This window comes from Alcanivorax jadensis T9 (genome assembly GCF_000756655.1).
Classification (GTDB): domain Bacteria; phylum Pseudomonadota; class Gammaproteobacteria; order Pseudomonadales; family Alcanivoracaceae; genus Alcanivorax; species Alcanivorax jadensis.
The window spans coordinates 57672-115342 of the sequence record NZ_ARXU01000003.1; the positions used below are offsets into that span (position 1 = coordinate 57672).

The 57671-nt window shown below is 58.5% G+C and carries 49 protein-coding genes (2 of these 49 cut by a window edge); 27 read left to right on the forward strand and 22 right to left on the reverse strand.

The features are described 5' to 3' along the window. The 3 genes from T9A_RS04905 to cspE all read left to right on the forward strand — a co-directional run. On the forward strand, positions 1-333 hold the 3' portion of the coding sequence (locus T9A_RS04905; protein ID WP_035245665.1) for a WS/DGAT/MGAT family O-acyltransferase. Its footprint begins 1041 nt before the window's first position; the window shows 333 of its 1374 coding nt (coding positions 1042-1374); the start codon falls outside the window, past its left edge; the stop codon is at positions 331-333. 245 nt (positions 334-578) lie between these two features. Further along, positions 579-1466, forward strand: a complete 888-nt coding sequence (locus T9A_RS04910; RefSeq protein WP_035245667.1) for a D-hexose-6-phosphate mutarotase — start codon at positions 579-581, stop codon at positions 1464-1466. Between the two features lie 196 nt (positions 1467-1662). Beyond that, positions 1663-1866, forward strand: coding sequence for a transcription antiterminator/RNA stability regulator CspE (gene cspE / locus T9A_RS04915; protein ID WP_011590014.1), 204 nt, complete (start codon positions 1663-1665; stop codon positions 1864-1866). Positions 1867-2062: 196 nt separating this feature from the next. Here the strand turns inward: cspE and T9A_RS04920 are convergent, their stop codons facing one another. From T9A_RS04920 to T9A_RS04945, 5 genes are all read right to left on the reverse strand, one after another. Beyond that, the gene (locus T9A_RS04920; RefSeq protein WP_035245669.1) at positions 2063-2728 is read right to left on the reverse strand and encodes a M48 family metallopeptidase; all 666 of its coding nucleotides are present in this window, start codon (positions 2726-2728) and stop codon (positions 2063-2065) included. A gap of 158 nt (positions 2729-2886) precedes the next feature. Next, positions 2887-5979 carry an efflux RND transporter permease subunit gene (locus T9A_RS04925; RefSeq protein ID WP_035245671.1) on the reverse strand — a complete coding sequence of 1031 codons (3093 nt, stop codon included), beginning with the start codon at positions 5977-5979 and terminating at the stop codon, positions 2887-2889. After that, positions 5976-7097, reverse strand: a complete 1122-nt coding sequence (locus tag T9A_RS04930; protein WP_052042495.1) for an efflux RND transporter periplasmic adaptor subunit — start codon at positions 7095-7097, stop codon at positions 5976-5978. Before T9A_RS04930 ends, T9A_RS04925 begins: the two co-directional genes overlap by 4 nt. 498 nt (positions 7098-7595) lie before the next feature. Beyond that, a complete protein-coding gene (locus T9A_RS04940) occupies positions 7596-9227 on the reverse strand; it encodes a fatty acid--CoA ligase (RefSeq protein ID WP_035245675.1) in 1632 nt (543 codons plus the stop codon). Between the two features lie 259 nt (positions 9228-9486). Continuing rightward, positions 9487-10866: a class II fumarate hydratase gene (locus T9A_RS04945; protein WP_035245677.1), complete on the reverse strand. Its 1380-nt coding sequence runs from the start codon at positions 10864-10866 to the stop codon at positions 9487-9489. Positions 10867-10972: 106 nt separating this feature from the next. Here T9A_RS04945 and T9A_RS04950 point away from each other — a divergent pair, with 106 nt between their 5' ends. Further along, positions 10973-11827: a GIY-YIG nuclease family protein gene (locus T9A_RS04950; RefSeq protein WP_198030618.1), complete on the forward strand. Its 855-nt coding sequence runs from the start codon at positions 10973-10975 to the stop codon at positions 11825-11827. On the opposite strand, the gene T9A_RS04955 is transcribed toward T9A_RS04950, so the two are convergent. The 8 genes from T9A_RS04955 to rpmH all read right to left on the reverse strand — a co-directional run bounded on the left by T9A_RS04955 (position 11824) and on the right by rpmH (position 21620). Then, positions 11824-13941, reverse strand: a complete 2118-nt coding sequence (locus T9A_RS04955) for a DUF6160 family protein (RefSeq protein WP_035245679.1) — start codon at positions 13939-13941, stop codon at positions 11824-11826. The two genes, T9A_RS04950 and T9A_RS04955, sit on opposite strands and share 4 nt — an antisense overlap. Beyond that, positions 13931-14581: a hypothetical protein gene (locus T9A_RS04960; RefSeq protein ID WP_156964831.1), complete on the reverse strand. Its 651-nt coding sequence runs from the start codon at positions 14579-14581 to the stop codon at positions 13931-13933. Before T9A_RS04960 ends, T9A_RS04955 begins: the two co-directional genes overlap by 11 nt. A 26-nt stretch (positions 14582-14607) precedes the next feature. Beyond that, complete coding sequence (locus tag T9A_RS17005; RefSeq protein WP_156964832.1) at positions 14608-15924, reverse strand: hypothetical protein; 1317 nt, start codon at positions 15922-15924, stop codon at positions 14608-14610. 9 nt (positions 15925-15933) lie between these two features. Beyond that, positions 15934-17541 carry a hypothetical protein gene (locus T9A_RS04970; protein WP_156964833.1) on the reverse strand — a complete coding sequence of 536 codons (1608 nt, stop codon included), beginning with the start codon at positions 17539-17541 and terminating at the stop codon, positions 15934-15936. A 284-nt stretch (positions 17542-17825) separates the two neighbouring features. Further along, a complete protein-coding gene (gene mnmE / locus T9A_RS04975; protein ID WP_035246250.1) occupies positions 17826-19208 on the reverse strand; it encodes a tRNA uridine-5-carboxymethylaminomethyl(34) synthesis GTPase MnmE in 1383 nt (460 codons plus the stop codon). Between the two features lie 96 nt (positions 19209-19304). Beyond that, positions 19305-21041: a membrane protein insertase YidC gene (gene yidC, locus T9A_RS04980; protein ID WP_035245687.1), complete on the reverse strand. Its 1737-nt coding sequence runs from the start codon at positions 21039-21041 to the stop codon at positions 19305-19307. A 40-nt stretch (positions 21042-21081) separates the two neighbouring features. Then, positions 21082-21447, reverse strand: a complete 366-nt coding sequence (gene rnpA / locus T9A_RS04985; protein ID WP_035245689.1) for a ribonuclease P protein component — start codon at positions 21445-21447, stop codon at positions 21082-21084. A 38-nt stretch (positions 21448-21485) separates the two neighbouring features. Continuing rightward, positions 21486-21620 carry a 50S ribosomal protein L34 gene (gene rpmH / locus T9A_RS04990; protein ID WP_011590025.1) on the reverse strand — a complete coding sequence of 45 codons (135 nt, stop codon included), beginning with the start codon at positions 21618-21620 and terminating at the stop codon, positions 21486-21488. A 607-nt stretch (positions 21621-22227) separates the two neighbouring features. Here rpmH and dnaA point away from each other — a divergent pair. The 4 genes from dnaA (at position 22228) to gyrB (ending at position 28666) form a co-directional block, all read left to right on the forward strand. Further along, positions 22228-23637 (forward strand): chromosomal replication initiator protein DnaA, encoded by a 1410-nt coding sequence (gene dnaA / locus T9A_RS04995; RefSeq protein ID WP_035245691.1) that lies wholly within the window; start codon positions 22228-22230, stop codon positions 23635-23637. A gap of 94 nt (positions 23638-23731) precedes the next feature. Then, complete coding sequence (gene dnaN, locus T9A_RS05000; RefSeq protein WP_035245693.1) at positions 23732-24832, forward strand: DNA polymerase III subunit beta; 1101 nt, start codon at positions 23732-23734, stop codon at positions 24830-24832. 297 nt (positions 24833-25129) lie between these two features. Then, positions 25130-26239 carry a DNA replication/repair protein RecF gene (gene recF, locus T9A_RS05005; RefSeq protein ID WP_035245694.1) on the forward strand — a complete coding sequence of 370 codons (1110 nt, stop codon included), beginning with the start codon at positions 25130-25132 and terminating at the stop codon, positions 26237-26239. A gap of 9 nt (positions 26240-26248) precedes the next feature. After that, the gene (gene gyrB, locus T9A_RS05010; protein WP_035245697.1) at positions 26249-28666 is read left to right on the forward strand and encodes a DNA topoisomerase (ATP-hydrolyzing) subunit B; all 2418 of its coding nucleotides are present in this window, start codon (positions 26249-26251) and stop codon (positions 28664-28666) included. Positions 28667-29299: 633 nt separating this feature from the next. Here the strand turns inward: gyrB and T9A_RS05020 are convergent. The 5 genes from T9A_RS05020 to glyQ all read right to left on the reverse strand — a co-directional run bounded on the left by T9A_RS05020 (position 29300) and on the right by glyQ (position 34311). Then, on the reverse strand, positions 29300-29659 hold the full coding sequence (locus T9A_RS05020) for an H-NS histone family protein (protein WP_035245701.1): 360 nt from the start codon (positions 29657-29659) through the stop codon (positions 29300-29302). Between the two features lie 108 nt (positions 29660-29767). Continuing rightward, a complete protein-coding gene (locus T9A_RS05025) occupies positions 29768-30496 on the reverse strand; it encodes a lysophospholipid acyltransferase family protein (RefSeq protein ID WP_035245702.1) in 729 nt (242 codons plus the stop codon). A gap of 2 nt (positions 30497-30498) precedes the next feature. Beyond that, on the reverse strand, positions 30499-31041 hold the full coding sequence (gene gmhB / locus T9A_RS05030) for a D-glycero-beta-D-manno-heptose 1,7-bisphosphate 7-phosphatase (RefSeq protein WP_035246251.1): 543 nt from the start codon (positions 31039-31041) through the stop codon (positions 30499-30501). 205 nt (positions 31042-31246) lie between these two features. Continuing rightward, complete coding sequence (gene glyS, locus T9A_RS05035; RefSeq protein ID WP_035245705.1) at positions 31247-33319, reverse strand: glycine--tRNA ligase subunit beta; 2073 nt, start codon at positions 33317-33319, stop codon at positions 31247-31249. Beyond that, positions 33319-34311 (reverse strand): glycine--tRNA ligase subunit alpha, encoded by a 993-nt coding sequence (gene glyQ / locus T9A_RS05040; RefSeq protein WP_035245707.1) that lies wholly within the window; start codon positions 34309-34311, stop codon positions 33319-33321. Before glyQ ends, glyS begins: the two co-directional genes overlap by 1 nt. A 196-nt stretch (positions 34312-34507) precedes the next feature. On the opposite strand from glyQ, the gene T9A_RS05045 reads away from it, so the two are divergent. From T9A_RS05045 to T9A_RS05055, 3 genes are all read left to right on the forward strand, one after another. Beyond that, positions 34508-35230: a helix-turn-helix transcriptional regulator gene (locus T9A_RS05045; protein WP_052042498.1), complete on the forward strand. Its 723-nt coding sequence runs from the start codon at positions 34508-34510 to the stop codon at positions 35228-35230. Further along, complete coding sequence (locus tag T9A_RS05050; protein WP_035245708.1) at positions 35199-35762, forward strand: DNA-3-methyladenine glycosylase I; 564 nt, start codon at positions 35199-35201, stop codon at positions 35760-35762. Before T9A_RS05045 ends, T9A_RS05050 begins: the two co-directional genes overlap by 32 nt. Positions 35763-36138: 376 nt before the next feature. Continuing rightward, positions 36139-36870: a glutamine amidotransferase gene (locus T9A_RS05055; RefSeq protein ID WP_035245710.1), complete on the forward strand. Its 732-nt coding sequence runs from the start codon at positions 36139-36141 to the stop codon at positions 36868-36870. A 53-nt stretch (positions 36871-36923) separates the two neighbouring features. Here the strand turns inward: T9A_RS05055 and T9A_RS05060 are convergent, their stop codons facing one another. Further along, positions 36924-37634, reverse strand: a complete 711-nt coding sequence (locus T9A_RS05060) for a DUF4197 domain-containing protein (RefSeq protein WP_035245711.1) — start codon at positions 37632-37634, stop codon at positions 36924-36926. A gap of 169 nt (positions 37635-37803) precedes the next feature. Here T9A_RS05060 and T9A_RS05065 point away from each other — a divergent pair, with 169 nt between their 5' ends. The 10 genes from T9A_RS05065 to T9A_RS05110 all read left to right on the forward strand — a co-directional run bounded on the left by T9A_RS05065 (position 37804) and on the right by T9A_RS05110 (position 47652). Continuing rightward, complete coding sequence (locus T9A_RS05065) at positions 37804-38418, forward strand: acyltransferase (protein WP_035245712.1); 615 nt, start codon at positions 37804-37806, stop codon at positions 38416-38418. A gap of 131 nt (positions 38419-38549) precedes the next feature. Continuing rightward, positions 38550-38822 (forward strand): YiaA/YiaB family inner membrane protein, encoded by a 273-nt coding sequence (locus tag T9A_RS05070; RefSeq protein WP_035245713.1) that lies wholly within the window; start codon positions 38550-38552, stop codon positions 38820-38822. A gap of 80 nt (positions 38823-38902) precedes the next feature. Next, on the forward strand, positions 38903-39601 hold the full coding sequence (locus T9A_RS05075; protein WP_035245714.1) for a PspA/IM30 family protein: 699 nt from the start codon (positions 38903-38905) through the stop codon (positions 39599-39601). An 80-nt stretch (positions 39602-39681) separates the two neighbouring features. Then, positions 39682-40278 carry a TetR/AcrR family transcriptional regulator gene (locus tag T9A_RS05080; protein ID WP_035245715.1) on the forward strand — a complete coding sequence of 199 codons (597 nt, stop codon included), beginning with the start codon at positions 39682-39684 and terminating at the stop codon, positions 40276-40278. A gap of 184 nt (positions 40279-40462) precedes the next feature. After that, positions 40463-42334, forward strand: a complete 1872-nt coding sequence (locus T9A_RS05085; RefSeq protein WP_035245716.1) for an MFS transporter — start codon at positions 40463-40465, stop codon at positions 42332-42334. Between the two features lie 158 nt (positions 42335-42492). Continuing rightward, positions 42493-43152: an Abi-alpha family protein gene (locus tag T9A_RS05090; RefSeq protein WP_232222016.1), complete on the forward strand. Its 660-nt coding sequence runs from the start codon at positions 42493-42495 to the stop codon at positions 43150-43152. Positions 43153-43155: 3 nt separating this feature from the next. Beyond that, positions 43156-44412 (forward strand): DUF445 domain-containing protein, encoded by a 1257-nt coding sequence (locus T9A_RS05095; RefSeq protein ID WP_035245717.1) that lies wholly within the window; start codon positions 43156-43158, stop codon positions 44410-44412. A gap of 207 nt (positions 44413-44619) precedes the next feature. Next, positions 44620-45972, forward strand: a complete 1353-nt coding sequence (locus T9A_RS05100; protein WP_052042499.1) for an SPFH domain-containing protein — start codon at positions 44620-44622, stop codon at positions 45970-45972. 131 nt (positions 45973-46103) lie between these two features. Beyond that, entirely contained in the window at positions 46104-46520 is a 417-nt protein-coding gene (gene arfB / locus T9A_RS05105) for an alternative ribosome rescue aminoacyl-tRNA hydrolase ArfB (RefSeq protein ID WP_035245718.1), read from the forward strand. 178 nt (positions 46521-46698) lie between these two features. After that, positions 46699-47652, forward strand: a complete 954-nt coding sequence (locus T9A_RS05110) for an NAD(P)-dependent alcohol dehydrogenase (RefSeq protein WP_035245719.1) — start codon at positions 46699-46701, stop codon at positions 47650-47652. A gap of 102 nt (positions 47653-47754) precedes the next feature. On the opposite strand, the gene T9A_RS05115 is transcribed toward T9A_RS05110, so the two are convergent. Next, positions 47755-49944, reverse strand: a complete 2190-nt coding sequence (locus T9A_RS05115) for an OsmC domain/YcaO domain-containing protein (protein ID WP_035245721.1) — start codon at positions 49942-49944, stop codon at positions 47755-47757. A 196-nt stretch (positions 49945-50140) separates the two neighbouring features. On the opposite strand from T9A_RS05115, the gene T9A_RS05120 reads away from it, so the two are divergent. Continuing rightward, complete coding sequence (locus T9A_RS05120; RefSeq protein ID WP_035245722.1) at positions 50141-50605, forward strand: bacteriohemerythrin; 465 nt, start codon at positions 50141-50143, stop codon at positions 50603-50605. Between the two features lie 126 nt (positions 50606-50731). Further along, positions 50732-51829, forward strand: a complete 1098-nt coding sequence (locus T9A_RS05125; RefSeq protein WP_035245723.1) for a histone deacetylase family protein — start codon at positions 50732-50734, stop codon at positions 51827-51829. Positions 51830-51980: 151 nt separating this feature from the next. Here the strand turns inward: T9A_RS05125 and T9A_RS05130 are convergent, their stop codons facing one another. Both T9A_RS05130 and T9A_RS05135 read right to left on the reverse strand, forming a co-directional pair. Continuing rightward, a complete protein-coding gene (locus T9A_RS05130) occupies positions 51981-52679 on the reverse strand; it encodes a fumarylacetoacetate hydrolase family protein (protein ID WP_052042501.1) in 699 nt (232 codons plus the stop codon). Continuing rightward, positions 52672-54066 carry a D-2-hydroxyglutarate dehydrogenase gene (locus tag T9A_RS05135; RefSeq protein WP_035245726.1) on the reverse strand — a complete coding sequence of 465 codons (1395 nt, stop codon included), beginning with the start codon at positions 54064-54066 and terminating at the stop codon, positions 52672-52674. The genes T9A_RS05130 and T9A_RS05135 overlap by 8 nt, the downstream gene beginning before the upstream one ends. Before the next feature lie 143 nt (positions 54067-54209). Here T9A_RS05135 and serA point away from each other — a divergent pair, with 143 nt between their 5' ends. The 4 genes from serA to lpoB all read left to right on the forward strand — a co-directional run. Next, on the forward strand, positions 54210-55439 hold the full coding sequence (serA, locus tag T9A_RS05140) for a phosphoglycerate dehydrogenase (RefSeq protein WP_035245729.1): 1230 nt from the start codon (positions 54210-54212) through the stop codon (positions 55437-55439). Positions 55440-55587: 148 nt separating this feature from the next. Continuing rightward, entirely contained in the window at positions 55588-56928 is a 1341-nt protein-coding gene (locus T9A_RS05145) for a COG3014 family protein (RefSeq protein ID WP_232222018.1), read from the forward strand. After that, positions 56925-57323, forward strand: coding sequence for a YcfL family putative periplasmic lipoprotein (locus T9A_RS05150; RefSeq protein WP_035245734.1), 399 nt, complete (start codon positions 56925-56927; stop codon positions 57321-57323). Before T9A_RS05145 ends, T9A_RS05150 begins: the two co-directional genes overlap by 4 nt. 38 nt (positions 57324-57361) lie before the next feature. Continuing rightward, positions 57362-57671, forward strand: the 5' portion of a protein-coding gene (lpoB, locus tag T9A_RS05155) for a penicillin-binding protein activator LpoB (protein ID WP_035245737.1). It continues 284 nt past the right edge of the window; 310 of the gene's 594 nt are visible here — the first part of the coding sequence; its start codon is at positions 57362-57364; its stop codon lies beyond the right edge, outside the window.

Below are 57671 nucleotides of genomic sequence, written 5' to 3' on the forward strand. Positions count from 1 at the left end.
GAAATCCTCAACTTCACCGCCCTGACCATGGCCCCCACCGGCCTCAACCTGCTCACCGGGCTGGCGCCAAAATGGCGAGCCTTTAACGTGGTGATCTCCAATGTGCCCGGGCCGAAGGAACCGCTGTACTGGAATGGCGCGCAGCTTCAAGGCATGTATCCGGTGTCCATCGTGCTGGATCGCATCGCCCTGAACATCACCCTGACCAGCTATCAGGATCAGCTGGAATTCGGCCTGATCGCCTGCCGTCGTACCCTGCCTTCCATGCAGCGCTTGCTGGACTATCTGGAGCAGTCCATCCGTGAGCTGGAGATTGCGGCGGGGATAAAATAACCGCGCCTCCACCGCAGGAGCGTCGCACTCTGTGCTCCGCGAGTAGGCGACGCGATAAAAGACCAGAATCAAAAGCACTTTCACCACAGAGGGCACAGAGTACACAGAGAAAACCCGTCTTTTCCTCAGTGATCTCTGTGTCCTCTGTGGTAAATCCATCTTTCAGGTTTTGGGTTTATGCACTTCGTGCACCCTTCGGGCCGACCTGCGTTCGTTGCTACGCTCCTACATTTCGCGGAGAAGGCATGACAGCAACCATCAAACAGATTACCCGCGGCGACCTGGCCTGCTGGGAAATTCGCCACCGTAACCAGACCCTGGTGATTGCCGAACAGGGCGCCCAGGTGCTGGAGTATCAGCGGGATGGCGAGCATCCACTGATCTGGCTCAGTGAGGAAGCGGCGTATCACCGCGGCCAGGGCGTGCGTGGCGGGGTACCGGTGTGCTGGCCCTGGTTCGGTGGCCTGGATTTCAACCCGAAAGAGATCCGCCAACAATATGCGCTGGCAGAGCCTCCCGCCCACGGCCTGGTCCGTCAGCAGCCCTGGGTTTTACAACACCGCCAGGAAGAGGCCGACGGCATCACTCTGCGCTTCGGCCTGTCGGACCAGGCCGACCGGCAATCCCTGCCCCCCGTGGAGCCCACCCTGACCGTGCGCCTGGACGATGGCCTGAGCCTGGCGCTGAACAACCATAACCATGGCAACACGCCGGTATGGATCAGCCAGGCTCTGCACAGTTACTTCGCGGTATCAGACTCCCGACAGGTAACGGTACATGGCCTGGACACCTGCCCCTATGTGGACGCGCTGAATGACTGGCAACCCCATCGCCAACATGGCCCGCTGACTGTTGTCGGTGAGACCGACCGGCTGTATCTACAGCTTCCCGACACCCTGCATATTGATGATCCCGGCTGGCAGCGTCGGCTGACCCTGTCGGCCTCCGGCAGTCGCTCCGCGGTGGTATGGAATCCCTGGGTCGACAAAAGTCGTCGTCTGACACAATTCGCCGGCGATGCCTGGCAAAGAATGCTCTGTATTGAAACCGCCCGTGTCCTCGACAACGCCCTGCTGCTGGGCCCTGGCGAGCAACACAGCATGGTGGTTCGCTTTGTGACAACGGCGTTATAACTGCCGGTTTAAGCGTCCATAAAAAGGGGTGGTGCTCGCCAAAAAAGGAGGGTAAAGTCGGAAATGGCTGCGAATTATGGCAGTGGATTAGTTTGGTAATTGTCTTCCCTGCGTGAAGCTGAAGTTGTCTCCGAACACCGCCCAACATGGTTTGCAAGCAACACTCAAAGTAAATAGTTTCGAGGTATAGATTCACATGGCTACAGGTACTGTGAAGTGGTTTAACGAGTCCAAGGGTTTTGGTTTCATTTCTCAGGACGATGGTGGTGCGGACGTATTCGTTCATTTCAGCGCAATTACCGGCTCAGGCTTCAAAACCCTAGCCGAGGGTCAGAAGGTTTCCTTCGAGATCCAGCAGGGCCCAAAAGGTCCGCAGGCTGCTAACGTGGTTGCTGAATAAGCGATTGCATTAGCAAGAAAAAGCCCGCTTCGGCGGGCTTTTTTTATGTCTGGCGGAAAAGAGGCTGCACGCCCGACGCACCACGCAAAAACGGCCCCTCCCTCTTCCGTAGGAGCGTCGCTGGCGGCGCGATTCCTGCGCTGGGCTATCGCGCCGCGAGCGACGCTCCTACGATATAACCGTGGTGTAATTGTATTCAGGGTTGGAAAAACGGCTGGTCGAGGAGTTGTTTATGCTGGCGCCAGTCGGGCATGCGGGCGTCCATGAGGGCGTGGAAACCGGGGCCGTGATCCATGTGTTGCAGGTGACACAACTCATGCATGACCACGTAATCCAGCGCCGCTGGCGGATACTGAAGCAGCGCCATGTTCAGGTTGATGTAGCCCTTGGCCGACAATGATCCCCAGCGGGTACGCATTTTTTTCACCCGCAATGCCGGCCGCGAATAACCCTGGCTGGCGAACCAGGAAAACTGCCGGGTGATGCTGTCTTCGAACAGGGACCGTGCCTGCTTGCGCAACCAGCCTTCCAGCGTCTGTTGCACTGCCGCCTCGCTGTCCGGGTCCGCTACCCGAATCTGCAGGTAGCCACCGGACACGGCCACCGCGCTGCGCCCGGCAGACACATCCATGGTCAGCGGCTGTCCCCGGAACGGAAATGACGCCCCATCCTGCCAACGCTGGCGAGGCCGGCTGGCCTGGCGCTGCTGCTGACTACGAATCCACTGGCGGCGACTGTCCACAAAGGCCTGCACCATGCGCAACGGCGCCCGCTGCGGCGCCCGCACCTGCACCCGGCCATCTTCCAGCACACGCAGCTCCAGGCTGCGGCGTTTGCTGCGGATCAGTTCGTAGTCGGTCATTTGAGGAGCAAGTTTAAAGTTGAAAGTTCAAAAGCGCGATAAGCGCCGGATGACCCTGACAAGCCGTGCCCGCGAAATCGTTTCCGGTTGAAGCGCGGGCAATGACGTTATCGGTTGGCAAAGTGATCATACGCGTTTCAACTTTGAACTTTGAACTTTCAACTGGTTCTTTCCATCTCCTTATCCAGCTGCTGCTTCACCGCATCCGCCGGAGAGGCGAACGGGGCCAGCCACTGGTACAACACCGGGATGATAAAGAGAGTCAGCACGGTGGCAAAGAGTAGACCGCCGAGGATCACCACGCCGATAGTGAAGCGGCTTTCCGCGCCGGCGCCGGTGGCCAGTACCAGCGGGATGGCGCCGAAGATGGTGGAGACGCCGGTCATCAATACCGGGCGGAAGCGCACGATGGCGCCCTGGTAAACCGCCTCTTTCACCGCCAGCCCCTGATCGCGCAACTGGTTGGCGAATTCCACGATGAGAATACCGTTCTTGGCCATCAGCCCCAGCAGCATGATCATGCCGATCTGGCTGTAGATATTCAGGCTGTCGCCGGTAACCCAGATCGCCATCACCGCCCCGGCCAGGGCCAGGGGCACGGTGAGCATGATGATCAGCGGATGAATCCAGCTTTCAAACTGGGCGGCCAGCACCAGGAACACGAGCACCAACGCCAGAGCAAAGGTAATCAGGATGGCAGCGGCGGATTCCTGTAGTTCTTCGGCCATGCCCTTGTAGCCGATGCGTGCTTCCAGGGGCAGGCGTTCACGGGCCTGGTCTTCCACATAGGTCATGGCGGACACCAGATCATAGCCATCCGCCAGGTTGGCGGACAGGGTAATGGCCGGCAGCCGATCCACCCGGCGCAGTTCCGGGGCATCGCCGGTGGTGGTCAGCTCCACCACGCTGGAGAACGGCACCAGCTCACCGTTGGCGGCGCGCAGATAAATCGGCAACACATCGTCCGGGCCCTGGCTGTTGCGTTTTTCCGCTTCCAGCAGCACATCGTATTCGCGGCCTCGATCCACATAGGTGGAGGCCGTGAGGGTGGCGAACATGGCTTGCAGGGTCTGACCCACATCGGTAGCGGTGATGCCCAGATCCGCCGCACGCTCCCGGTCCAGCTTCACGTCCAACTGTGGCTGAGTCTGCTCGAAATCTGTATCAATACTGGTCAGCCCCGGATTCTCCTCCATGGCCTCCATCAGTGTTTCGCTCCAGACCAACACCTGATCGTAGTCCGGCCCGGCCACTACCACTTCCAGGGCCTGGTTAAAGGCACTCTGGCCCAGCCCTGGCGGGTTCACCGCAAAGGCACGCAGGCCCGCCACCTGGGACAGCTTGCCCCGCACTTCATTGACGATCTCCTGCTGGGAGCGGTCACGCTCGCCCCAGTCCTTGAGCCGCACGATACTGAAGGCCCGTTCAGTGACGCCACGAAAACCGACGATGGACAGGGCCCGTTCCGCCTCGCCGCTTTCCACCAGCGGCGCCATGATGTTTTCCACTTCCTTCACATGATGCAGGCTGTATTCGGCGGTGGAACCCTGGGGCGCTGACGCGGGGATAATAAAGACACCCCGGTCTTCGGTGGGAGCGAGTTCCTGGGGCAAACCCCGGAATACCAGCAACGCCACCACGCACAGGGCCACGCAGCCCACCACCAGCGGCCAGGGTTTACCCAGGGCCGCCGCCAGACTGCGGGCATAGCCGTTGTTGAGTTTTTGCAGGCCACGTTCGAAGGCATTGCCCTCGCCTTGCAGTTCCTTGACGCTGTGCCGGTGCAGCCAGCGGGAACAGAGCATGGGCGCCAGACTCAGGGCGACGATGCTGGAGATGATCACCGCGGAGGCCAGGGTAAAGCCGAACTCGCCAAACAGCCGACCCACGTCACCGCCCATGAAGGAGATCGGCACGAACACCGCCACCAGGGTCAGGGTGGTGGCCACCACCGCAAAGGCCACCTGGCGGGCACCGCGATAGGCGGCCACCAACCGGGTTTCCCCTTCGTCGATGCGCCGCTGGATGTTTTCCAGCATGACGATGGCATCGTCCACCACCAGGCCAATGGCCAGGATCAACGCCAGCAGGGTAAGCACGTTGATGGAGAAATCCATGATGCCCAGGCCGATAAAGGCACCAATGATCGATACCGGAATGGTCACCGCCGGAATCAGGGTAGCGCGCAGATTACCCAGGAAGGCGAAGATCACCGCGATCACCAGCGCCACGGAAATGCCCAGGGTGACCAGCACTTCCTTGATGGAGGCGCGAATAAACAGGGATTCGTCGTAGTTCACATCCAGGCTGATATCCGCCGGCAAGCTGCTCCTCACCGCCTCGATTTCTGCCTGCACGTTATCGGATACCGCCACGGTATTGGCCTTGGACTGGCGAATGATACCCAGGCCGATGGCGGTCTCGCCGTTGGCACGCAGCACGGTGTCATCGCTTTCCACGCCCAGCTCCACCCGGGCTACATCGCCCACCCGCAGCAGGTAATTGCCCTGGCGACGCACCACCAGATCCTCAAACTCATTCACCGAGGACAGACGATTGTCGGCACGCACGGTAAAGGCACGGGACTGGGATTCCAGACGCCCGGCGGGCAACTCCACATTATTGCTGCGCAGGGCCTGTTCGATATCAGTGACGGTGACCTGGTTGGCGGCCATGCTCTGGCGGTCCAGCCAGACGCGCATGGCATAGCGGCGCTCGCCGCCGATGAAGACTTCCGACACCCCGTCCAGCACCGCGAAACGATCCACCAGGGAGCGCTCGGCAAAGTCGGTGAGTTCCTCGGGCGCCAGGGTGCTGCTGGTCAACGTTACCCAGATGATGGGCCGGGCATCGGCGTCGGATTTGGCGATTACCGGGGTGTCCGCTTCTTCCGGCAGACGGTTGAGCACCCGCGACACCGCGTCACGCAGGTCGTTGGCCGCCACGTCCACATCCCGGTCCAGATTGAATTCCACACTGGTACGGGCGGAGCCCAGCCGGCTGCGCGATTCGATCTTGCGCACCCCTTCCACCCCGGCCACGGCCCCTTCGATCACCTGGATAATCTGGGTATCAATGACTTCCGGCGCGGCGCCAGCATAGTCCACCGAAATGGACACTTCCGGCGGATCGATGTCCGGGTATTCGCGCACCGACAATTTCATCAAGGCGCTGATGCCGAAAACCACAATCAACAGACTGATGACCGTGGCGAAGACCGGTCGCTTGATGGAGATATCGGAAAGAATCATGCAGCGGCCTCGCTGTCCGCCTTATCGGCGTCCGGCGAAGCAGGCTTCAGCAGGGCCCGCTGCCCCGGCAGCAAGGCCTCCGGGTTATCCAGCACATGCACCGCCTGGCCACTGCCCAGACGGGAATGGCCGTTGACCACCACGTCCGGCTTGCCGGTCAGGCCACTGGTGATTTCTACCCAGCCGTCACGACGGCCACCCAGGGTGACCGGGTGGCGCTCGGCAGTGTTGTCCGCGGTGACGGTGAACACATAGCTCTGCGCCCCCTGAGTAATGATCGATTGCTCAGGCACCAGCAGGGCATCGCGCTCGGCCAGCTGCACGGACACGCGCAGGAATTGCCCGGGACGAATCCGGTCCTGGGGGTTTTCCAGCCGCGCCCGCGCAGTGAGGCTGCGGCTGGCCGTGCTGACCCGGGAATCCAGATCGGTGATGTTGCCTTCGAACACCTGATCCGGAAAGGCTTCGTTGCGAGCCTGCACCGGCAGGCCGGAAACCAGCCGGGCCAGGTAGCGTTCCGGCACCTGAAAATCCACTTCGATATAACCCAGATTATCCAGGGTGGTGATGGCATCACCGGTTTGCAGGTAGCCACCCGCATCCACCTGACGCAACCCCACCACGCCGGCAAAGGGAGCGCGGATGGTGTGATCGTTGAAATTGGCCCGGGCGGCATCGCGGCTGGCCTTGGCACCATCCAGGGTGGTGCGGAAGGTATCCACTTCGGACTGGGAAATAGCGCGGCTCTTGACCAGTTTTTGGCCGCGCTGGAAATCATTCAGCGCGCGCTGGTATTCCGCTTCGCTGCGCGCCAGCTCGGCGCTGGCATTGCGGTCATCCAGAGTGACCAGCACCTTACCCTGTTCCACCTTCTGCCCCTGGCGGAAATGGATCTTCGCCACCCGGCCGGGGACTTCGGTAAGGATGGTCACTGCCTGGGCGGCCCGCGCCGTACCCACCGCTTCCACCCGATCAAACAGGGAACGTTCGATACTCGGCGCCAGGTTGACCACCGTGGGCGGACGCTGCCCCATGGGTGCTGGCGCGGGCGCCAGGGCCCACCAGAGGCCAGCACCTACCAGCACCACCAGTATCAGGGCGGCGATAATCCGCTTCATGAACGTCTCCAAAGTGTTATTCGCAACAAGCCGTAAGGAAAGTCTAACGCCCAATTATGCAAGCAATTTGTAGAGGGAGCGTTAAAGTAACCGGAAATTATGAAGTAAATTCAGTTTACGCGCAGATTCTTGCCGTAGGAGCGGAAAAGCAACGGATATTTCACCACAGAGGACACAGAGCTCACCGAGAAAACCCCAGTTCTTTTGGTTATCGCAAATTTGCTCGCCTGGCGGATGACAGCACCTGCAATCTGAATCCATGCCCACCGCCACAGATTGCGTAGGTGCACTGAGCTCAAGGCGAACTGCACCACAACCACCATCTCCAGCAAGTTGGTACAGCAGCCATTTTTCACTCTACTCCACGATAAATCTTCTTTGCCTCTGTGTGCTCAGTGCCCTCTGTGGTGAAAAGGCTTTTGATCATGACCTGCTTTGTTCGCCAATAAAAAGCCCGCCGGGAGGCGGGCTTCTAAGTAGTGTGACGCCGTGGAGACATTACACCATTTCGGCGCGCATCTTCTTCTTGTCCAGCTTGCCCACAGACGTGCGCGGCAGCTCATCCACGAAAATGACGCGGTCGGGGATGCCATAACGGCTGATGATGCCCTTGTCGGCGTAATCGGCCATCAGGGCCTTGATGCCCTCTTCATCCGCGTCGCCATTCTTGACCACCAGGGCCACGGGGCGCTCGCCCCATTTCTCGTCAGGCACACCGACCACGGCACATTCGCCGACGCCGGCGTGCTGCAGGATCATGCCTTCCAGGTCGATGGAGGACACCCACTCGCCGCCGGTCTTGATCACGTCCTTGATGCGGTCGACGATCTTCAGCCAGCCACCCTCGCTCATCACCGCCACATCACCGGTGTGCAGCCAGCCGCCGGCCCACAGCTCCTCGGATTTTTCCTTGTCGTGGAGATAACCCTGAGTCAGCCACGGGGCACGCACTACCACTTCGCCCTGGCTCTTGCCGTCGTGGGGCACGTCGTTCATTTCCGCATCGACGATACGCAGCTGCACCATGGCCACCGGGCGACCAGTGCGAGTGCGGTAGTCCGCCTGGGTTTCCAGGTCAGCCTTTTCCAGTTCCGGGGTCAGTTGCGCCAGGGTCAGCAGCGGGCAGGTTTCGCTCATGCCGTAGCCGGTGTAGATATCGATGCCGCGCTCCAGCGCGCCCATGGCCAGAGCCTTGGGCAAGGCGGAGCCACCGATGATCACTTTCCAGCCGCTTAGATCGATGCTCTTGGCCGCTTCCGCCTGCAACAACATCTGGATGATGGTGGGCACGCAGTGGGAGAAGGTGACCTTCTTGGTAACCAGCAATTTGAGCAGCGAGGCCGGCTCGTAACGACCCGGGTACACTTGCTGCACGCCCATCAGGGTGGCCATGTAGGGAATACCCCAGGCATGCACGTGGAACATGGGGGTAATCGGCATGTAGACGTCGTCTTCGTTGAAACGTCCCTGACCCACACCGGCCATGGAGGAGCGGCCGGCGAAGGTGTGCAGCACCAGCTGACGATGGGAGAAGTACACGCCCTTGGGCAGGCCGGTGGTGCCGGTGGTGTAGAAGGTGGTGGCGCGGGTGTTTTCGTCCAGCTCCGGGAACTCGAAGCGGGCCGGTGCCTTGGCCAGCAGCTCTTCGTATTCGCCGGCCAGGGGCAGCGCATCGCTGCTTTTTACACCATCGTCGTCGAGCAGGATGTAGGTCTTCACCGGCTCGATGCGATCCTTGATGGCTTCCAGGATCGGCAGGAATTCGCTGTTCACCAGGATGGCATCATCCTCGGCGTGGTTGATGGTGTAGAGCACCTGCTCCGGGCTCAGGCGCACGTTCACGGTGTGCAGTACCGCGCCCATCATGGGGATGGCAAAGAACGCTTCCAGGTAACGGTTGGTGTCCCAGTCCATCACTGCCACGGTATCGCCGGGCTTGATGCCCTGGGCGGCCAGCGCGCCAGCCAGACGATGCACCCGCTCTTCAAATTCCCGGTAGGTAAAATCCCGGTCGCCGTAGGTGATGGTCTGTTCCGGCGCCTTTTGCACGCCCGCTTCGAGAATACGGTTGATCACCAGCGGCGGCTCCACGGCGGAAGGGGTGCGCTGGATGGTGAGGTTACTGCTCATAGTGGCTCCGTTACCTTGTTATTCTGGCGATATGGGCGGGGCGATGCGTCCATACCTGTGAGTATGTAAGGCGTTCCAGACTGACACAGTCCCCCGCACGGGTCATCCGTTCAGCTACGCCTGAGGTAACAAAATACTACTCGGTGTAGACGCTGTGTCTAGGGATAAAAGCACAAAGCAATGAGGGAGACGCAGGGTGTACTGCGCTGAAGGCGAGCCGATGGTGCAGTTCGCCTTGGGCTCAGTACACCCTGCGGATTCAGGGACGGGTCAGGCGTTTCGGGTCCAGCAGTTTTTCCAGCTCCTGCCGTGACAGGTCGGACTGTTCCTCGGCCACGTCGATCACCGGCCGGCCGCTGGCAAAGGCTTCCTTGGCGATCTTCGCGGCCTTCTCATAACCGATCACCGGATTCAGGGCGGTGACCAGAATCGGGTTCTTGCCCACGCCCTCGGCCAGACGGTCTTCATTGAAGGTCATGCCGGTGATCGCCCGGTCGGCCAGGTTACGGCAGCTGTTGGCCAGCCACGCGGTCATGTCCAGCAGGTTGCTGGCCACCAGCGGCAGCATCACATTGAGCTGGAAGTTGCCGCTCTGGGCCGCCACCGCATTGGCCTGATCCAGCCCCATCACCTGGGCCGCCACCATGGTCACCGATTCGCAGATCACCGGGTTCACCTTGCCGGGCATGATCGAGGAACCAGGCTGGGTGGCCGGCAGCTGCAGCTCGCCCAGGCCATGAATGGGGCCTGAGTTCATCCAGCGCAGGTCGTTGCTGATCTTCATCATCACCACTGCCAGCCCGCGCAAGGCCGCGGACAGATTCAGCGGCGCATCCAGAGCGCTCTGGGCCACAAAGGGATGCGGCAAGGGCTTAAAGCCCAGGCCGGTTTCGTCCGCCAGTTGCTCCGCAAAGGTGGTCGCAAAATCCGGGTGGGCATTGATACCGCTGCCTACCGCCGTACCGCCCTGGGGGATGGCCAGCAGCTCATCCCGGGCGCGGGCCAGCCGGCTGCTGGCATCCTGTAACTGCAGCACCCAGGTCTGCAGCTCCTGCTCCACCGTCACCGGCATGGCATCCATCAGATGGGTGCGGCCGGTCTTGACCAACTCGCGACCTTCGCGGGCACGCAGCCCCAGAGTCGCGATCAGGTGTTCCAGACCGGGGAGCAATTGCTCGGTGACAGCCAGTACGGACGACACATGAATCGCAGTGGGAACAGTGTCGTTGCTGCTCTGCCCCAGATTCACATCATCATTGGGATGAATCTCGGCGCCGGCATCCGCGCACAGGTGGGCAATCACCTCGTTCACGTTCATGTTGGTGCTGGTACCGGAACCGGTCTGGAAAATATCCACCGGGAACTGATCCAGATGGTGGCCGTCGAGCAGATCATTACAGGCGCCGACGATGGCAGCCTGCTTGTCCGCCGGCAATTGTTCCAGCTTGAGATTGGCTTCCGCTGAGCAGCGCTTGATGCGAACCACCGCAAGAATGAAACGCTCCGGCAACGGGCGACCGCTGATGGGGAAATTATCCACTGCTCGCTGGGTCTGGGCGCCCCAGCGAGCGGCTTTGGGTACCTGCACCTGGCCCAGGGAATCGGTTTCGATACGGGTGTCGGTGTCGTGGCCGCTCATGGTTGCCTCCTGGCAATGCATTTTCTCCATCATGGCACGGTAAAAATATCAGATCATCCATCTCGCCTTCACCACATCATGGCGTTTCCCCATGGACACTACCGGCATGTACCCAGATTCAGATGCCTCCCCGGTCGACCCGGGCCTGTTTGCTGACCTGCCCACCCTCCCCGGCATTTACCGGTTTTTTGGCGAGCAGGACGAACTACTCTATGTGGGTAAAAGCATCAATTTGCGGCAACGGGTAAAAAGCCATTTTTCTGCCCGGCATCGGGATAAGAAGGAAGGGCGGCTGTGCTACCTCACTCGCCGCATCGAGCATCAGGTCACCGCCGGCGAACTGGGCGCGCTGCTGCTGGAGAATCGGGAAATCAAACAACGCCAGCCGATTTTCAACCGTCGCCAGCGCCGGTATCGGCAGCTGCACACCTGGCGACTGGAAATCGATGCCCGCGGTTTTCTGGTTCCGGTTTTATACCGACCGCTGGTGGATGACGATGGCTGGCAACAGGACAGCTTCGGCCTGTTTCGCAGCCCTCGCCAGGCAAAGACCATGCTGGACAGCAAAGTGCGCGACGCAGCTCTTTGCCCGCGTATCTGCGGGATGGAAACGGGACGCCACGGTGCCTGCTTTGCGCACCAGCTGGGCCGCTGTCAGGGTGCCTGTTGTGGCAAGGAAACCAGGAATAGCCATAACCAGCGGTTGCGGAAAACGCTTGAAGACCAGCATATCCACGCCTGGCCTTACTCTGGAATGCTGGTGATTCGTGAAGAGAGCCCCCGGCAAACCGACTACCATCTGATTGATCAGTGGTGTCATCTCACTACCTTGCAGCGTCAGCCTGAATCCGCTGTGATTACGCCGGATGCGGATGCCAGCTTTGATCTGGACAGCTACCGCATGTTGATCCGGTTTCTGGATCAGGGTGTCGAGCATTTTGTGTTGCCGCCGGAAACCTAGGGCGGAGGCACCTTGGCAATGATTTCACTGTGCCAGGTGCCACCGGGCATGGCGATGCGACCATACTGCTGATCGCCGAATCCCACCTGCCCGACCAGCGGGTTGCCACCGCCGCTCTGACCAAAGTCGGCACTCTGCCCCAGCAACAGTTCGTTTTCGATGGTCAGGCTGGGCAAGCCGTCACTGTTCTGATCGCCGGATTTCAGCACCACGTTGCCGTTTCGCCAGCCGATACTACCGCTGACATTGGATAGCCGGAACGCTGACTGGGGGCTGGATACTTCTGCCAGTGACAGGTACGCATTGCCATCCAGATTCATATAGCCCTCAAAGCCCAGAGTTGCCAGACCATCGGCAGTGGCCGGGTAGAGCACGAAACGAAACTGGTCCGCGGACAGATTGAAATCCCACAGTGCCACATTGGCGGTGGTTCCCCCCAGGTCACTGAGACTGCCCGCCCCGAGCAGGCCCCGTACCTGGTAGTGAGACAGGGTATCGGTGCGCAGCATGATCCCTGACGCCAGATCCGGAAAGGCCGGGTCGGTGTCCCCCAACGTAAGGTACAGGTCCCGGGCTTCCCAGAGCAGGTCATTATTGAGCAGGCCTACCGCCACATCGCTGGCGGTGTTGGCGAACAGGAAATGGGAATGGGTCTGCCAGTTATCCGCCGCCGCCGCGCGCACCAACGGATCTGCGCTATTCGCCGCGTCCCAGAATCCTGGCGACTGCACCATAACGGTAGCGTCTGCCCGCAGACCCACATTGCCGGCGGGCCCTTGCGGATAAGCCAGGATATCGGCATCGAGCTTGCCCAGAGTGAGAACAACGCCCCAGTCATAACTGTCCGACCAGCCGCTGGTGGGGTTGGCAACGGTCAACTGTTCACTGTAGGCATGCAGATGGCCATTGCGCAGCAGGACGGCAAACGCCGATTCCCCGGCGGCGACCCGGGTCGGATGAAACACGCCCCCCGCACTGGTACACAAACCACTATCCGGCTGCCCGCCGCTAAAGCCGCCACCAAAGCACAATCCAGCCGGGCCGGTGTTGTTCTGCACCACATCCAGAACGGCATCCAGTGCGAACATGGGACCGGAACCATTTCCCAGTCGGCGCCAGTTCACCAGTTCCATGCGGGTACGGTCACCGTCCGCATGGCCCAGGCGAAGCTGGAAATCCGTGTCGTAATCCCACTGGGTCTGTATCGTCAGTCCTTCTGAGCGGGGGGTATTGATTCCGGCATAATCCCAGTTGGCATTTGGCGCTGTACCATCATAGCCATAGCCGAGCCCACCAGCAGACACCCGCACACGAGCGTCCTTCAGCCCACCGAGCCAGGCGCCGTAGAGCAGAGGCTGACGATCCGTTCGATCAAAATTTGTCGGCGCTGCCTTGTACATCAGGTCGAATTCCAGCGCGGTATAAGTGTGATCCGCTTCCAGCAACAAGCCATTGCTGTCGATACCGATGACGCCAGTGGCTGGTGCATGTCCCCCGGCGGGGCCGTTGGTAAACCGGTTCTGTATGATCAGATTACCAATGCTCATCTCCGCACTGCCGGCTCCGCCCTGGCGGTATATCCAGTCACCAGTCATGGAAAAGTCCAGATTGGCATGCTGGCCATTCGTGCTAAATAGCCCTTGGTTCACCAACGTCAGGTTGCCTTGCGAATACAACCCAACCTGGCCCAGAGAGTGGCCCGCATAAGCCGGATTGGTCCCGGTTTGCAGGGTCATCCCGTCCAGGGTGAACAAGGAAGGCTGCCAGTCATACTGCAATGCCAGTAACGGAACGCCGCCATCGCTGCCCACATCCAGCTGTAGTTGTGCACTCAGAGGATTGCCGTCACCTTGCAGGGTGAGGCCATTCAGTTGTGTGCAGGCATGCTGGTCAGTCACACCGCCACTGCAGGTTCCGGCTGGTGCGTTACCCCTATCGGTTATCCAGTTCAGCTGTTGGGCTTGAATGGCGCCATTGCTTTCCAGATTGACGGTGAGACCGTCCTGACCGCGGATATCAGCCAGACCACTGTCATCAATAGGCGTCATGGCAGTGACTGCAGCGGACAGTGGCAATAGAGTCAGGATCCACAGACGTCGGTGATCAGAAACCATACAGAAACGCCCTCCCGTCAAAACGCATCTGCATGTCGCCGTTGGCGCTCGCCGAATCACTCATTCGAAACGCCAGTGCACTACCAGGATTGTTATCCAGCATGAAACCGGGCGTAGCGCCATCGTCCACTTCCACAGCCATGCGTCCGATATTCAGAAAGGTATGCATATCCTGATACTCGCCCGGCCCTTTCGCAAAGGGGTAATCCAGCTGAATTGCCGGCAGACCATCAGGGTTACAGGGGGAAAGCAGGCAGTTACCGTCAGCATCTTCAAAACGACTCAGGTCACGGTAGCTGGATCCGCTATTACTCAGATATGCCCCTTCCAACCGGACATCTTCAATGGCCAGGCTGCCGTAGAATTCTTTCAATACCAGCCAGTTTCCTTCCCTGGCGACAAACTCCAACCCAAGACGACAGGGGTCCGGGGTGCCGCCACATGCAGTATCCGGTGCATTGTCCTCACCAACATTATTTCGCAGCCGCAGGGTTAGCTGAATGGCATCACCGCCAGTGACTGACTGAAGCTCACTGTCGTTAAGAGGAACCATGGAATCGGTTTTCCCCGTCTGCGGATAAATAATGCTTAGCAGCAACCATAGCGCCACAAACATAAAAGGGATGTATTTCGATGGCATACCATATCCAGACATATTTCCCTCTCTCAGCAGAACATGGTGCTGCCGTAGCAGTTTTGTTTCGGCGCCAGATCAAACTCGGGGTGCTCCAGCAGCAACCCCGGCGCCCCCAGCAATGCAATGGCTTCATCAATGCCGCGGTTACCAAGATCCGCATTGGGGTTGTAAACATCCAGCAGCTTCACGGAAGGGGCGTTGAGCCACCATCCGGTATTCGCCGGAACCGCATAACTGCTTGAGCAACGGGGGGTAGCATTACTGGTGGCACAGATATCAAAAGCGCCAGGAGGCAACTCTTCCGTCGGCGTCAATTTGCTGTAACGGGGGTATGCAATGGGCTCTCTCTGGAAGGAAAGAAAGAAATCCGAGGTATCTTCAAATGTCAGTTTATGAACGTTACGAAGATCGGTATTGAGGCTGGCGAAAACCGTATCCATTACTGCTTCAGCGGCACAGGCAAGGGGGTTAAAAAAAACACAACTTCCCCCCAGGAACTCAAGGTTGTTGGTTTTCAGTTCTGCAGCTTGCAGGCCAAGCGTCTGCATTCTTGTGCCGGCAATATCAACAAAGAGTGCATCAGAAAGATTATTGCCACAGTCATCATGTCCTATGCTGGTCCTTCCCGTACATCCTGTTGCTCTTATTGTAAAAATACTCAGCAACCGAGCCTCAATATCCATGGTCAGTGATAACTCAGAACCCAGAAATCCGCTGACACTGTTTATCCCGGAATGGCACCCCACAACGCCAGAACCTGTTACGGCACTGGGGTTACAGGTAGTGGCAAACGCTGTATTTTCCTGATTCACCGCATTGTTCGTGTAGTACCGCCGCCCTGCACTGATGGCTCCATCTGCGGATTGCGCGCCAATCTTTATGCCGGCAATCTCCCGCAAAGTTGTGGAATTGTCATTCTTTACCGCAAATTCAATATAGGGCCTGTCCAGTGTAAATGGGCTTCCTGGATCGCCGATATCCGTGCCGTTTCTTCCCATCAGGCTCAGGTAATCAATATCGATATCACAACCTGCATGGCCGGAAAGGTGGTCGTTAATTCCACCGCAACCAAGTTGCAACTTTGAAACATTAAGATTCAACTGAAGCTCACCGTCCAGGCCAATTCGATAAAACTCAAAGGGTGTGGAGTAGGCATTAGGATTCGACAATGCGCTGCCTGATATTTTGTCGGAAACGATCAGTCCCTGACCCGTAACAGCTCTCATCTGATCCTCATCAAGAGGACTCATACCTCCAGCATTGAACGCGTAGGAAGATGAAAACCAGAACAATATGAGCGCAGCTGATATTTTTACTGACGGAATTTTTTTTGTTTTATTTTCCATAAAAATTCTCTAATTCCCTGCACCATAGCTGGTAAATTTCATGTAATTCACCTGTAAACCTTCTGCTCTGGCATCTCCAAGGTTTGCAACACCAGTACGAATAACGGGAAGGGTGTTGGTACCGGGAACCCCCAACAACGTTGATGGGTTCATCTTGTTCACCGTGGTGTAATCAGACCCGGCACTGATGTTGTAGCTGCCTCCATAGCCACATTGGTAATCACTCCCGCTATTAGCGGTACAATTAACTGCCTGACGATAATAGCGATCCGCAACACCTCCGGAGCCTCCACGCGGGGCATAATCACCACAGTTGCTTCCCCCCGGGCAGGAGTACTGATCCTGTCCTGGCCGAACATCCACCGCCGTGATCATGTAAGCGAACGCATCAAAGTCATCGCAGCTTTCACACTTGCGAAAGAAGATGCCGTCATCGGTATCGTTGTAGGTATTGCGATTTGGAGAAACCGTTGTCGATACCGCTGGACAACCAACCCCACGACAGGGATACCAGTCCCCCCAACGTGAGTAGCCATGGGTAACAAAGTAGGAATCATCCACCGCATGAGAAGGCGTTGCGCCAGGGGTGTTGCTCAATAACGCTGCCCGGGCAGTGATATAGCCGGCATCCGCACTGTCCGGTACGGCCAGCGAGTAGAAATGATCATGAACCGCTGTATGGGTAGGGACATCGGGTAGACGCGGAATTTCCAGAATGAAATTACCGTCCTGAGACGGCACCGTATCCAGGGTCAGCGCCTGATAGTAAAGCTGTCCCAGCGGAACATAGGCATCCACATTTTTGAAATGCAGACCTTCGAGGGCATCAAACCTCACCGGTTGCCCCACCACATCGCTGGCGCCCGGACCATCATGCTGTGCTGCAGAAAACCGGAAGTCGCCCTGCAGGCGACTGTGGTAAAGGATGGCAAAGGTTTCGTTACCCGGTTGGGTAAACTGGAAAAGGCGGAAGGCTGAATTGGCCGCATTACCGCGAATGATGGTCTGGGTTTTCAGCAAATCCCCGGTACCGACGGCCAGGTTGTCATTATTACCGGAGCGACCTACTTCCAGTTCTCCCCAAAAGGAAAAGGTGTATTCCGGCTGGGCACTGGGCGCCAGATATTCATAGATGGTGCTGTCCGGGTTATTGGGATCACTGTTGACGACGGTGCCATCGTAGCTGACCCCGCGGGGCGAAAATGCGCGCAACAGGTACGGGTTATCATGGGGCGCAAAGTCACTGATCAGTCCACCACGAGGGCAGCCGAGGCTTGAGGCATCACAGGGCGTGCCGAAATTGCCGCCGCTTTCATCCCAGTGAAATCCCCCGGTACCCGCACCGGAAATGTTCACGCCATACCAGCGCAGGTCCCCCCGTTGCAACGTGGTGCTGCCTACCGGATCCGAGCCTACCTGCTCGAAATAACTGGTGGGCTTGATCAGCCAGCGAAAATCCTCGAAGCCGATAGCCAGGCCCGTGCCGGTCACCTGAGACAGGCTTTCTTCATCCAGGGATTCCAGTGCAGCCTTACCCACCATGGGGCCAGCCGCGAGGACAACCAGCAAAACACGGAATAACCTGATGCAGTGTCTGTATTTGGGTCTGGTGAGCATGCTCACCTCATTGCGTTGTTATTGTTTTATGTACAGCCGTTCACTTTTGTGACCGGCTAGTCACAAACAAACCTAGCGCAATAACTATGCAACTCAATGCTTAAAACAAAACAATATGTTTACCAGACAGATAGGCTTTTGATTTGAAAGGGCTTCGCCACTTATTTCTGTGATGAGCGGTTTGGTCAGGAATGGGGGATATTTGGCCAACCGGGAAGGTTGTGGGTAACTATTGCGGACGGGAGAGTGCTCCGCCCTGAATCCACGGCGGCTATGGCTCTTTCTTATTTACCAATACAGAAGGAGGAAAAGATACGCCCCAGCAGATCATCGGCAGTAAAGGCACCGGTAATTTCTTCCAGGGCTTTTTGAGCGGCGCGCAGGTCTTCGGCCAGCAGTTCGCCGGCGGCATGGCCGTGCAGTTGCTGCTCCCCTGTGTCCAGGGCGGCCAGGGCTTGCTCCAGAGCAGTGATGTGGCGGCGGCGGGCGGAGAACCGGCTCTGCCCTTCGCCCTGGCCCGCACCTTTAAACCCCGCAGCGGCTTTCAGGTGATCGCGCAGATCAGGGAGTCCATCACCGGTGGTGGCAGAGATCACGAAACAGTCGCTATCAAGGGGGCCAGTGGCCATACCGGACAAATCTGCCTTGTTGAGCACCACGGTGACCGGCAGATCCAGGTTTTCCAGTTGTTGCTGACTCTGCGGCAACAAGCTGTGGATATCTTGTGGATTAACCTCACCCTCACGGGAATCCACCATCACCAGCAAACGGTCCGCTTTTCTCATTTCTGCGTAGGCGCGGCGAATCCCCTCCTGCTCCACAACGTCAGCGCTGTCACGCAGGCCGGCGGTGTCGATCAGGTTAAGCGGCATACCATCGAGCTGGATGGATTCGCGCAACACATCCCGGGTAGTGCCAGCGATATCTGTGACGATGGCGGCATCGAAACCCGCCAGGGCATTCATCAGCGAAGACTTGCCCGCATTGGGTTTACCGGCGATTACCAGAGTCATGCCCTCGCGGACCAGGCGGCCCTGGTTGGCTTCATCCAGTACCCGCAGGCACTGCGCTCGCAGTTCGCGCAGATCGCCGGCCACCTTGCCGTCGGAAAGAAAGTCGATCTCCTCTTCCGGGAAATCGATCGCTGCTTCCACATAGATACGCAGGCCGATCAGGTCTTCCACCAGGCGATTCACTTCGTCGGAGAACACCCCCTGCAGGGAATGTAGAGCGGCACGGGCCGAGGCGCTGGTACCTGCGTCAATCAGATCGGCAATGGCCTCGGCCTGGGTCAGATCCATCTTGTCATTGAGGAACGCCCGCTGGGAAAACTCCCCGGCACGGGCCTGGCGGGCGCCGGCGGCAATGCAGGCCGCCACCAGCATATCCAGGATCACCGGACCGCCGTGGCCTTGTAGCTCCACCACATCTTCGCCGGTAAAGGAATGGGGGGCGGGAAAGGCAATCACCAGCCCCTCATCGATAACCTCGCCACCCGCACCCCGGAATCTGGCGAAATGCGCCATTCTCGGGGTCAGTGAGCGATCACAAACAATCTTGCCCGCGATACCTTCAGCGTCAGGCCCTGACAGACGCACCACGCCAACACCACCTCGCCCGGGCGCAGTGGCAATCGCAACAATGGTGTCCTGGGCTGTATTCGACATGAAGTGATTCTGAAAGGCCGGAAAAGGAGCATCAGCATAAAACAAAACCGGCCGGGAAATCCCGGCCGGCTTGTAAAGAATAGCGGGTTGAGCCCGTTATCCCTCGTTTTCGATCTTGCGGGTGATTACCCACTGCTGGGCAATGGAGAGAATGTTGTTGGTCAGCCAGTACAGCACCAGACCGGCAGGGAACCACAACATGAACACGGAGAACACCACCGGCATCCACTTCATCACCTGGGCCTGCATGGGGTCGGCCGGGGTCGGATTGAGGCGGGTCTGCAGGAACATGGAGGCGCCCATCAGGATCGGCAGGACGAAGTACGGATCCATTACTGACAGATCGTTGATCCACAGGAAGAAAGGTGCCTGACGCAGCTCCACGGATTCCAGCAACACATAGTAAAGAGCGATAAACACCGGCATCTGAACCAACATCGGCAGACAACCACCAAGCGGGTTGATCTTTTCGCGCTGGAACAACTTCATGGTTTCCATTTGCGCTTTCTGCTTGTCGTTCTTGTTCTGCTCCTTGATGCGCTGCATTTCCGGCGCCACCTTGCGCATTTTCGCCATGGAGCGATAACTGGTGGCGCTGAGCTTGAAGAAGATCGCCTTGATAATGAGCGTGAGCAGGATAATGGCAACACCCCAGTTACCGACGCCCATACCAATATCGATATCCATGCCGAACACGGACACTTCACCACTTTGCAGGAATACCAGCAGGGCGAAGATGGGCTGGGAGATAAACCACAACCAGCCGTAATCCACAGTCATATTCAGACCGGGGCTAATTGCCTCCAGCTTGTCCTGCTGCTTGGGCCCGGCATAGAACTCGGCGTAAAGCACCTTCTCTTCGCCTGGTGCCACCTTGAGGGTAGGAGACACAAACCGCAGCAGGTACTGACCGCGTTTTTCCAGGTGCACGCTGGAGTAATGGTTCTTCTGCTGGGCATCAGGCACCCAGGCAGTCACAAAATAGTGCTGCGCCATGGCCAGCCAGCCGCCCTGGACCGTCAGGTCCAGCGGGTTTTCTGACATGTCTTCAAAATCGAGTTTGTTGTAAGGCTTTTCACTGTCCCAGTAGGCACCCCCCAGATAGGTGGGCATGGGGATAAAGCCACTGTTGGACAGACCAGGATCTTCGCTGCCATCACGCTTGATCTGGCCATACAAGGCACCGGACCACTCGCTGTTGCCCTGGTTACGGACAATATGGCTAACGCGCACCAGGTAGCTGCCGCGTTCAAAGGTGAAACGCTTGACCAGCTCGGCGCCATTATCCTGACGCAAGGTCAGGTCCACGTTCAGTTCCTGGGTGCCTTCATCCAGCTGGTAGCTCTGTTTGGCTGCACTCCATAGTGGACGGCCGGCGCTGGAATCGGTGCCGTTCTTGCCAATCAGGCCACTCTGAGCCACATAGGTGCGGCTGGCATCCTGCTCAAGCAACACGAAGGGTTGGTCCGGGGTATCCACATGATGGGGGAACTCAGGCAGCGCCAGGCGAACGATATCACCGCCTTGGGGATCGATTTCCACTCTCAACACATCGGTGTTAACTCGAATGCGTTGCTGGCTAGCTGTGGTTTCCGTGGATTCGGAAGAAGGGGCTTCAACCCGCTCTGACGGTGCAGAGGGAATACCGTTATCCACCTCATCTGCCTGAGGGGAAGGCAGGTCGAGTCCGTCGCCATTGCCTTGCGCGCTCTGCGCAACCTCCTCAACGGGGGCTGGCTGGGTCGGGTTGGCATAATCCTGTTGCCAGGCCTGAATCATCAGGTAGGAAACGATGGCAATGCCGGTAATTACAAGGGCGCGCTGGATTTCCATAACAGACTATTCTGTGGCGAGAAAAACGGGCCGCAGTTTCTCAAGCTTGCCCGCACTTAGCAAGCAGCTTGTCGAATAGCTTGCCAAGCTGGTCGGTGACTTCTGCCGGGTCCGGATGATCCACTCGTCCGCGAACCAGCAAAATAATGTCCAGACCTGCCAGTTTATCCTGCCTCAATCGGAACTGTTCCCGGGCTCTGCGTTTGACGCAACCACGGTCAACGGCACGTTTGGCACGCTTGCGACCAATCACCAGTCCCAACCGGGGCAGAGCCTGCTGGTTGGGACAGGCCAATAGCAAAAACGCCGCATTCCCCACCTTCCATTTGGAGTGGTCGAATACGGTCTGATATTGGGGTCCGGTGAGAAGTCTGTGCTGGCGGGTAAAAGCCCGGGTTATTGGCACTGTTACCTCAGCCAGGAGGGCAGAGTAAAACGGTTGGCTCAGGCAGCCAACCGCTTACGACCCTTGGCACGACGAGCGGCCAGGATTTTGCGACCGTTTTTGGTCGCCATGCGAGCACGGAAACCGTGGGCACGTTTGCGCTTGAGTACGCTGGGCTGAAATGTGCGTTTCATGGTGTCTTCCCCATGGAATGAGACAGCAATTGGAAGGCCGGCAAGTCTAGGGAAAGCGAAATCCTCTGTCAATCAGCTTTTCAGGCAAGTTCAAGACGCGCTGGAGAGAACTGTTAATAGAACTTAAATATTTAAATGTTTTTTGTAGTAGTAGTTATTATAGGGGAAAGCACTTTTTGTGGATAAGCGTGAAATCCCTATTTATATCATTAGGTTGCGCCGTTAATAACTTGCGTACCATTGTGTGTAAGTACTGGGGATGAACGGGGGACGACCTGTCATTAAATGTGGGTATAAGTTGTACCTCCAGTTGTCCACCGGGTTGTACCTGCATTCCCGCACAGGGTTATGGTCCTAGTTATCCACAGAAATAAAGCCGGAAAAATCCCGGCTGCCCTGTGGATAGTTATCGCTCTGAGGGGGTAGAATGACGGGCTCGATTCCGGTTCTTTGACCGAATTTTCATTCAGTTCATAAAAGACGATTCAGGGCCCAAGAGTGCCGCTGGACTGTGATTTCTGTCGCGGTCGGGTCCCTTGTTCTTCCTCTTTTTGCCTTCGTGTAGAGAGAGGGGCGCAGTATCGTTCCAGGATAATAAGGCGTGTGCGTGTCTGAAGAGCTCTGGCAACGCTGCCTGACTCGACTCGAGGATGAGTTGCCGTCACAGCAGTACAATATGTGGATTCGGCCATTACAGGTGGCTGCATCTGCGGATGGCGCCGAGCTGACGCTGTTTGCACCCAATCGGTTTGTGGTTGACTGGGTTCGTGACAAGTACATGGATCGCATCGGCGAGGTACTGGGCGAGCTGCAAAGTGGCGCGCTGCCCCAGTTGCGGCTGGAGGTGGGATCCAGCCGGATGCCCGCTCCGTCTGCCCAGTCGTCCTCTCCTGCCCCTGCCAGCCCCGCTACGCCATCTTCCGGTCATATGCGCACACCGGAGCTGGCGGAGAGCAAACCGCAGCCTACGGAGCTGGGAGGCGCCCGCAAGCATCGCAGTAATCTCAACACCGGGTTCACCTTTGCCACCTTTGTGGAGGGCAAGTCCAACCGCATGGCGGCGGCGGCGGCCCAGCAGGTGGCTGAGAACCCGGCCAGCCACGGCTACAACCCCCTGCTGTTGTACGGGGGCGTGGGCCTGGGTAAGACCCACTTGATGCATGCGGTGGGCAACGAGTTGCTGCGACGCAACCCCAACGCCAAGGTGGTCTATCTACACAGTGAGCGTTTTGTCGCGGATATGATCTCGGCCCTGCGCAACAAGACCATCAATGAGTTCAAGCGCTTCTACCGGTCAGTGGATGCGCTGCTGATTGATGATATTCAATTCTTTGCAGGTAAAGAGCAGTCCCAGGAAGAGTTCTTCCACACCTTCAATGCGCTGCTGGAAAATGGCCAGCAGATCATTCTCACCTGTGACAAGTTTCCCAAGGAAGTGGATGGTCTCGAGGAGCGGCTCAAGAGTCGGTTCGGCTGGGGGTTGTCCCAGCCCATGGAGCCACCGGAGCTGGAAACCCGGGTAGCGATCCTGAAAAAGAAGGCGGAAGAAGCCAAGGTGGATCTGCCCAATGACGCGGCCTTCTTTATCGCGCAACGAATCCGTTCTAATGTACGGGAACTGGAAGGGGCGTTGCGCCGGGTGATCGCCCATGTGCGTTTCACTGGTGCTCAGATAGATATCGGCCTGATCAAAGAAGCGCTAAAGGATCTGATTGCCCTGCAGGCGCGACAGATCAGCATCGACAATATTCAGCGTGTGGTGGCCGAGTACTACAAGATCAAGATCAATGATCTACTCTCTCCACGACGGACCCGCTCGGTGGCGAGACCGCGGCAGGTGGCCATGGCGTTGTCCAAGGAACTGACCAGCCATAGTCTGCCGGAGATCGGTGAAAATTTTGGTGGCCGTGATCACACCACCGTGTTGCATGCCTGTCGTAAGGTGTTGCAGCTGCGGGAATCCAATCCGGAAATCGAGGAAGATTACCAGAGCCTGTTACGGACGCTGACGTCCTGACGGGGAACCCCGGCCCGGTGGCCGGCTCTGTGCATCATATGTAAAGGAAGGGCCTGGGAGCCTCTGGCCCAAATAACCAGAACGGGAAAGCGCGATGAAATTCTCAATCAATAGAGAACAACTGCTCAAGCCCCTGCAACAGGTGGCTGCAGTGGTGGAAAAACGGCAAACCCTGCCGGTGCTGTCCAATGTCCTGCTGGAGGTGGGTGACGGGCAGCTTTCCATGACAGGCACCGATCTGGAACTGGAGCTGGTGGCTCGCCTGCCACTGGAAGGGGAGCATCAGGCCGGGGAAACCACGGTACCGGCACGCAAGCTGGTGGACATTGCCAAGAGTCTGCCGGCGGAAGCCGACATCCGTTTCGAGGTGGATGGCGAGCGCATGCTGGTTCGTTCAGGTCGCAGCCGTTTCACTCTCTCCACCCTGCCCGCGTCCGAGTTTCCCAATCTGGAAGAAGATGCTGCCGGTTCCAGCCTGGATATCCAGCCCGGCGTATTGCGCAGCCTGATCGACCGTACTGCCTTTTCCATGGCCCAGCAGGACGTGCGCTATTACCTCAATGGCATGCTGTTCGAGCTCAAGCCGGGCCGTCTGCGTGCCGTGGCCACCGATGGCCACCGCCTTGCCCTGTGCGATGCGGAGCTGGATGTGCCGGTAGAAGAAGCCTCGGTGATCCTGCCACGCAAAGGGGTGATGGAGCTGTCCCGTATTCTGGGTGATGCCGGCGAAAATGCCCGCCTGACCGTGGGTCGCAACCATGTCCGTATTGTGGTGGGCGCGATTACGTTTACCTCCAAACTGGTTGATGGCAAGTTCCCCGAGTACGACCGGGTGATTCCCAAGGAAGGCTCGCGCACCATCATTGCCGACCGGGAAACCCTGCGCCAGGCCCTGGCCCGGGTAGCGATTCTGTCCAATGAGAAATACCGGGGTGTGCGGGTTCAGTTGTCCGAAGGCAGCCTGCGTATCGTGGCCAACAACCCGGAGCAGGAAGAAGCGGAAGAAGAAGTGTCCGTAGACTTCAATGGGCAGCCCCTGGAGATTGGTTTCAATGTGAGCTACCTGCTGGACGTGCTCAACACCATGGCAGGGACCCAGGCAGAGCTGGAGATGGGCGACAGCAACAGCAGCGCCCTGGTGCTGGATCCTGAGAGCAAGGCAGCCCTGTATGTGGTCATGCCCATGCGGCTCTGATCAGCAGCCCCTGCTCCTCCCCAATACCCGGCCACCGCGCCGGGTATTTTTTTGCCCGGCATCAGCCGGCTGCGGTAAAGGTATCGTTACCACAGAGCGCTCAGGGGTGAGATCCTTTGCGAAGCAGCACGGCGCCCTTTTGGTCGGAAATGGGGTTTCCTGAGTGAGCTCGGTGTCCTCTGTGGTGGAAACAGGTGTTAGCATCATCGCCCCTGCCCTCTCCCTGAGCTACAATCGGTGCAGTCATTTCTTGCTGCTGCGGCGGCTTCCCTGGTTGTTGTGGGTGGATTCCTTTCTATGTTGAGCCGTCTCCAGCTTGGAGATTTTCGCAATTACCGCCAGTTGGATATTGCCCTCTCCCCTTCCCTCAATGTGATTCTTGGTGATAACGGCAGCGGCAAGACCAGCCTGCTGGAAGCCATCTATTTCATTGGTAGCGGGGGGCGGTCATTCCGTGGCGGCAGGTTGTCCCGGCTGGTCCGCGACGGTGCGCCCGCGGCCACCCTTTATGCGGAAGTATCCGCAGGCGAGAAGATCCACCGTTTGGGCGTGCGCCGGACTCCGGGTGGGATCGATGCCATCAAGCTCAACGGGGAAACCCCCAGGGCCCTTAGTGAGGTGGCGGGTCTTCTGCCTGTTCTGGCTTTGCATCCCACGTCGGTAGAGCTGGTGTTTGGGGCTTCAGCCCTGCGCCGGCGGTTTATGGACTGGGGAATGTTCCACGTGGAACATGAATTTATGCCGGTATGGCGCACGGCTTCTGCGGCCCTGAAGCAGAGAAACGCCCTACTCCGTACCGGGCGTCCGAACCCCCGTGAACTGGGGTTTTGGGACCAGCAACTGGCGCAGACTTCTGATAGAATCGAAGGGTTGCGTCGTAGCTATCTACAAGCCTTGCAGTCAGGCCTGGATGCGGTGTTGTCTCATCTTGCGCCGGAGTTGAAAATTCGGGTGCATCTACAGACGGGACTACAAAAAGACGAGAGCTATGCGGATGCCCTGGCTCGCCTCCGTCCTGACGATATCCGACGTGGGTTCAGTCAGGCAGGGTATCACCGCAGCGATATTCGTATCGAAACCCGGGGAGTGGTGGCGCGAGATCGCCTTTCCCGGGGCCAGGCCAAGCTGGTTGCCTATGGTCTGGTGCTGGCTCAGTTGCCGTTGATCAGCCAGGTAGGGAAAGTTTGTACCCTGCTGGTGGATGATCTGGCTGCTGAGCTGGACGAAGAACACCGTAATCAGATGCTGGGGTATCTGGCTTCCACTGGCCACCAGACCCTGATTACCGCACTGGATCAGCCCCAATGGGAGGCTGTGGTGCAGCAGAATAAAGCGTTACGGGCGATCGAGAGCAAAATGTTCCACGTGGAACATGGCCAACTTCGGCCCCTCACCGGGAGTGAATAAGGAAATACCATGGCGGAGAAAAATTACGATTCATCCAGCATCAAGGTGCTGAAAGGGTTGGACGCCGTTCGCAAGCGCCCTGGCATGTACATCGGGGATACGGATGATGGCACTGGCCTGCACCATATGGTCTTCGAGGTGGTGGATAACTCCATCGACGAGGCGTTGGCTGGTCACTGTTCCGAGATCAAGGTGGTTATCCACCCGGATGAATCCGTGTCCGTCCAGGACGATGGCCGGGGTATTCCCGTGGATATGCATGAAGAAGAAGGCATGTCCGCCGCCGAAGTGATCATGACCGTGCTCCATGCCGGTGGTAAATTTGACGACAACAGCTACAAGGTGTCCGGCGGCCTCCATGGTGTGGGCGTTTCCGTAGTGAATGCCCTCTCCGAAGAGCTGAAGCTGACCATTCGTCGTAATGGCCAGGTCCACGAGCAGCTCTACCGCCACGGTGTACCGGCTATGCCTCTGGAAGTGGTAGGCAATACCGACAGCAGCGGGACGGCCATTCACTTCCGCCCTTCTCCGGAAACGTTTACCAATATCAAGTTTCACTATGACATTCTGGCCAAGCGCCTGCGGGAACTGAGCTTCCTGAACTCCGGGGTGCGTATCCACCTGCTGGATGAGCGCAATGGCGAAGAGGATGTGTTCGAGTATGACGGCGGTTTGAGTGCCTTCGTCAGCTACTTGAACCAAAACAAGACGCCCCTGAACCAGGTGTTCCACTTCCAGTTCGACCGGGAAGAAGATGGCATTGCTGTGGAAGTGGCCATGCAGTGGAACGATTCCTACCAGGAGAACCTGTTCTGCTTTACCAATAACATTCCCCAGCGGGATGGTGGTACTCACTTGGCGGGTTTCCGCGCGGCTCTCACCCGTACTCTGAATAGCTACATGGAGAAGGAAGGGCTGCTCAAGAAGGAAAAGGCTAACCCTACCGGTGATGACGCTCGTGAAGGCCTCACCGCGGTGATTTCCGTGAAGGTGCCGGATCCCAAGTTTTCCAGCCAAACCAAAGACAAGCTCGTCTCGTCCGAAGTGAAAAGTGCGGTCGAGCAGACCATGGGTGAGCTGTTCCAGGATTATCTGCTGGAAAATCCTCAGGAAGCCAGGGCCATTTCCTCGAAGATCATTGATGCTGCTCGCGCCCGGGATGCGGCGCGCAAGGCGCGGGAAATGACCCGTCGTAAGGGTGCCCTGGATATTGCCGGTCTGCCGGGCAAACTGGCGGACTGCCAGCAGAAAGACCCTGCCCTCTCCGAACTCTATATTGTGGAGGGTGATTCTGCGGGGGGCTCTGCCAAACAGGGCCGTGACCGCAAGAATCAAGCGATCCTGCCGTTGAAGGGCAAGATCCTCAATGTGGAAAAGGCGCGTTTCGACAAGATGCTTTCTTCCCAGGAAGTGGGCACCCTGATCACCGCTCTTGGCTGTGGCATCGGCCGCGACGAATACAATGTGGAAAAGCTCCGCTATCACCGCATCATCATCATGACGGATGCTGACGTGGATGGTTCCCACATCCGTACCCTGCTGTTGACGTTCTTCTTCCGCCAGATGCCCGAGCTGATCGAGCGGGGCTATATCTATATTGCCCAGCCGCCGCTCTACAAGGTGAAGAAAGGCAAGCAGGAGACCTATCTGAAGGATGATCCGGCCATGGAGGAGTACCTGACCACCCTGGCTCTGGAAAAAACCGCCCTGTATCCGGGTGACGATGCGCCGCCAATCAGCGGGGAGCCTCTGGCCAACCTGATTGCCGAATATCGCAACGTCATGAAGATTGTCGATCGCCAGTCCCGGGTGTTCCCCAAGGAAGTGCTGGAGCAGATGATCTATATGCCTTCGGTCAGCGAAGAAGGTTTGAAGGACCAGGCGGGCATGGAAGACTGGTGCCAGGTGCTGGGCAAACGGGTAGACGCCATTACCGATGCCACCCAGACCTTTACCATCACCGCCGCTCGAGACGAGGAACGTGGCTTGTACCTGCCACGTGTGCAAGTGCTTGCTCACGGTGTACCCCGCGAGTATCGCGTAACCCTGGATTTCCTGCAGTCGCCGGATTATCAGAAGATCAAGGCACTGGGGGAAACCCTGGAAGGCTTGCTGGCCGCTGATGCCTATATCCAGCGTGGCGAAACCCAGCGCCCCATCCGCCACTTTGCCGACGCCCTGGAGTGGCTGATGATTCAGGCCCGCCGCGGCACCAGCTTCCAGCGCTACAAGGGGCTGGGGGAAATGAACGCGGAGCAGCTGTGGGAAACCACCATGGACCCGGAAAGCCGGCGTATGCTGCAGGTCACCATCGAGGACGCCATCGCCGCAGACCAGATCTTTACCTGCCTGATGGGTGACGATGTGGATCCGCGTCGGAAGTTTATCGAGTCCAATGCGCTGCAGGTCTCCAATCTGGATGTCTGATAACGAGTCGTTTTGATCGCAACAAAAAGGGGCCGTTTGGCCCTTTTTTGTTGCTGCCCTCCTCTCTTCCCCTTCTGCCCGTTGCTGTTCCGTTATTCCTGGCGTTGCCAGCAATCGTAAAAGCTGCTCTGAACATTATTCAATTTGTAACTATGTACGTTTAGTTTGTAAGTGTGGCTGGCGCAGTACCAGCTGAAAGGGCGTTCATGAGGGTCAGTGCCCTGGTAGCCGTACAAGGATGTTGTGAATTATCCGGACTCTTTTGCCCGGACTATCCGCTGCTATGTGGCGGCAATGCGAGGACCCGTAAAACCTCTCTGGTGATTAGGGATTCAAGGAGTCGCATGGTGAAAAAGGAAAGGGATTGCCGCGGCCGGCAGCGCCGCAGGGAAAAGCGGAGTGTCGGGATACAGCTGTTACGGCAGTTACCTTTGACGGGTATCGCTGGCTTGCTGCTATTGGCAATGGTGACGGTATTGATTCCGGCTTGTCAGGGGCTCAAGCCATCGGTTGGGCAGGAAGGCACATTGCCGCATAACTGGTTACCAGCGGCGCTAAGGGGGTAATAAGCGCATAAAAAAAGCGAACCCTGACGGTTCGCTTTTTTGTCGCGTGGTGCATAAACGTTGTCGCTTACTCGACCGCGAAATCTTCCAGCTTGGCGCCCTTCTCCAGTGCGCCTTGCAGCCACAACGGACGTTTGCCGCGGCCGGTCCAGGTGTTGCTACTATCGTTCGGATCGCGGTATTTCACCTTGGCCGGACGACGCACACCGGTTTTCTTCTTGGCGGCTTTCTTGCGGGTGGCTTTCTTATTGCCGGCGGTATCCTTCAGCAATGCTTCCGGAGAGACGCCCAGATCCTTGGCCATTTTCTCAAGTACCGCCTGAGCATTCTTCAGCTCTGCCTTGCGCTTCTTGTCCAGTGCGGTTTCCGCTTGCTTGATCAGTTTTTCCAGTTCATCAACGGAAAGTTCATCAAGATTAATGCTCATTGAGTAGCCCTTGTTATCGATGATTAACAGCGGCACAAACTCTAGTTATTTTACCGGGGAAAGGCAATTAAACTCGTGGCAGGTGGACAATAAAAAACGATTTTAAAATTATTGAGGGTAATGCTGGCGAATCCAGTTATTGGCTTCTTCGGTAATTTGTTTTGCCTTTTTGCCGTCACTGTCAATTGGTGGACTGATGCGCAGGGTAATCGTACCGGGTAAACGCATCCAGGAACGCGCTGGCCAGCAATTGCCACTGTTATGGCTGATGGCCACAACCGGGACGCCAGCCTGACAGGCCAGCATGGAGCCACCATGATTGAACTTTCCCAAGGTGCCTGGTGCCTGGCGAGTGCCCTCCGGATAAATCACCACGGGGATACCATCGTGCAGCCGTTGCTTGCCTTGCTGCAGTACGGATTTTAGTGCGGCACTGCCATTGCTACGATTGATGGTAATCGGTTTGAGCAGGGCCAGACCCCAGCCGAAGAACGGGAGCCACAGCAACTCGCGTTTGAGCACGGTGGCCTGTGGTCTGATCAGCAGTTGCATATAAAAGGTTTCGAAACTGCTCTGGTGATTGGCGAGAACCACGAAAGCCCCGGCAGGCAGGTTCTCACGTCCTTCCACTTGAATGCGTACGCCGTTAAGCCGTTGCAGCAACCACATGGCAAAGCCGGTCCACAGATTGACGAAATTATAGCGGCGGCGGTAGGGAAGGAAGGGGCCAATCAGTACGCAGAAAACACTGTGGATAATGCCGGCCAGGTTATACAGCACAAAAAACAGAACGCTGCGGATTTTGATGGGCAGCGAATAATGCGTGTGCTGGGTCATGCCTAATCCTTCAAAATATGATCCGTAAAATCCGCCAGGGAGTCGTATACATCGACATGGCCCAGCGCAGTCGGCAAGCCCTTGTCCTGTGTCTTTGCTCCCTTTCCGGTTAATACCAGTACAGGTTGGCAACCACGGGCTACCCCGGCTTCCAGGTCTCGTAGGCTATCACCAATCAGGGGTGCGCCGGTGACATCGCCATACTCGGTAACAATCTGGTCGATCAGGCCGGGAGCGGGCTTGCGGCAGTCGCAACCATCGTCCGGCCCGTGGGGGCAATAAAACACCTTGCCCATCTCGCCGCCCGCTGCACGGACCAGTTCGCCCATCCGTTCATGCATGGCATCCAGTGTTGCCACATCAAAGTAGCCCCGGGCAATACCGGACTGGTTGGTAGCCACCACCACGGTATAGCCTGCCCGGCTGAGACGGGCGATGGCGTCAATGCTGCCCGGTAATGGAATCCACTCGTCCAGGGTCTTGATATAGGCGTCGGAGTCTTCGTTGATGACACCGTCACGGTCGAGGATGATGAGTTTGTTCATGGATTCTTGCCCAATACCAATCATGTCCGTAGGAGCCATGCTCGCATGGCGAAAGGGTTACAGGTTACCAGCACGCTAGCGGAAAACGGGAAAGCCTTTCGCCATGCAAGCATAGCTCCTACAGCGGGTTTCGCTTCGCGTTCAAATCACAAAGGCCGCTGGAAAGCGGCCCTGTGTTTTTGCGTGCTTGCGTGCAAGCGCCAATTTATTCCTGCAGCAGACTGATATCCGCCACATTCAGGAACAGGTCGCGCAGGAACGCCAACAGTGCCAGACGGTTGTTGCGCACGGCTTCGTCTTCCGCCATCACCATGACGGTGTCGAAGAAGGCGTCCACCGGCTCACGAAGTTCGGCGAGCATTTCCAGTACGCCCTGATAGTCGCCTTTTTCCAGCAACGGTTCGGACTGCTCGTAGCTGGCCACCACCAGATTGGTGAGGGTCTGCTCGGCCTCGTCTTCCAGCAGGGCGCCGTCGATTTCCTCCGGCGGTGCCTGGTCCAGCTTGGCGAGGATATTGGACACCCGCTTGTTGGCAGCGGCCAGGGCCTGGGCTTCTTCCCGTGGCTGGAAGGCGGCGACTGCTTTCACCCGGCGATCGAAATCCAGCGGTTTGCGGCAGGCATCGTCGATAGCCAGCACCGACAGGATCACCGGGGTGGCAATGCCCTGCTCCTGGTAGATAGCCCGGTAGCGACCCTTGATAAACTCGAACGCCTCGGCAGCCTCGGCGCGGTTGATGCGCAGCTCAAGCTGGTCACCGGCTTTCTCCAGCAGATGCTGCAGGTCCAGATCCAGCTGGTTTTCGATGATGATACGCAACACACCCAGGGTAGCCCGACGCAGGGCGTAGGGGTCCTTGGTACCGCTGGGCTTCTGGCCGATGCCGAAGATGCCCACCAGGGTGTCGATCTTGTCGGCCAGAGACACGGCCATACCGGTCTTGCTCTGCGGCAGCTTGTCGCCGGCGAAGCGTGGCAGGTACTGCTCGTAGAGGGCCTGGGCCACCTCTTCCGGCTGACCTTCCTGACGCGCCAGATAGAAACCCATGATGCCCTGCATGGTGTCGAACTCACCGACCATCTCGCTGTTCAGGTCAGCTTTGCTCAGCTCGCCGGCCAGCGTTGCCTGCTCGGCATCGCCACCGATCTGTTCGGCGATAATGGCTGCCAGTGCGCCAATCCGTGCGCACTTGTCGGCCACGGTGCCCAGCTGTTGCTGGAACACCACATTGGCCAGACCCTTGCCATGCTGGGCCAGGGTTTTCTTGCAGTCGTTGTCGTAAAAGAAGGCCGCATCCGCCAGACGGGGACGAATTACCTTCTCGTTGCCATGGATCACCTGTTGAGGATCCTTGGACTGGATATTGCTGATGGTGATGAAGCGCGGCATCAGCTTGCCGTTGGCATCGAGAACCGAAAAATATTTCTGGTGCTCTTCCATCGCGCTGATCAGGGCTTCCTGGGGCACGCGCAGGAAGTCGTCGTCGAAGCTACCCATCAGCGCCAGTGGCCATTCCACCAGGGCGGTGACTTCATTGAGCAGATCCGGGTCGATCTGCGCGGTACCACCGGCTTCCTTGCCGGCGGCGATGGCCTGTTCTTCAATCATCGCCTTGCGGCGAGCGAAGTCGGCGATCACATGACCGTCTTTTTCCATGCGCTCGGCGTAGTCGCTGGCGGTAGCCAGCTCGATGGCGCCGGGGGCATGGAAACGGTGGCCGTAACTGGTGCGCCCGGCGTGCAGATCCAGCAGCTCGAAGGGCACCACCTCATCACCGAACAGGGCCACCAGCCAGTGGGCCGGACGAACGAACTGTACCTTGCGTTTTCCCCAGCGCATGCGCTTGGGGATCGGCAGCTTCTGTACCGCCTGGGCAAAGAAGTCGGGAATCAATTCAGCGGCGGGTTTGCCCTTCTCGGTGATCTGCGCCACCAGGCGCTCCCCTTTGCCGGTGTCCTGACGACCCAGCTGGTCCACGGTTAATCCCAGAGAGGACGCAAACCCTTGCGCGGCCTTGGTGGGGTTACCGTCCTTGTCGAAGGCGGCCTGCACGGCCGGGCCCTGGCGTTCGATATCCCGATCGGCCTGCTTGTCATCCAGACCTCGCACCAGCACAGCCAGACGGCGCGGGGCGGCAAAGCTTTCTACCTCACCGTGGTTGAGGCCGGCTTCATCCAGTTGGCGAACAAATTCTTCCGTCAGCGCCGCACTCAGAGTGGGCAGCGCCTTGGGGGGCAGTTCTTCGGTGCCCAGTTCAATCAGCAAATCCCGGGACATTATTGCTTCCCCTTCTTTTTGGCGGCCTGCTTTGCGGCCTTTTCATCCTGCTTTTTCAATTCCGTTTCTACTTCCTCGCGGATGCTGGCATCCGCCATGGGGAAGCCAAGCGAACGCCGCTTGTCGAAGTAGGCCTGGGCGACGGCCCGGGCCAGGGTGCGCACACGCAGAATAAAGCGCTGACGTTCGGTGACGGAGATGGCCTTGCGGGCATCCAGCAGGTTGAAGGTATGGGAGGCTTTCAGCACATACTCATAGGCGGGCAACGGCAGGCCGGCCTCGATCAGTTTGGTGGATTCGCCCTCGAACAGGTCGAACTGCTTGAACAGTTCATCCACGTTGGCGTGTTCGAAGTTGAACGTGGACATCTCGATTTCGTTCTGCAGGAACACGTCACCGTAGGTGACCTTGCCGAACGGGCCGTCGGACCAGACCAGGTCGTAGACCGAATCCACGCCCTGGATATACATGGCCAGACGTTCCAGACCATAGGTGATCTCGCCGGTGACCGGGTAGCAGTCGATGCCGCCCACCTGCTGGAAGTAGGTGAACTGGGTGACTTCCATACCGTTGAGCCACACTTCCCAACCCAGACCCCAGGCACCCAGAGTGGGTGATTCCCAGTTGTCTTCCACGAAGCGGATATCGTGGACCAGCGGATCAAACCCCAGCATCCGCAGGGAACCCAGATACAGCTCCTGAATATTGTCCGGGGACGGTTTCAGTACCACCTGGAACTGGTAATAGTGCTGCAGCCGGTTGGGGTTTTCCCCGTAGCGGCCGTCGGTGGGCCGGCGGGAAGGCTGCACGTAGGCACTGTTCCAGTTTTCCGGGCCGATGGCGCGCAGGAAGGTGGAGGGGTGAAAGGTACCCGCGCCCACTTCCATATCCAGGGGCTGTACGACCACGCACCCCTGTTCGGCCCAGTACTGTTGCAGGGCCAGAATCAGGCCCTGGAAGGTCAAAATATCCGTCTGCGGTTGTTCCGCCATGCTGAATCCTGTTGTTCGAGTTCGATTGCCGCGAAAGGCGCCAAGTATACCGGGCCGACCGGGCCGGTGATACCGCTGGCCGGACGACTACTGACAGCAGGGTGTCAGGAGTGAACCGGTAGAATGACGCACCAGGCCGGCTCGGGTAATGTCGATGGCCAGAGTGGCATAACCAGTGCGATAACAGGGAAAGAGCATGCGACGCGCGGAACGCTTGTTTCAGATCGTGCAGATTATCGGTGCCAGCCAGTGGACTACCGCCCAGACATTGGCGCAGCGATTGGCGGTATCGGAACGGACTATCTATCGGGATATTGATCACCTTTCTGCCAGTAGCGTGCCCATCTATTCCCAGGCGGGTAAAGGCTATGCGTTGCTGGAGGGCTATCAGCTGCCGCCGTTAATGTTCAGCGTGGAAGAATGGCAGGCCTTGCTTACCGGCCTGGCCATGGCGCAGGGCTGGGCGGGCCGGCGCCAGGCGCAAGCCCTGCGGGCGGTACAGGAAAAGCTGGCCATGGCGGTGCCGGCCCAGTTACGCGCCATGACGCCACCGGTGAGCGCCCCGCCGCTACCGGAGCGGCGCATGCTGGGCGCCATGCTCGATCCGTTGCAGCAGGCCATCGCCGAACGGGCCAAGGTACGCCTGCATTACCGGGATCTGCAGGATCAACATAGCCGGCGAGTGATCTGGCCTCTGGGACTATACTTCTGGGGCCACTGCTGGACCCTGGCGGGCTGGTGTGAACTGCGCGGCGCCTTCCGCCATTTTCGGGTGGATCGCATCGTTATCCTGCAGACCCTGGAAGACAGCTACCCGGTACGTGCGGGCCAGACCCTGGCCGATTACCAAGCGTCTTTTGACTGTGCAACAACGGAAGAGAAAAGTGATGAACGACCGCTGTCCCTGGTGCGGGGATGACCCGCTCTACCAGCACTACCACGACCATGAATGGGGGGTTCCCGAATACGATGATCGGGCCCTGTTCGAATGCCTGAACCTGGAAGGTGCCCAGGCCGGCCTGAGCTGGATTACCGTGCTGCGCAAGCGTGAGCACTATCGTAAGGTATTCGACGGTTTCGACGCGGAAAAGATCGTTCGCTATGACGACCGCAAGGTAGCCGCCCTGCTCCAGGATGCGGGGATTATTCGCAACCGTCTGAAAGTGGCTGCCACCATCGGCAACGCCCGGTCCTATCTGGCCCTGCGTGATGAAGGCCTGACGCTGAGTGATTTTCTCTGGGACTTTGTCGATGGTAGCCCGCAGATCAATCACTTCCGCACCTTGAAGGAGGTGCCCGCCTCTACCCCGGTGGCCGAGGCCATGAGCAAGGCCCTGAAAAAACGCGGCTTCAAATTTGTCGGCCCCACCATCGTCTATGCCTTTATGCAGGCCACCGGCATGGTCAACGATCACCTCACCACCTGCCCGCGGCATCGGGACCTCCGATAGCGCCCTCCAGCCGTGACGCGTCGCGATAGACTGTTTCGAAGCCGCTGTAGGAACGTAGCGTAGCGGAGTAACGCACGTAGTTTCGTGCGGCCCGGAGGGTGAGCGAAGTGAATACTCCTCTTGGGGGGCGAACCGAGCGTAGCGAGGCAATATGGCAAGGCGGGTCGGCAATGGAGCCTGCCTTGCTCTGATATTCCTGATCGCCCTGCGGGCGATTTCCACGCTGACGCGTGGTTCGCCCCTCAAGAGGAGCTCCTACAGGGGCGTCGTAGAAAGTGTGGCGGTGTTCAAGACGCTGGTTATCGCGCCTGAAAAGTTGGTACAGCCCTTGCTCTATATAAGGAAAACCAGACAAGGACAGTACGGTGGACAGGCCATGAATCACAGCAAACCCATTGCCATCATCAAGACCGGCAGCACCTTCCCGCAGATCAGCGCCCACTACGGTGACTTCGAGGCCTGGATACACCAGGGACTGGGGGCGGCCACCGGTGTCATGGTGATTGATGCGGAACAGGGAGGGCCGTTTCCTGCTCTGAGCGAGCTGGCGGGTGTGGTCATTGCTGGTTCCCACGCCATGGTCACCGATCAGGCGCCATGGATGCGGACATTGATGCGCTGGTTATACACCCTGGTCCACGAGGCGGTGCAGATGCCGGTTTTGGGGCTGTGTTTTGGCCACCAGCTGTTGGCTCGCACCCTGGGTGGCGAAGTAGCGGATAACCCCATGGGTCTGGAAGTAGGCACGGTTGCCCTGCGATTGACTGGCGCCGGTCGACAGGATGCCCTGTTAGGCGCCATTACCGGACACCCGTGGGCACAAGTGGTGCACCGTCAGTCAGTACTGACTCCGCCGCCCGGCGCCATGGTCCTGGCCAGCAACGGCCACGACGCCTGCCAGGCCTTCCGCTACGGAGACCGGGTCTGGGGGGTGCAGTTTCATCCGGAATTCAGCGCCGATGTGATGCGCGCCTACCTGCAGGCCTTGCGTGGTGAGGGACTCACCCAGCAACAAGTGGATAGTCATCTGCCGGAAGTGCGCGAATGCGATGATGCCCGCACCATCCTGAATCGCTTTGCCCTGCTCACGGCAGCGCAGGTGGCGTAACCAACCTATGGCGTAGGAGCGTAGCGACGTTCCTACGGCCGCCCCCCGCTTTTTTACCCGCCCTTGCCTGAACCAAACACCGCACCGATCAGCGCACTGCCCTGTTGCATGGGGTTCTGGCGGATCAGGGATTCCTGTTCGCCAATGCGGGTGTAGAGCTCGTCCATGCTGTTGTCGATGACGTAGCTTTCCAGGTTCATATTGGGCTTGTTAGTGAGTGGTAACTTATCGTACACCGCAAGCAGGCTCTTGTACTGGTCATAGAAACCGGTCTTTTTCAGGTTGTCTTCCACAATCGGCTGATAGCGCTGGCGCAGGCTGCTTTCGGTCTCTCCCCGAAAATAGGCGGTGGCCGCGGTATCGCCGCCACGGATAATTCCCAGGGCATCATTGACGCTCATGCTGGTGATGGCCTGCTTGAACACCGGTGCCGCTTCCGCCACCGCCTGCTCCGCGCCACGGTTCATGGCCGTTTCCACCTTGTCCACATAGCTGCCGAAACCGAACTGGCGCAGAGTATCGGCAACCGGCTGGGCGGCCGCGGGCAGCTTCAAATTGAATGCCCCGGTCTGGGAGAGCTGGGTGCTGGCCCGGTCGGTGCCGGTGATCAGGGCTTCCTTGATGCCGGCGGCCAGTTTCGAGTCGGTGTCGTAGCCGGCGTTCTTGGCCACCTGGTTGCCCATGTCCACCCAGGGCATCATGCCTTCCATATTCTGACAACCGCCCAACGCCAACAGTCCCACCACTACCCAAAGCTGTTTCATGCAACACACTCCTTATGATTTGCGGACAATGCTACTGCATTCCGGGCTGGCTGCTAAACTCGTATTGTTAATTGTAGGAGCGGCGCTTGAGCCGCGAATCTACCTGCGAAGACCAGGCAAGTATGGTTCGCGGCTCAAGCGCCGCTCCTACGGATATATCGAGAGTGCCATGACTCACCCCGACTACCGCGAACAACACAAGAAACGCCTGGCCTATATGCCCTGGCTGTACGGTCGCCTGAAAGCGAAGCACCGTGCCTGGGCAGAGCCCTGGCAGCGGGATATCCAGCAAAGCCTGATGGCGCTGGAAACCGTTCGTTTCGGGCAGGACTGTTTTGTGGCGCCCCAGGCGGTACTGTTGGCTGAGCCTGGTCGCGACATTATCGTGGCTGATGGCTGCCAGATCGCTGCAGATTGCGTCATTCATGGTCCGATCCGCCTGGGCGAACGGGTCAGCCTCAACCATCATGTGACCCTGGATGGCGGTGCCGCGGGCATCCAGATCGGCGACGACAGCCGCATTGCCGCTTACTGCACCCTCTATGCGTTTAACCACGGACTGGACGCGAACCGACTGGTCCGCGAGCAGCCGGTGACCTCGAAGGGGATCCGCATCGGTCGGGATGTGTGGATCGGGGCCAGGGCCGGCATCGTCGATGGGGTCACCATTGGCGATCATGCGGTGGTCGGCATGGGGGCCGTGGTGACCCGGGACGTGGAACCCTGGACCATTGTCGCCGGCAACCCGGCTCGCCCGGTAGGCCGCCGCCCGGGTGGTACCTGATTTATCGCGCTTCCCCCTATTGAACACCCCGCCACATAATCGGTAACACCCTCTTTGTTGAACGATGTTTAGCAATGTTGTTTATTAAACATCGTTAAACAAACAACAACACAAACCGAGAGGGAAACCCCATGGACGAGAGCGCGATTCAACGTCATTCCGGCGGCTGGCTGTTCTACGTGAAAGCGGCCTTCGGCATCAGCCTGGGCCTGATGATTCTGGGTATCGTCTGGTTGCCCACGGACCTGTGGATCAAGGGCTACCTGGTGATGGGCATCATGTTCGTGGTGGGCTCCACCATTACCCTGGCCAAGACCCTGCGCGACGACCACGAAGCCCGGCGACTGATCAACCGCATCAGCGAGGCGAAGACCGAGCGCCTGCTCAAGGAATACACGGAGTGAACAACGCCTGACGCCGGCCTGGTGAAACCCTCGTGGTGCCGTCAGGCCTCTGACTAACGACCAAGCTCTGGAGAATCATCATGGCCACCGCCTGGAACAAACTGAAAACCCTGATGCGCGGCCAGGCCCGTGTCAGCATGGAACAGATCGTCAATGCCAACGATATGCTGTTGCTCGATCAGCAGCTCTATGAAACCGAACAGTCCCTGCGTGATGCCCGCCGACAGCTGGCGCGTTTGATGGCGGAGCAAAAACTTAACCGCCGTCGCAGCGACGAGCTGCTCGGTCAGATAGGCTACTACGAAAAGGGTGCCCGCCAGGCCCTGGCCGCCAGCGAGGATGCGCTGGCGCTTGATATCGGCAAACGGCTGGCGGATCTTGAACAGCAACAGGCTCGCCTGGAACAACAGGGCATTGCCCTCAACCAGCAGGAAGCGGAATACCAGCGCTTCATCCAGCAAGCGGCAGACCAGTTGAAAACCCTGCGCCATGACCAGTCCCTGGCCAGAACCCAGGAGGCTCTGTTCGGGCAGAGTCAGAATCGGGACGCTCAGGGGCGCGGTCTTGCCGAACGACTCAGCGACAGCAAACAGACGCTGCAGCAAATCCAACAACGGCAGGAAGAATGCCGTCTGTTGTGGCACAGTGAGATCCACTGTGACTGGCAGACCGGCGAGAGTCAGAGCGACAGTCTGGACAGGCGCATGGCCGATGCCGGCATCGGTGACAGTCAGACCGAGCGGGCGCGGGTGATTCTGGCAAGACTGCAACCGTCCTGAACCAGATCATCCGGGGGAGCGGTCGAACGACCGCTCCCACAAGGACTATGTGGAAATGGCATCAGCGATAAGGAAGACCGGTGGCACGTCGTAACCAACACAGCCGCGAGGAACTGCAGGCGCTGGCCGTTCATGCGGTGCGCGAACTGGTGGCGGAACAGGGGCTGGCGAAACTCAGCGTGCGCAAGGTGGCGGAACGTATCCGTTATACCCCGGGCATGCTCTATCACGTTTTCGCCAACCTGGATGACCTGATCCTGCATGCCAACGCGGCCACATTGGATGCCCTGCTGGCGCAGATGGAGACCGGGAAAACCGCCTCCCCGCAGCAGGCCCTGCATCACATGGCCAGCGCTTACCTGGACCTGGCCCGGGATCAGACCGCCCTGTGGCAGATGGTCTTTATGCATCGCATGCAAAAGGCGGCGCCGGTACCGGACTGGTATCTGCAGCGCACCGCCCGGTTGTTTGCCCAGGTGGAACAACAAGTGGCCCGACTGGCCGATGGTCAATCCGGCCCGATGATTCACCTGGCTGCGCGGACCCTGTGGAGCAGCGTCCACGGCATTGCCGTACTGGCGGCGGAAAACAAACTGGATGTGGCCGGGGATGTGGATGAGCAGGCCATGCTGAATTCGTTGCTGGAGCATTACCTGAATAGCTGGCCGGGAAAGTAACAAGCTACAAGCTTTATGTTCCAACACGGGCCCAGGCTTTGAGAGTCTGGTTGCCATGGATTCCGCGCCGAAAATCGGGGGCGTGGGCAAGGCGTTTTTAACAAACAAGAATCGTGGTTCGTGTTGCAGCTTGAAGCTTGTCGCTTGCTCATGCCTCACGGGACAGGAATAAAAAGGCGAGAAAATGAAAAAAGGGTTGTTCTCTCTGCTGGCGTCACGCCGCTTCGGGCCTTTCTTCTTTACCCAGTTTCTCGGGGCTTTCAACGACAATGTGTTCCGTCAGGCACTGATCCTGCTGATTGCCTCCGGGGCGGTCACGGCGGTTAGCGTCAACACCCTTAACAACGTGGCTTTGGCCCTGTTTATTCTGCCCTTCTTCCTGTTCTCGGCCCTGGCGGGTCAGGTGGCGGACAAGTACGACAAAGCGTCGCTGGTCCGCAAGATCAAGTTTGTGGAAGTCTGCATCATGTCCGCTGCCGCCGTGGGCTTCTTTTTCGATGCGGTGTATTTCCTGCTTGGCGTACTGTTTTGCATGGGTCTGCAGTCCACCTTCTTCGGGCCCATCAAATACTCCATCATTCCCCAGCAGCTGGATGACAAGGAGCTGGTATCCGGTAATGCGCTGGTAGAAATGGGCACCTTCCTGGCCATTCTGCTGGGTTCCATTTCCGGCGTGCTGTTGAAGATGGACGGTGTCGGCGATGGTGTGGTGGCGATCACGGTGGTGGGGCTGGCCCTGCTTGGCTACCTGGCCGCACGTGGCATTCCTTCGGCACCGGCGGCGGACGATGGTCTGAAAATCAACTGGAATCTGTGGAAGGAAACCTGGCATATCGTCGGCTATGCCCGGGAGGTGAAATCAGTCTGGATGTGCGTGCTGGGCATCTCCTGGTTCTGGTTTCTCGGCGCCGCCTATACCACTCAGCTCAAGGTCTATGTGGATGAATACCTGCTGGGCACAGATGGTCTCTACGCGGTGCTGCTTGGCACCTTCTCCATCGGCATCGGGTTGGGCTCCTTCCTCTGTGAAAAACTCTCCGGCAAGCGAGTGGAGCTGGGGCTGGTGCCGCTGGGCTCCATCGGCCTGAGCGTATTCGGAGTGGATCTGTTCTTTTCCTATGCCGGTCTGCAAGGCAATGGTCAGGTAGATATCGCCGGCTTTCTGCAACAGGCTGGTGGCTACCGGGTACTGATGGATTTGCTCGGTATCGGTGTGTTTGGTGGTTTTTATATCGTGCCGCTATTCGCTTTTATCCAGCACCGCAGCAACCCCAAACACCTGTCGCGAATCATCGCTGCCAACAACATTCTCAATGCCCTGTTGATGGTAGGGTCGGCAGTGGCCGGCATCGTGCTGGTGGGCGTGCTGGAACTGACCGTACCCCAGTTCTTCCTGGCGCTGGCGCTGGCCAACGTGCTGGTGGCCAGCTACATCTATACGGTAGTGCCGGAATTTCTTATCCGGCTGCTGGTGTGGATGCTGACCCACACCATGTACCGGGTGAAACACCATGGCATGGAGCATATTCCCGACGAAGGGCCCTGCATGCTGGTGTGCAACCACGTGAGCTATGTGGATGCCCTGTTATTGGCTGGCGCGATCCGCCGGCCGGTGCGCTTTGTCATGTTCAAACCGATCTATGACATGCCGCTGCTCAATTATATTTTCCGTACCGGCAAGACCATTCCCATTGATTCCAAAACCCGCAACCCTGTGATTTATGAGCGGGCTTTCGTGCGCATTCGCGAGGAGCTGGAGGCCGGCGAAGTGGTGTGCATCTTCCCGGAAGGCAAGCTCACCGAGGACGGTGAGGTGGCTGAATTTCGCGCCGGCATTGAAAAGATTGTCGCCGATTATCCGGTGCCGGTGATCCCCATGGCCCTGTCCGGTCTGTGGGGCAGTTTCTTCAGCCACAAGGGCGGCAAGGCCCTGACCCGGTTGCCGAGCCGCTTCTGGTCTCGCATTAAACTGGCAGTGGGGGACGCAGTGGCACCGGAACAGGTACGCGCGGATGATCTGCGCGAACGGGTCATGACATTACGCGAGCGGCCCTGAATTCATGGCGTTGCGTAAAACATACGGACAGTAACTTGCACTAAAATGAAAACCGAGCACACTCAATAATAAAGCGGTCTTTGTTTATCTCCGGCGATACCGGGAAAACATCGGTAAGCCACCAAGGCCCGAAACCACAATAAAAACAGGAAACAACCGTGTCTGATTCCCCTCTCTCGCCCGCCGCCCTGCGGGCGCGAATACAGCATTTGTTGTATCAGTTGCCGCCCGTGCAGCGTGCCGATGAACGCCTGCATCAAGTGGAACAGGATGTCCTGCAGGGGCTAAAACATCGCCTGGAAGGGTTGGAGCCGCCCGGTAGTCTGGGCGGTGCGGTAGACAGTTTTCAGCAGTTGCTGGAAGTGTCCATGGAGCAGAGCCAGGAGCAGGCTCGCGCCATGCTGATCAGCCAGGTTCTGGCCGGCACCACGGCCGATGAAGCCCGCTTGCTGGCCGCCCTGTCCGATGGCAGTGGTTTTCCCATGCTGACGCTGTTCACCGGCGGTCGTCTGTCACGCGGGGAAGTGTTGCACCGACATTCCAACATCGGTCGGGCTGCCGGTATCCAATGCACGGATTTCATCGCCTTTTATCTTAGTCGTCTTTTTGCCCGCGGCCTGGTGGTGGCATCCGGGTTCAGCGAGGAGCGGCGCACCGATTACGAACTGCTGGAAGGCGACAGCGATTATCGCAACGCGGAAGCGGCGCTGAAGGCGCACTCCCCGAAATTGAAAGTGCGCCGTGAAACTCTCCACATCAGCCCGGTGGGCAGCAAGGTGTGGGCGTTGTTGAGCGAAGCCGCAGTGAGTGAGGAGTAGCCTGTGATTACCGATCCCAATCTGATTCTGGCGGACCTTCAGGCCAACTGGCTGCTCTATCTGGCGATGCCGTTTGTGGCCGCTGCCATTGGTTATTACACCAAGGTGGTGGCCATCAAAATGATGTTCAAACCACTGAAGTTTGTGGGCTGGCGACCCTTTCTGGGCTGGCAGGGTATCGTACCGCGCAAGGCCGCCACCATGGCGAGCGTGGCCTGCGATCTGATGATGGAGCGCTTACTCAAACCTGAAGATGTGTTCGATAAGTTGGACCCCCAGCGGGTGGCTGCCGAGATTCGCGATCCGCTGATTCGCGCGGTGGAAGACATTACCCGCGAGGTCGCTGCCGAGTACCAGCCAGGGCTATGGGAGTCCGCCCCGGAATCCGTGAAGAACCTGCTGATCCAGCGTATCCAGAATGAAGCGCCGCACATGGTCGAGCAGATCATGACGGATATCAAAAGCAACATTACCCGGGTGTTCGATCTCAAGGATCTGGTCACCAGCGCGCTGGTGCGCGACAAGGAACTGCTTAACCGGGTGTTTCTGGAAGCCGGTCATGTGGAATTCAAGTTCATTCGTAACTCCGGCATCTATTTCGGTTTTGCCATCGGTATTGTTCAGGCCATCGTCTGGGCCTTTACCCATAACATCTGGGTGATTCCGTTGTTTGGTCTGTTCACCGGCTGGTTTACCGACTGGCTGGCGCTGAAGATGATCTTCAACCCGAAACAGCCGGTGCGTTATCTGGGACTGTTCGAATGGCAGGGCCTGTTTCTGCGCCGCCGCAAACAGGTGGCGGCTCGTTATGGGGAATTGGTGGCCACGGAGATCGTTACTCCGGCGGCGGTGATCGGCGCCATCCTGACTGGCCCCATGTCCGACCGGTTGTTCGGCCTGGTCCAGAAACAGGTGCAGCGCACCATGGATGAACAGGCCGGTCTGGCCAAGCCGCTGGTGGTGTTCGCCGTGGGCAGCACCCGGTACCAGGAAATGAAGCGCTCCGTGTCCGAGAAGGTGATGCAGCACCTGCCGGAAACGCTCACCCACATGGAAGCCTATGCCGAAGAAGCCATGGACCTGAAGAACCTAATGGTAGAAAAAATGCAGGAGCTTACCGAAGAGGAATTCGAGGGATTACTCAGGCCGGCCTTCCAGCAGGATGAATGGATTCTGATTACCGTGGGGGCGTTACTCGGCTTCCTTGTTGGTGAGCTGCAGGTGCATGCGATGATTCACTTTGCGGTGCCGGTGGGGTGAATCGCGAGTAACGAGGTACCAGTTGCGACAAGCCGGCACGTCAGGGTTTTCGCAACTGATCCCTCGCTCATCAGACTCTTGTTCCCCGCCCTGTCACGCTTTCCCCTTCTATCCGCAAGATCGCAAATGTAAGACATTGCCCACTATTCTTTCCCGGAATGCTCACTAAAATATTCCCCTTTCACATTGACTCTCTGGGGGAAAATCATGCTCAAGGACAAGCTCAAGGGTGTATTACCCTTGCCGGGATTGGTTGGCACGGTCATCGCTGTGCTGGTACTGGTGTTTGTGGCGAACAAATCCATCTTCTATGCCGAGCCTGGCTATGTATATCACGTGCGCACCATCACCGGTCAGGAACAGGTGGTGTCCGATGTGGGTTACCAGTTCTTTTTCTTCGGTCGCTGGAATTCCTGGAAGCGCGCGCTGACCGTTCAGGCGGTAAAGGGCGGCACGGAAGATCTTGCCTATGTGGAAGTAGAAAGTTCTGAAACGTCAGCCGCACTGCCACCCCAGAACATCATGTTCCTTGATCAGGTTGACGCTGATGCACAGGCTACCGTGCGTTTTACCATCCCCACCGACAAGGACAGCTTCCTGCAACTGGCTCATGAATACCGCAACCCGGAAAACTTGCTGCGTACGGCACTGATTCCGGCTTTCAAGGAAACCTTGCAGGCCAATGCGTCGTTGATGAGCGCTGAAGAGTATTACTCCGGTGGTCGTACCGAGTTCAACACCGAGTTCGAAAACCAGATGATCAATGGCATCTATATTGTTCGTCGCGAAGAGATCAGCGAAAAACGGGTCAACGAAGTCAAAGGCAGCGCCAATGTCGCCTTGGGCACCCAACAGAAAGATTACGGCGACGACTCCAAAGTGGTGTTTGTGGTGCGAAAGATGCTCGATGATACCGGTATTCCGCGGCGCAAATCCCAGAGGTTTATCGATTACGGGGTTTCAGTAGTGGAAGCCCGTATCACCCAGATGGACCCGAACCAGCGTTTTGTAGAGCGTATGCAACTCAAGCAGAAAGCCTCAGCCGACCGTGCTATTGCCCGCGAGCAACGGGTGCAGGAAGAAGAGCAGCGGTTGCTGGCCATCGCCCGGGGTGAGCGGGAAGTGGCGGAGCGTCAGGCCAAGGCCAAGGTGGACCAGATCCAGCGCACCACGGAAGCGGAGACCGAGAAACAGCTGGCCATTACCGAAGCGCAGAAAAAACAGGAACAGGCGGAAATCGACAAACAGACCGCCCAGGTCAACCTGGAAAAAGCGCGCATCGAAGCGGAAACCCGTCGTACCCTGGCCGATGCAGAAGCCTACCAGAAGAAAGCGGTGCTGCAGGCGGATAACGCCCTGGCGCAGAAGCTGGATGCGGAAATCGAAATCCAGAAAATCTGGGCTGAAGCCTTCGCCCAGCGCAAGGTGCCGCAGTATGTCTTTGGCGGTGGTGACGGTAATACGCCTACCGGCTCGGATTCCGAAACCAAGGCCTTCATGCAGTTGCTGACCCTGGATGCGGCCAAGCGGCTCAACTATGACCGTGATGTGAAGAATTAAAGCAAACGCCTGCAGCAGTATCGAATACGCTGCAGGCGTTCCTCATCGGCACTCGGGTTCACACCTTGAGAGGTCGTTCATGCAGCGGCGTCACTTGCTCCTCTTTCCCCGAAGCCGCTACAGTACCCCTCATGCTGCAAATCACTCCCAACCTGTCCCTGGCGGAACAGGAAATCGACCTTCAGGCAATCCGCGCCCAGGGCAGCGGCGGCCAGAATGTGAACAAGGTCGCCTCCGCAATTCATCTGCGCTTCGATATTCGCGCCTCCTCCCTGCCGGAACGCTACAAGGAACGCCTGCTAGCCCTCAGTGATCAGCGCATCACCAGCGATGGCGTGGTGGTGATAAAAGCACAGCAGTTTCGCACTCAGGAAATGAACAAGGAAAATGCCCTGGCCCGGTTGGCCCAGTTGATCAAGAGCGTGACGGTGGAACAGAAAAGCCGTAAGGCCACCCGCCCCACCCTGGGCAGCAAGCGACGGCGCATGGACAGCAAAACCAAACGCGGCAGAACCAAATCCCTGCGCGGCAAGGTGGATCCGGGCTGAAAGCTGCGTCGCGGCTCAGCCCATTCTCATACCTGAAGTAGTTACCGGCATTGCAGCGTATGCTTGGCTTGCCGTTGTATTGACACAAACCGCCGCTTCCTTGGCGCTATCTGACCGCTCCCTTCACGCCCTCCTTTGTTAAGCTTGAATTCGCTGATTTCACCACGGAGCCGTATCCATGAAAGCGATCACCACATCAGGCTGGGGCCTGTCTGCCGAATTGGTCCTGAACACCATCTCTGCGCCCACCCGCCTGGGAGCCAATGATGTGCTGGTGCAGGTGCATGGGGCGTCCGTGAACCCCAAGGACTGGAAGTTGAACTACCATGCGGCCGTGGCGTTTACCCCCCTGCTGGTTAACAAGCTGCCGCCCTTCTTCGGTGACGATCTGGCCGGCGTGATTATCGACAAGGGCAGCAAGGTGCGGGACTTCGAGATCGGCGATGCGGTTTACGGCATGGATATGCGCCCGCGCACCGCGTCTCTGGCGGAACTGACGCGCATCGACCAGAAGCGCATTGCCAAAAAGCCGCCGTCGCTAACGTTCCAGCAGGCAGCTTCCATGCCGTTGGCGGCACAGACGGCGTTACAGGGACTGCGTAAGGGCAAGGCGGAAGCCGGCAAAAGCGTATTGATCATCGGCGCTTCCGGGGGGGTCGGTACCTTTGCCGTGCAGATTGCCAAGGCAATGGGTTTGCACGTTACCGGGGTCTGTAGTGGCCGCAATGCTGACTTCGCTCGCGAACTGGGTGCCGACGAGATCATCGATTACACCCAGGGTGACTACCGGAACACCGCCGGTTCCTTCGATCTGGTCTTCGACGTGACCTCCTACGAATCCCCGCGCACCTGTGATGCCCTGATCGCTGAAGATGGCTGGTTCATCTCCACCGGCGGTGACACCCGCTCCATGCTGATCACACCGTTCTACCGGGTGTTCGGAAAGCACTGCGGCACCGTGGTGGTGGAATCCTGGACACGGGATCTGGACACCCTCTCGGAGCTGGTGGAAAGCGGCAAACTGCGCCCCATCATCGACAGCGTTTTTCCTCTGGCGCAGAGCCAGCAAGCCTATGATCGCAGCCGCACGGGTCGCTGTCGGGGCAAGGTGGTGATTGAGGTGATGGCCTGAGAGTGAATCATCCGTAGGGGCTATGCTTGCATGGCGAACCCTTCCGCAAGCTTGTTCGCCATGCAAGCATAGCTCCTACAGTAATAGGTATTGGGGGGCTGGTTACGCTAGCCCCGCCTTGGCCGCCCTCGCAGCGTGCAGTTTCTTGTAGCTTTCAATAAGACGCTGGTGCTTCTCCAGTCCTTCAAGCTGCATGTTGGTGGGGGTAAGGCCGTGGAAACGCACCGTGCCATTCACTGAGCCCACCACCGCTTCCATGGTCTCCTTACCAAACATACGCTGGAAGTTAACCAGATAATCATCCAGCTCAAGCTCGTCATCCAGAGTGATCTCCAGCACCGCGCGCAGGGCCTGGTAGAACAGCCCGCGCACTACCGTGTTGTCGTTGAACTGCAGGAACATATCCACCAGTTCCAGGGCTTCTTCATGGCGCTGTAGCGCCAGGTTGATCAGCAGCTTCAGCTCCAGCACGGTGAGCTGGCCCCACACGGTGTTCTCGTCGAACTCGATACCGATCAGGGTAATGATGTCGGTGTAGTTGTCGATCTGGCTATCTTCCAGGCGCTCAGTCAGCTGGCTGAGCTGGTCGTCGCTGAGGCGGTGCAGGTTGAGAATGTCTTCCCGGTAATCCAGCGCCATATTGGTGTTGTCCCAGATCAGGTCTTCCACCGGGTAGACCTCGGAAAAGTCCGGCACCAGAATCCGGCAGGCCGATGCACCCAGCTGGTCGTACACCGCCACGTAGGCTTCTTTTTCCAGATCGTCGAGAATGGCGAAAAGTCGCGCAGCTTCTTCCTCATTGCTGCCGGAAAAATCCCATTCGCAGAAATCTTCATCCGCCGTGGCGCTGAAGAAGCGCCAGCTCACCACCCCGGTGGAATCAATAAAGTGCTCCACGAAATTGTTGGGTTCGGTGACTTCCTGGCTGTTGAAGGTGGGCGGTGGCACGTCGTTGAGACCTTCGAAACTGCGGCCCTGCAGCAGCTCGGTGAGGCTGCGCTCCAGCGCCACTTCAAAACTCGGGTGGGCGCCGAAGGAGGCAAACACCCCACCAGTGCGCGGGTTCATCAGGGTCACGCACATCACCGGGAACTGGCCGCCCAGGGAGGCATCCTTCACCAGCACCGGGAAGCCCTGTTCTTCCAGTGCCTGGATGCCTTCCACAATCGCCGGGTACTTGGCGAGCACGGCATCAGGAACATCCGGCAGGGTGATTTCTTCCTCGATGATGTGCTTCTTCACCGCCCGCTCGAAGATTTCCGACAGGCACTGCACCTGGGCTTCGGCCAGGGTGTTGCCCGCGCTCATGCCGTTACTGAGGAACAGGTTTTCGATCAGGTTGGAGGGGAAGTACACCGTCTCACCATCGGAGTGGCGTGTGAAGGGCAGCGAGCAGATGCCACGGTCCACCCGACCGGAGTTGGTATCAATCAGGTTGGAGCCACCCAGCTCCCCCTCCGGGTTGTAGATACCCAGGCAGTAGTCATCCAGGATCTCTGTCGGTAGCGCATCGTTGGGGCCGGGCTTGAACCACTTCTCGTCGGGATAGTGGACGAAGTCGCTGTTGGCGATCTCCTCACCGAAGAACTGGTCGTTGTAGAAGAAGTTGCAGTTGAGCCGCTCGATAAACTCGCCCAGCGCCGAGCACAGCGCCGCTTCCTTGGTGGCGCCCTTGCCGTTGGTAAAGCACATGGGCGAGGCCGCATCGCGGATATGCAAGGACCACACATGGGGGACGATATTGCGCCAGGAGGCGATCTCGATCTTCATCCCCAGTTCTTCGAGGATGGCGCTCATGTTGGCGATGGTCTGCTCCAGCGGCAGGTCCTTGCCCTCGATAAAGGTGCGGTGCGCTTCATCCGGCGTCACCATCAGCAGCGCCTGGGCGTCCTCGTCCAGGTTGTCCACTTCCGCGATCTGGAATTCCGGCCCGGTCTGGATCACCTTCTTCACCGTGCAGCGGTCAATGGAGCGCAGAATGCCCTGCCGGTCCTTGTCGGAAATATCCTCCGGCAGTTCCACCTGAATGCGGAAAATCTGGTTATAGCGGTTCTCCGGGTCGACGATGTTGTTCTGCGACAGGCGGATATTGTCCGTAGGGATATCCCGCGCCTTGCAGTACACCTTCACGAAATAGGCCGCGCACATGGCCGACGACGCCAGGAAATAGTCAAACGGGCTGGGCGCCGAGCCATCACCCTTGTAGCGGATGGGCTGGTCGGTGATGACGGTGAAGTCGTCGAACTTGGCTTCCAGTCGAAGGTTATCGAGGAAGTTGACGTTGATTTCCATGGCGGGGCTACCGGAGTTAAGAAATGGTGAGCTAGGGGCGCCATTATCCAGCTTTTACCCCCTACCGTCTGTAGGGGCGACCTTCCAGGGTTGGAATCCGGGCCTCCCCCTACGGTGTTCAAACATTGATCTATGTCTACATCGCCTGATCTACCCCTTGCTAGCGTAACTATCCATCACAAACCGGAGACAGATCATGCGCATCGTATGGAGCCCCGACTACGAACTGGGAATATTGCTGATCGACCAGCAGCACCGTCGTATCGTCGACTACATCAATGATCTGGACCGGCTGGCCGGCCAGCCCGACGCCCAGATGGGCGTGGCCCGGGTCCTCTATGATCTGGTGGACTACACCGAATCCCATTTCAGCTTCGAGGAAGCACTCATGGAGCGGGCCGGTTATGAAGGCCTGGATGACCACCATCACCTGCATCGAAAGTTCACCTTCCACATCGAATCCCTGATGCGTCGCCATGAAGAAGGCGTCGACGTGGCAGAGCCGCTATTGCAGGTGCTGGAGAAGTGGCTGCTGCACCATATTCTTGAAGAGGATCGTGACTATACGGAACAGGTGCGGGACTTTATCGACAGTATTGGCCGTGAGCGATTGGGTGGCTGGGTGAATGATAATTTGCGCAAGCATTTCCGGGTGTCATAGTCGTCATGGCGCCTAGCGCGCTATTGGCGTGCTGATATCAGCGGCCATGGAGGCTGTGTTGTTGCGTTAAGCGGGGGGTTGCGCGGAGAATCAACCGAGGACACACACCAAGTGAGGGAGTCACGAGTGGCAGCGTCGCGCAGCGTAACCGTGTTTTATGACGAGGTAATGCTCGGCCATGATCCGCAAGTGGATTTGCCCTTTCTGCCCAGCCGGGTGGAAAAGCGGGTAAGGAATATTCTCGGTGGGCTGAATTTCAAATGGAACTACCCGGAACACCCCGGCCGGCTCTCCGCCATCATGGACCTGCTCAAGCAGGAGCCCATCCCCGGTGTACAGTTCCAGTCCGGTCCGCGCGCCACCTACGAACAACTGGGCCGTGTCCACACCACCACCTATCTGGACCACATCTTCTCCCTGGAAGGGCAGCGCGCCTGGCTGGACAGCGATACCACCGCCGTCTCGCCGGAGAGCATTCCGGCAGCCACCTCTGCGGCGGGCAATGCCATTGCCGCCGTGGAGAGCGTGGTGAAGGGGGAAACGCAAAGCGCGTTTGCCCTGGTTCGGCCCCCCGGCCACCATGCCGAACCGGTGCGGGCGCGGGGCTTCTGCCTGTTCAATAACGTGGCCGTGGCCGCCGCCCATGCCCAGGCAAAACTGGGTTGCCAGCGTATCCTGATCGTTGACTGGGACGTGCACCACGGTAACGGCACCCAGGACATCTTCTGGGCCGACCCGGATGTGCTGTTTTTCGACACCCACTGCGCCGCGCCGTTTTACCCGGGGTCCGGAAATTTGAATGAGGTGGGTGCCGGCCTGGGTGAAGGCTATACGGTCAACGTTCCTCTGCCGGAATCTGCTGGCGACATCGCCATGGAAAAGGCCTTCCGCGATATTCTGATCCCCGCCGCTGACCGCTTTGAGCCCGACCTGGTGCTGGTCTCCGCAGGCACCGATCCCCACCACAACGACATGGCCTTCAATCTGAGCTACGACGGCTTCGCAGTACTCACCAGCATCGTCCAGAGCATTGCCGACAAACACTGCGATGGCCGCCTGGTACTGGTTCTGGAAGGCGGCTACAACCTGACCTCTCTCGCCCGGGGGGTGCATACCATGTTGACGGTGATGGCCGGCGGCGACGTGCCGGAACTGATGGAGTGCGGACTCCGTGAGGTGAGGGAAGCGGCGGAGTTTCATCGGGATGCGTTTGAGGAGGAATAGGTGGTGTCTTCCATGCCCAAATAGAACCCGCCTCAAAGTGCGTTCAAGCAGCGACGCCACTTCAATACCCAATGGCTAAATATCATCAATGTTGACCGTATTCGCTGCGTTCCAACAGTGACATTTGTTCAGTGGGAGCGGTGGCTGCGTATCAGGCGACGGAGCCGAACACCTGAATGATATTGCCCAGTCGCGCGGTAAACTTGTCGCCGCTGTTGAGCGGACCGACGCCGGCGGGGGTGCCGGTGAAGACCAGGTCGCCGGGTTCCAGGGTGAAGGTCTGGCTGATTTCGCGGAGCAGCTCGAAGGTGGGAAACAGCATCTGGCCGGTGTGACCGTGCTGGCGTACCTCGTCGTTGATTTCCAGGGTAACGTTGAGCTTCTGCTTCACGGAGATGCCGCGGGCATCGATGAAGCCGGAGACCGGGGCGGCGCCGTCGAAGGCTTTTGCCCGTTCCCAGGGGTGGCCTTTTTCCTTCAGGGTGTTCTGTACCTCACGCAGGGTCAGGTCCAGGCCGACGGCGTAGCCGGCGATGCTGAAGCGGACGTTGTCCAGGTCCGCTTCTTTGTGAATGCGCTTGCCGATCAGTACCACCATTTCCACTTCGTGGTGTACCTCGCCCTGCCCTTTTGGCAGCTCGATAGGTTCATGCAGGCTCACCAACGAGGTGGCCGGCTTCATGAACAGGATGGGGGCGTCCGGCACGTCATTGCCCAGTTCCCTGGCATGGTCGGCGTAGTTGCGGCCCACACACACCACCTTGCCCACCGGGATGTCGATGGGAGCACCGTCGATCCAGCGATGTTGGTAGCCGTCCTGATCTACCGGGGTGTTCACTTCATCAAACATCGAACAGTTTCCCCGGGTTCATGATGTTGTTGGGATCGAAGACGTGCTTCACCGCTTTCATGCAGGCGATTTCTTCCGGGCTGCGGGAATATTCCAGGTAGGGTTTCTTGGTCATGCCCACGCCGTGTTCGGCAGAGATGGAGCCGTTGTATTTCTCGACGATCTCGAACACCCATTTGGAGACGTTGTTGCACTGGGCGAAGAAGTCTTCCTTGGCCAGGTCGGCGGGCTTGAGGATGTTCAGGTGCATGTTGCCGTCGCCGATGTGGCCGAACCAGACGATCTCGAAATCCGGGTAGGCCTCCTGCACCACGGTGTCGATGTCTTCCACGAAGTCCGGCACCTTGGAGACAGTGACCGAGATGTCGTTCTTGTAAGGGGTGTGCGGGGCGATGGATTCGGAGATGCGCTCACGCAGCTGCCACAGCTGATCCAGCTGCTGCAGGGACTGGCTCATGACGCCGTCCAGTACCCAGCCTTCTTCTACACACTTTTCAAAGATGGCCATGGCCTGATCGCCGGTGGCCTCTGACAGCTGTTCGAATTCCAGCAGGCAGTAGAACGGGCACTCGGTGTCGAAGGGTTTGGCAACGCCGTGTTCGAGTACATGGGCCATGGCCTTGTCGGAGAAGAACTCGAAGGCGGTCAGGTCGATGTCCTGCTGGAAGGCGTGCAGGATCTTCATCACTTCCCGGAAGCCGGGGGCGCCCAGTACCAGGGCGGTCAGGTCTTTCGGTTCGCGGGCCAGTTTTACCGTGGCTTCTACCACAAAGCCCAGCGTGCCCTCGGCGCCGATGAACAGATGACGGAAGTCGTAGCCGGTGGCGTTCTTGATCAGGCCCTTGTTCAGGTCCAGCAGTTCGCCCTTGCCGGTGACCACTTTCAGGCCGGTGATCCAGTCGCGGGTCATGCCATAGCGGATCACCTTGATGCCACCGGCATTGGTGCCGATGTTGCCGCCGATCTGGCTGGAGCCGGCAGAGGCGAAGTCCACCGGGTAGAACAACCCCTTCTGTTCGGCGAATTCCTGCAATTGCTGGGTGATGACTCCGGGCTGCACGGTGACAGCGCGGTCGAATTCGTTGAATTCCAGGATCTTGTTCATGCGATCGAAGGCCACCACCAGCTCGCCGTTGGCGGCCACCGCCCCGGCGGACAGGCCGGTGCGGCCCCCGGAGGGCACCAGGTGCAGGCCGTGGTCGTTGGCGATTTCCACGATCTGTTGCACCTCGTCGATGGTCTCCGGCAGCGCTACCGCGCTGGGGGCCGGGGCCCATACCTTGGTCCAGTCGACCCCGTAGCGCTGGGCGCTTTCCGGGTCGGTAAGGAGGCGATTGCCAAGCAAATCAGTCAGTTGCTCCAGCGCAGCATGGGCATGGGCGGTCATCAACAGGTCTCCTGCAGGGGTAAAACGCACGATGTTGAGGCGTTCTCACGGCAACTTGAGCAATCCGACGGCGCGGCTGCTCTCAATTTGAGCGGGCTATGTTAACATACGCGCCCATTTCACAGGCTACCGAGACTTCAATCATGGCCGATACTTCTCTTGAGAAGGACAAGATCCGCGTTCTCCTGCTCGAGGGCATCCACGAAAACGCCGTGGAGAACCTGAAAGCGCACGGCTATAGCAATGTGGAGCTGCTGCCCACCGCGCTGACCGGCAACGATCTGGCAGACAAGATCAAGGATGCCCATTTCGTCGGCATTCGCTCGCGCACCCAGCTCACCGAAGAGGTGTTCCAGGCGGCGGAGAAACTGATCGGTGTGGGTTGTTTCTGTATCGGTACCAACCAGGTGGATCTCAACGCCGCCCTGAAGCGTGGTATCCCGGTATTCAATGCCCCCTATTCCAACACCCGCTCGGTGGCCGAGCTGGTGATTGCCCACACCATCAACCTGATGCGTGGCATTCCCGAGAAGAACGCCTCTGCCCATCGCGGTGGCTGGCTGAAGTCTGCCAAGGACAGCTACGAGATCCGTGGCAAGACCCTGGGGATTGTGGGTTACGGCAACATTGGCGCCCAGGTGTCCGTGCTGGCCGAATCCATGGGCATGAAAGTGAAGTTCTACGACGTGATTCCCAAGTTGCCGCTGGGTAATGCCGAGCAGGTGAGCAGCCTCACCGAGCTGCTGGGGCAGTCCGACGTGGTCAGCCTGCACGTGCCGGATACCGCCGCCACTCGCTGGATGATCAAGGAAGAACAGATTCGCGCCATCAAGCCCAAGGGTTACCTGATCAACTATGCCCGTGGCAAAGTGGTGGACATTGATGCCCTGGCCGGTGCCCTGCGTGATGGCCACCTGCTGGGTGCTGCCATCGACGTGTTCCCGGAAGAGCCCAAGGGCAACGACGACGAGTTCATCAGCCCGCTGCGTGAATTCGACAACGTGATCCTGACCCCGCATATCGGGGGCTCTACCCAGGAAGCCCAGGTGAACATTGGTACCGAAGTGTCCGAGAAGCTGATCCGCTACTCCGACAACGGCGCCACCCTGGGTGCGGTGAACTTCCCGGAAGTGGCCCTGCCGGCTCACCCGGACATGCACCGCCTGCTGCACATTCACAAGAACGTGCCCGGCGTGCTCACCCAGATCAACACCGTGTTCTCCGAGAACGGCATCAACATCTGCGGTCAGTACCTGCAGACAAACGAAGAGATCGGTTACGTGGTCATCGATGTGGACAAGGGCTACAGCCAGCTGGCGCTGGAGAAGCTGCGCACCATCGACGGCACCATCCGTACCCGGGTGTTGTTCTAGACGACCCGGTGTTTCCGCAGGAGCGTTCGTTCGGGCGCTCCTGCGGAACTGTGAAACACTCGACAAAAAGCCGGTGGCGGGCTACCTTGCCTGCTCCGGCTTTTTTCGTATCTAACGTATGATAAGACGACTCAGGAAAGGATGCCTGTTGGTTGCAGGGCTGCTGGCATTGTCCGGCTGTGCCACAAACTCCCTGTTTGTGCCCTACCCCAATCAGGCCCAGCAATGGAAGGCCTCGCTGGCCACCGCTCCGGTGACCCCGGCGGCCACCCAGAAGCTGGAAAAAGCGGCCAGTGGCGGCGATGGCGTGCTGTATCTGCAGGAACTGGGTCGAGTCAGCCAGCTTACCGGCCAGCGTGAACAGAGCCGCGAAGCCTTCGCCGGTGCCATTCAGAAATATGACGAGGAAGACGCCAGTGCTCGTATCCAGGTGTCTTCGCTGACGGCTTCCGCCTCCTCATTGATTACCAACGACAATGCCCGCGGCTATGTGGCGCCGGACTACGAGCGCATCTTCACCCATGCCTATCAGGCCCTAAATTACTGGGATGCCAACGATCCTACCGGCACCGCCGTGGAATTGCGTGGCGCGGCCCTGGAGCAGCGGGTCGCTGCCGACAAGCGCGACAAGGAAATTGCCAAGGCCGAGGAAGCGGCAGAAGAAAACAACGTGGACCTGAGCCAGTTCGATGGCTATTTCCAGGGCATCAATGCGGTGGCCGGGGAGGTCAAAGCCAGCTTCCAGAATGCCTGGACCTTCTACCTGTCCGCCCTGTTCTGGGAAGCCCACGGCGAATACAACGATGCCCTGGTGGACTACAAGAAGGCCCTGGAGATCCACCCGGAGCTGGACATGCTCAAGGAAGATGTTGAGCGAGTGTCCAATGCCATGAAAGGCCGTCCTGCCGACGAGGGCATGGTGGCGGTGCTTTACGAGCAGGGCTTTGTGCAGGCCCGGGAAGAATTCAGCCTGCCCATTCCCACCGTCCACGGCATCTTTTCGGTGGCCTTCCCCACCTATTCCCTGACCAGCAAGCCGCGCCCCAACAGCCTGCGGGTGCTGGACAGTGCCAGCCAGCCACTGGGGGAAACCGTGGTGCTGGCGGATGTGGGGGCCTTGGCCGCCAAGGATCTGAAAGAGCGGTTGCCCGGCATGCTGGTTCGCCAGACCCTGCGCGCCACCGCCAAGTACAATCTGCAGAAAAAGGCCAATGACGATTTTGGCCCGCTGGGGGCCTTCGCCACCCAGCTGTACAACCTGGTCAGTGAGCAGGCGGACCGGCGCAGCTGGTTGACCCTGCCTGCCTACGCCCAGGCAACACGATTTTCACTGCCCCAGGGGAAACATACCCTTGTATTGAGCACCCCCGGGGGCAATGCTACGTTGACGGTACCGGTGGTAAACCGTGGCCTCACCGTGATTCATGTGGCGGCCGTTCCCGGCCAGCTGATTACCCGCGTGTTACCCGTTCAGGAGGGACCCTTATGACACTGTTACGCCCGATGCTGGCGCTGCTGCTGGCCGCGATGCTGGCGGCCTGTTCGGCCACCAATATGGGTCGCATGGAAGTGGATGAAGACGGCCAGACCATCACCAAGGTCTATTCCAGCAACAGCCTGCTGGCCAGCCGTATTTCCGTGCAGGATCTGAAGCAAAAGACCGTGGGCGACCTGCTCTATATACAGGCCACCCTGGAAAATGACTGGAAATTTGAACTGGATTTCCAATACAAGTTCAAATGGTTCGATAAGGATGGTTTCGAGCAGGCGCCGGAAGGCCAGCCCTGGCGGCAGGTGGTGATGGCGGGTCGTAGCCAGAACAGCGTCCAGGCCGTTGCCCCCAACCCGTCCGCGGTACGCTTTGAAATCTGGGTGCGCGAATAACGGTGCGCCTTTCTAAAGGGAACAAGGAGAAAATCATAATGCTACGCGTACTTTCCATGCTGCTGCTGGGCAGCGCCCTGGCCCTGTCCGGCTGTGCCTCCAAGGTGGATTATGGTGATGCCCAGGCCCGCGAAACCGTCAACACGGATTTCGGCTCCACCGACCTGCAGATGATCGCCGCCAAGATGGTGGATGACATGATGGTGTTCCCGCCCATCGTGCAGATGACCCAGAACCGTCGTCCGGTGGTGTTTGTGGACCGCATCAAGAACAAGACCACCGAGCATGTGGACACCGAGTCCATTACCGACACCATTCAGTCCAAGCTGATCAACTCCGGCAAGTTCC

What these genes read in the sequence shown, in the direction of transcription:
- T9A_RS04910 (WP_035245667.1), top strand. Translation starts at nt 579, where the DNA reads ATGACAGCAACCATCAAACAGATTACCCGCGGCGACCTGGCCTGCTGG.
- cspE (WP_011590014.1), top strand. Translation starts at nt 1,663, where the DNA reads ATGGCTACAGGTACTGTGAAGTGGTTTAACGAGTCCAAGGGTTTTGGT.
- T9A_RS04920 (WP_035245669.1), bottom strand. Translation starts at nt 2,728, where the DNA reads ATGACCGACTACGAACTGATCCGCAGCAAACGCCGCAGCCTGGAGCTG.
- T9A_RS04925 (WP_035245671.1), bottom strand. Translation starts at nt 5,979, where the DNA reads ATGATTCTTTCCGATATCTCCATCAAGCGACCGGTCTTCGCCACGGTC.
- T9A_RS04930 (WP_052042495.1), bottom strand. Translation starts at nt 7,097, where the DNA reads ATGAAGCGGATTATCGCCGCCCTGATACTGGTGGTGCTGGTAGGTGCT.
- T9A_RS04940 (WP_035245675.1), bottom strand. Translation starts at nt 9,227, where the DNA reads ATGAGCAGTAACCTCACCATCCAGCGCACCCCTTCCGCCGTGGAGCCG.
- T9A_RS04945 (WP_035245677.1), bottom strand. Translation starts at nt 10,866, where the DNA reads ATGAGCGGCCACGACACCGACACCCGTATCGAAACCGATTCCCTGGGC.
- T9A_RS04950 (WP_198030618.1), top strand. Translation starts at nt 10,973, where the DNA reads ATGTACCCAGATTCAGATGCCTCCCCGGTCGACCCGGGCCTGTTTGCT.
- T9A_RS04955 (WP_035245679.1), bottom strand. Translation starts at nt 13,941, where the DNA reads ATGGTTTCTGATCACCGACGTCTGTGGATCCTGACTCTATTGCCACTG.
- T9A_RS04960 (WP_156964831.1), bottom strand. Translation starts at nt 14,581, where the DNA reads ATGCCATCGAAATACATCCCTTTTATGTTTGTGGCGCTATGGTTGCTG.
- T9A_RS17005 (WP_156964832.1), bottom strand. Translation starts at nt 15,924, where the DNA reads ATGGAAAATAAAACAAAAAAAATTCCGTCAGTAAAAATATCAGCTGCG.
- T9A_RS04970 (WP_156964833.1), bottom strand. Translation starts at nt 17,541, where the DNA reads ATGCTCACCAGACCCAAATACAGACACTGCATCAGGTTATTCCGTGTT.
- mnmE (WP_035246250.1), bottom strand. Translation starts at nt 19,208, where the DNA reads ATGTCGAATACAGCCCAGGACACCATTGTTGCGATTGCCACTGCGCCC.
- yidC (WP_035245687.1), bottom strand. Translation starts at nt 21,041, where the DNA reads ATGGAAATCCAGCGCGCCCTTGTAATTACCGGCATTGCCATCGTTTCC.
- rpmH (WP_011590025.1), bottom strand. Translation starts at nt 21,620, where the DNA reads ATGAAACGCACATTTCAGCCCAGCGTACTCAAGCGCAAACGTGCCCAC.
- dnaN (WP_035245693.1), top strand. Translation starts at nt 23,732, where the DNA reads ATGAAATTCTCAATCAATAGAGAACAACTGCTCAAGCCCCTGCAACAG.
- recF (WP_035245694.1), top strand. Translation starts at nt 25,130, where the DNA reads ATGTTGAGCCGTCTCCAGCTTGGAGATTTTCGCAATTACCGCCAGTTG.
- gyrB (WP_035245697.1), top strand. Translation starts at nt 26,249, where the DNA reads ATGGCGGAGAAAAATTACGATTCATCCAGCATCAAGGTGCTGAAAGGG.
- T9A_RS05020 (WP_035245701.1), bottom strand. Translation starts at nt 29,659, where the DNA reads ATGAGCATTAATCTTGATGAACTTTCCGTTGATGAACTGGAAAAACTG.
- T9A_RS05025 (WP_035245702.1), bottom strand. Translation starts at nt 30,496, where the DNA reads ATGACCCAGCACACGCATTATTCGCTGCCCATCAAAATCCGCAGCGTT.
- gmhB (WP_035246251.1), bottom strand. Translation starts at nt 31,041, where the DNA reads ATGAACAAACTCATCATCCTCGACCGTGACGGTGTCATCAACGAAGAC.
- glyS (WP_035245705.1), bottom strand. Translation starts at nt 33,319, where the DNA reads ATGTCCCGGGATTTGCTGATTGAACTGGGCACCGAAGAACTGCCCCCC.
- glyQ (WP_035245707.1), bottom strand. Translation starts at nt 34,311, where the DNA reads ATGGCGGAACAACCGCAGACGGATATTTTGACCTTCCAGGGCCTGATT.
- T9A_RS05045 (WP_052042498.1), top strand. Translation starts at nt 34,508, where the DNA reads ATGCGACGCGCGGAACGCTTGTTTCAGATCGTGCAGATTATCGGTGCC.
- T9A_RS05050 (WP_035245708.1), top strand. Translation starts at nt 35,199, where the DNA reads ATGAACGACCGCTGTCCCTGGTGCGGGGATGACCCGCTCTACCAGCAC.
- T9A_RS05055 (WP_035245710.1), top strand. Translation starts at nt 36,139, where the DNA reads ATGAATCACAGCAAACCCATTGCCATCATCAAGACCGGCAGCACCTTC.
- T9A_RS05060 (WP_035245711.1), bottom strand. Translation starts at nt 37,634, where the DNA reads ATGAAACAGCTTTGGGTAGTGGTGGGACTGTTGGCGTTGGGCGGTTGT.
- T9A_RS05065 (WP_035245712.1), top strand. Translation starts at nt 37,804, where the DNA reads ATGACTCACCCCGACTACCGCGAACAACACAAGAAACGCCTGGCCTAT.
- T9A_RS05070 (WP_035245713.1), top strand. Translation starts at nt 38,550, where the DNA reads ATGGACGAGAGCGCGATTCAACGTCATTCCGGCGGCTGGCTGTTCTAC.
- T9A_RS05075 (WP_035245714.1), top strand. Translation starts at nt 38,903, where the DNA reads ATGGCCACCGCCTGGAACAAACTGAAAACCCTGATGCGCGGCCAGGCC.
- T9A_RS05085 (WP_035245716.1), top strand. Translation starts at nt 40,463, where the DNA reads ATGAAAAAAGGGTTGTTCTCTCTGCTGGCGTCACGCCGCTTCGGGCCT.
- T9A_RS05100 (WP_052042499.1), top strand. Translation starts at nt 44,620, where the DNA reads ATGCTCAAGGACAAGCTCAAGGGTGTATTACCCTTGCCGGGATTGGTT.
- arfB (WP_035245718.1), top strand. Translation starts at nt 46,104, where the DNA reads ATGCTGCAAATCACTCCCAACCTGTCCCTGGCGGAACAGGAAATCGAC.
- T9A_RS05110 (WP_035245719.1), top strand. Translation starts at nt 46,699, where the DNA reads ATGAAAGCGATCACCACATCAGGCTGGGGCCTGTCTGCCGAATTGGTC.
- T9A_RS05115 (WP_035245721.1), bottom strand. Translation starts at nt 49,944, where the DNA reads ATGGAAATCAACGTCAACTTCCTCGATAACCTTCGACTGGAAGCCAAG.
- T9A_RS05120 (WP_035245722.1), top strand. Translation starts at nt 50,141, where the DNA reads ATGCGCATCGTATGGAGCCCCGACTACGAACTGGGAATATTGCTGATC.
- T9A_RS05130 (WP_052042501.1), bottom strand. Translation starts at nt 52,679, where the DNA reads ATGTTTGATGAAGTGAACACCCCGGTAGATCAGGACGGCTACCAACAT.
- T9A_RS05135 (WP_035245726.1), bottom strand. Translation starts at nt 54,066, where the DNA reads ATGACCGCCCATGCCCATGCTGCGCTGGAGCAACTGACTGATTTGCTT.
- serA (WP_035245729.1), top strand. Translation starts at nt 54,210, where the DNA reads ATGGCCGATACTTCTCTTGAGAAGGACAAGATCCGCGTTCTCCTGCTC.
- T9A_RS05150 (WP_035245734.1), top strand. Translation starts at nt 56,925, where the DNA reads ATGACACTGTTACGCCCGATGCTGGCGCTGCTGCTGGCCGCGATGCTG.